The sequence below is a fragment of the Maribacter sp. PR66 genome (assembly GCF_028464205.1).
In the GTDB taxonomy this organism is placed as follows: domain Bacteria; phylum Bacteroidota; class Bacteroidia; order Flavobacteriales; family Flavobacteriaceae; genus Maribacter; species Maribacter flavus.
This window is the reverse complement of sequence record NZ_JAQPCH010000001.1, coordinates 461,372-519,042: the sequence shown is the minus strand read 5'-3', so window position 1 is coordinate 519,042 and position 57,671 is coordinate 461,372. Positions and strand designations below refer to the sequence as shown.

General features: G+C 42.7%; 54 protein-coding genes and 1 pseudogene (1 of these 55 cut by a window edge). 33 read left to right on the top strand and 22 right to left on the bottom strand.

All coding sequences use genetic code 11. The annotated features are described in order from the left end of the window. Positions 1-117: 117 nt before the first annotated feature. A complete protein-coding gene (gene trhO, locus PP181_RS02275; RefSeq protein WP_272635823.1) occupies positions 118-1,158 on the bottom strand; it encodes an oxygen-dependent tRNA uridine(34) hydroxylase TrhO in 1,041 nt (346 codons plus the stop codon). Positions 1,159-1,489: 331 nt separating this feature from the next. Here trhO and recA point away from each other — a divergent pair, with 331 nt between their 5' ends. The 4 genes from recA (at position 1,490) to PP181_RS02255 (ending at position 5,294) form a co-directional block, all read left to right on the top strand. Then, positions 1,490-2,497 carry a recombinase RecA gene (gene recA / locus PP181_RS02270; RefSeq protein ID WP_138256564.1) on the top strand — a complete coding sequence of 336 codons (1,008 nt, stop codon included), beginning with the start codon at positions 1,490-1,492 and terminating at the stop codon, positions 2,495-2,497. 204 nt (positions 2,498-2,701) lie between these two features. After that, positions 2,702-3,118: a hypothetical protein gene (locus PP181_RS02265; RefSeq protein ID WP_272635822.1), complete on the top strand. Its 417-nt coding sequence runs from the start codon at positions 2,702-2,704 to the stop codon at positions 3,116-3,118. Between the two features lie 70 nt (positions 3,119-3,188). Next, entirely contained in the window at positions 3,189-3,752 is a 564-nt protein-coding gene (locus tag PP181_RS02260; protein ID WP_272635821.1) for an RNA polymerase sigma factor, read from the top strand. A gap of 36 nt (positions 3,753-3,788) precedes the next feature. Further along, positions 3,789-5,294 carry a hypothetical protein gene (locus PP181_RS02255; RefSeq protein WP_272635820.1) on the top strand — a complete coding sequence of 502 codons (1,506 nt, stop codon included), beginning with the start codon at positions 3,789-3,791 and terminating at the stop codon, positions 5,292-5,294. A gap of 11 nt (positions 5,295-5,305) precedes the next feature. Here the strand turns inward: PP181_RS02255 and PP181_RS02250 are convergent, their stop codons facing one another. Continuing rightward, on the bottom strand, positions 5,306-6,046 hold the full coding sequence (locus tag PP181_RS02250) for a lysophospholipid acyltransferase family protein (protein ID WP_154917647.1): 741 nt from the start codon (positions 6,044-6,046) through the stop codon (positions 5,306-5,308). Between the two features lie 73 nt (positions 6,047-6,119). Between PP181_RS02250 and trpS the strand changes: the two genes are divergently transcribed. Further along, positions 6,120-7,088: a tryptophan--tRNA ligase gene (gene trpS, locus PP181_RS02245; protein ID WP_272635819.1), complete on the top strand. Its 969-nt coding sequence runs from the start codon at positions 6,120-6,122 to the stop codon at positions 7,086-7,088. A gap of 272 nt (positions 7,089-7,360) precedes the next feature. On the opposite strand, the gene dprA is transcribed toward trpS, so the two are convergent. Beyond that, positions 7,361-8,479: a DNA-processing protein DprA gene (gene dprA / locus PP181_RS02240; RefSeq protein WP_272635818.1), complete on the bottom strand. Its 1,119-nt coding sequence runs from the start codon at positions 8,477-8,479 to the stop codon at positions 7,361-7,363. A 91-nt stretch (positions 8,480-8,570) separates the two neighbouring features. Between dprA and PP181_RS02235 the strand changes: the two genes are divergently transcribed. Then, on the top strand, positions 8,571-9,533 hold the full coding sequence (locus tag PP181_RS02235; RefSeq protein WP_272635817.1) for an SPOR domain-containing protein: 963 nt from the start codon (positions 8,571-8,573) through the stop codon (positions 9,531-9,533). Positions 9,534-9,591: 58 nt separating this feature from the next. Then, positions 9,592-10,107, top strand: coding sequence for an acyl-CoA thioesterase (locus PP181_RS02230; RefSeq protein ID WP_272635816.1), 516 nt, complete (start codon positions 9,592-9,594; stop codon positions 10,105-10,107). Positions 10,108-10,501: 394 nt separating this feature from the next. On the opposite strand, the gene PP181_RS02225 is transcribed toward PP181_RS02230, so the two are convergent. Then, complete coding sequence (locus PP181_RS02225) at positions 10,502-11,488, bottom strand: AbiH family protein (protein WP_272635815.1); 987 nt, start codon at positions 11,486-11,488, stop codon at positions 10,502-10,504. Beyond that, complete coding sequence (gene brnQ, locus PP181_RS02220) at positions 11,481-12,776, bottom strand: branched-chain amino acid transport system II carrier protein (protein ID WP_272635814.1); 1,296 nt, start codon at positions 12,774-12,776, stop codon at positions 11,481-11,483. Before brnQ ends, PP181_RS02225 begins: the two co-directional genes overlap by 8 nt. 247 nt (positions 12,777-13,023) lie before the next feature. Between brnQ and PP181_RS02215 the strand changes: the two genes are divergently transcribed. After that, the gene (locus PP181_RS02215; RefSeq protein WP_154917640.1) at positions 13,024-13,239 is read left to right on the top strand and encodes a hypothetical protein; all 216 of its coding nucleotides are present in this window, start codon (positions 13,024-13,026) and stop codon (positions 13,237-13,239) included. A 148-nt stretch (positions 13,240-13,387) separates the two neighbouring features. Here PP181_RS02215 and thiL read toward each other — a convergent pair whose 3' ends face one another. Further along, a complete protein-coding gene (gene thiL / locus PP181_RS02210; protein ID WP_272635813.1) occupies positions 13,388-14,437 on the bottom strand; it encodes a thiamine-phosphate kinase in 1,050 nt (349 codons plus the stop codon). A gap of 61 nt (positions 14,438-14,498) precedes the next feature. Between thiL and PP181_RS02205 the strand changes: the two genes are divergently transcribed. The 13 genes from PP181_RS02205 to PP181_RS02145 all read left to right on the top strand — a co-directional run bounded on the left by PP181_RS02205 (position 14,499) and on the right by PP181_RS02145 (position 26,633). Further along, entirely contained in the window at positions 14,499-15,728 is a 1,230-nt protein-coding gene (locus PP181_RS02205) for a choice-of-anchor B family protein (RefSeq protein ID WP_272635812.1), read from the top strand. Between the two features lie 3 nt (positions 15,729-15,731). Continuing rightward, on the top strand, positions 15,732-17,075 hold the full coding sequence (locus tag PP181_RS02200; protein WP_272635811.1) for a hypothetical protein: 1,344 nt from the start codon (positions 15,732-15,734) through the stop codon (positions 17,073-17,075). A gap of 125 nt (positions 17,076-17,200) precedes the next feature. Next, positions 17,201-17,530, top strand: a complete 330-nt coding sequence (locus PP181_RS02195; RefSeq protein WP_138256549.1) for a HesB/IscA family protein — start codon at positions 17,201-17,203, stop codon at positions 17,528-17,530. 59 nt (positions 17,531-17,589) lie between these two features. Next, positions 17,590-19,035, top strand: coding sequence for a Fe-S cluster assembly protein SufB (sufB, locus tag PP181_RS02190; RefSeq protein WP_272635810.1), 1,446 nt, complete (start codon positions 17,590-17,592; stop codon positions 19,033-19,035). Between the two features lie 121 nt (positions 19,036-19,156). Continuing rightward, positions 19,157-20,023: an N-acyl homoserine lactonase family protein gene (locus PP181_RS02185; protein ID WP_272635809.1), complete on the top strand. Its 867-nt coding sequence runs from the start codon at positions 19,157-19,159 to the stop codon at positions 20,021-20,023. Positions 20,024-20,029: 6 nt separating this feature from the next. Further along, positions 20,030-20,782, top strand: a complete 753-nt coding sequence (gene sufC, locus PP181_RS02180; protein WP_154917636.1) for a Fe-S cluster assembly ATPase SufC — start codon at positions 20,030-20,032, stop codon at positions 20,780-20,782. Positions 20,783-20,865: 83 nt separating this feature from the next. Next, complete coding sequence (sufD, locus tag PP181_RS02175) at positions 20,866-22,182, top strand: Fe-S cluster assembly protein SufD (protein WP_138256545.1); 1,317 nt, start codon at positions 20,866-20,868, stop codon at positions 22,180-22,182. Between the two features lie 7 nt (positions 22,183-22,189). Then, on the top strand, positions 22,190-22,846 hold the full coding sequence (locus PP181_RS02170; protein ID WP_272635807.1) for a porin family protein: 657 nt from the start codon (positions 22,190-22,192) through the stop codon (positions 22,844-22,846). A 212-nt stretch (positions 22,847-23,058) separates the two neighbouring features. Continuing rightward, on the top strand, positions 23,059-24,273 hold the full coding sequence (locus tag PP181_RS02165; protein WP_272636201.1) for an aminotransferase class V-fold PLP-dependent enzyme: 1,215 nt from the start codon (positions 23,059-23,061) through the stop codon (positions 24,271-24,273). Positions 24,274-24,345: 72 nt separating this feature from the next. Continuing rightward, positions 24,346-24,768 (top strand): SufE family protein, encoded by a 423-nt coding sequence (locus tag PP181_RS02160; RefSeq protein ID WP_154917634.1) that lies wholly within the window; start codon positions 24,346-24,348, stop codon positions 24,766-24,768. Positions 24,769-24,773: 5 nt separating this feature from the next. Next, positions 24,774-25,106 carry an SUF system Fe-S cluster assembly protein gene (locus tag PP181_RS02155; protein ID WP_154917633.1) on the top strand — a complete coding sequence of 111 codons (333 nt, stop codon included), beginning with the start codon at positions 24,774-24,776 and terminating at the stop codon, positions 25,104-25,106. Positions 25,107-25,129: 23 nt separating this feature from the next. Next, positions 25,130-25,636, top strand: a complete 507-nt coding sequence (locus PP181_RS02150; RefSeq protein ID WP_272635806.1) for a DUF2480 family protein — start codon at positions 25,130-25,132, stop codon at positions 25,634-25,636. A 70-nt stretch (positions 25,637-25,706) separates the two neighbouring features. Then, positions 25,707-26,633, top strand: a complete 927-nt coding sequence (locus PP181_RS02145) for a DUF3078 domain-containing protein (protein WP_138256540.1) — start codon at positions 25,707-25,709, stop codon at positions 26,631-26,633. 265 nt (positions 26,634-26,898) lie between these two features. Here the strand turns inward: PP181_RS02145 and hflX are convergent, their stop codons facing one another. Beyond that, the gene (gene hflX, locus PP181_RS02140) at positions 26,899-28,113 is read right to left on the bottom strand and encodes a GTPase HflX (RefSeq protein WP_138256539.1); all 1,215 of its coding nucleotides are present in this window, start codon (positions 28,111-28,113) and stop codon (positions 26,899-26,901) included. A gap of 75 nt (positions 28,114-28,188) precedes the next feature. On the opposite strand from hflX, the gene PP181_RS02135 reads away from it, so the two are divergent. From PP181_RS02135 to katG, 3 genes are all read left to right on the top strand, one after another. Beyond that, positions 28,189-29,166 (top strand): endonuclease/exonuclease/phosphatase family protein, encoded by a 978-nt coding sequence (locus PP181_RS02135; protein WP_138256538.1) that lies wholly within the window; start codon positions 28,189-28,191, stop codon positions 29,164-29,166. Positions 29,167-29,324: 158 nt separating this feature from the next. Continuing rightward, complete coding sequence (locus PP181_RS02130; protein ID WP_272635805.1) at positions 29,325-31,535, top strand: S8 family serine peptidase; 2,211 nt, start codon at positions 29,325-29,327, stop codon at positions 31,533-31,535. A 219-nt stretch (positions 31,536-31,754) separates the two neighbouring features. Next, positions 31,755-34,004 (top strand): catalase/peroxidase HPI, encoded by a 2,250-nt coding sequence (katG, locus tag PP181_RS02125; RefSeq protein ID WP_272635804.1) that lies wholly within the window; start codon positions 31,755-31,757, stop codon positions 34,002-34,004. Positions 34,005-34,241: 237 nt separating this feature from the next. Here the strand turns inward: katG and PP181_RS02120 are convergent, their stop codons facing one another. The 5 genes from PP181_RS02120 to PP181_RS02100 all read right to left on the bottom strand — a co-directional run bounded on the left by PP181_RS02120 (position 34,242) and on the right by PP181_RS02100 (position 39,222). Next, positions 34,242-34,955 carry a 3'-5' exonuclease gene (locus PP181_RS02120; RefSeq protein WP_154917629.1) on the bottom strand — a complete coding sequence of 238 codons (714 nt, stop codon included), beginning with the start codon at positions 34,953-34,955 and terminating at the stop codon, positions 34,242-34,244. 235 nt (positions 34,956-35,190) lie between these two features. Continuing rightward, on the bottom strand, positions 35,191-35,664 hold the full coding sequence (locus PP181_RS02115; RefSeq protein ID WP_272635803.1) for a methylated-DNA--[protein]-cysteine S-methyltransferase: 474 nt from the start codon (positions 35,662-35,664) through the stop codon (positions 35,191-35,193). 6 nt (positions 35,665-35,670) lie between these two features. Continuing rightward, a complete protein-coding gene (locus tag PP181_RS02110) occupies positions 35,671-36,816 on the bottom strand; it encodes a CNNM domain-containing protein (RefSeq protein WP_272635802.1) in 1,146 nt (381 codons plus the stop codon). 87 nt (positions 36,817-36,903) lie between these two features. Beyond that, on the bottom strand, positions 36,904-38,199 hold the full coding sequence (locus PP181_RS02105; RefSeq protein WP_272635801.1) for a serine hydrolase domain-containing protein: 1,296 nt from the start codon (positions 38,197-38,199) through the stop codon (positions 36,904-36,906). 63 nt (positions 38,200-38,262) lie between these two features. Then, a complete protein-coding gene (locus PP181_RS02100; protein ID WP_272636200.1) occupies positions 38,263-39,222 on the bottom strand; it encodes a helix-turn-helix transcriptional regulator in 960 nt (319 codons plus the stop codon). A gap of 222 nt (positions 39,223-39,444) precedes the next feature. On the opposite strand from PP181_RS02100, the gene PP181_RS02095 reads away from it, so the two are divergent. Then, positions 39,445-39,936 carry a DinB family protein gene (locus PP181_RS02095; protein WP_272635799.1) on the top strand — a complete coding sequence of 164 codons (492 nt, stop codon included), beginning with the start codon at positions 39,445-39,447 and terminating at the stop codon, positions 39,934-39,936. 3 nt (positions 39,937-39,939) lie between these two features. Further along, the gene (locus tag PP181_RS02090; RefSeq protein WP_272635798.1) at positions 39,940-40,158 is read left to right on the top strand and encodes a hypothetical protein; all 219 of its coding nucleotides are present in this window, start codon (positions 39,940-39,942) and stop codon (positions 40,156-40,158) included. Positions 40,159-40,220: 62 nt separating this feature from the next. On the opposite strand, the gene hemB is transcribed toward PP181_RS02090, so the two are convergent. The 8 genes and pseudogenes from hemB to hemA form a co-directional block, all read right to left on the bottom strand. Beyond that, a complete protein-coding gene (gene hemB, locus PP181_RS02085) occupies positions 40,221-41,213 on the bottom strand; it encodes a porphobilinogen synthase (RefSeq protein ID WP_272635797.1) in 993 nt (330 codons plus the stop codon). Between the two features lie 92 nt (positions 41,214-41,305). Further along, a pseudogene (locus PP181_RS02080) lies at positions 41,306-41,602 on the bottom strand (four helix bundle protein). A 36-nt stretch (positions 41,603-41,638) separates the two neighbouring features. Beyond that, positions 41,639-42,427: a PhzF family phenazine biosynthesis protein gene (locus PP181_RS02075; protein ID WP_272635796.1), complete on the bottom strand. Its 789-nt coding sequence runs from the start codon at positions 42,425-42,427 to the stop codon at positions 41,639-41,641. 13 nt (positions 42,428-42,440) lie between these two features. Continuing rightward, positions 42,441-43,346, bottom strand: coding sequence for an oxygen-dependent coproporphyrinogen oxidase (gene hemF / locus PP181_RS02070; RefSeq protein WP_154917623.1), 906 nt, complete (start codon positions 43,344-43,346; stop codon positions 42,441-42,443). Further along, positions 43,336-43,878 carry a GNAT family N-acetyltransferase gene (locus PP181_RS02065; RefSeq protein ID WP_272635795.1) on the bottom strand — a complete coding sequence of 181 codons (543 nt, stop codon included), beginning with the start codon at positions 43,876-43,878 and terminating at the stop codon, positions 43,336-43,338. The genes hemF and PP181_RS02065 overlap by 11 nt, the downstream gene beginning before the upstream one ends. A gap of 68 nt (positions 43,879-43,946) precedes the next feature. Further along, complete coding sequence (hemE, locus tag PP181_RS02060; RefSeq protein WP_272635794.1) at positions 43,947-44,978, bottom strand: uroporphyrinogen decarboxylase; 1,032 nt, start codon at positions 44,976-44,978, stop codon at positions 43,947-43,949. A 129-nt stretch (positions 44,979-45,107) separates the two neighbouring features. After that, a complete protein-coding gene (gene hemC, locus PP181_RS02055) occupies positions 45,108-46,688 on the bottom strand; it encodes a hydroxymethylbilane synthase (RefSeq protein ID WP_272635793.1) in 1,581 nt (526 codons plus the stop codon). Beyond that, the gene (hemA, locus tag PP181_RS02050) at positions 46,685-47,941 is read right to left on the bottom strand and encodes a glutamyl-tRNA reductase (protein WP_272635792.1); all 1,257 of its coding nucleotides are present in this window, start codon (positions 47,939-47,941) and stop codon (positions 46,685-46,687) included. Before hemA ends, hemC begins: the two co-directional genes overlap by 4 nt. 195 nt (positions 47,942-48,136) lie before the next feature. Between hemA and PP181_RS02045 the strand changes: the two genes are divergently transcribed. Next, positions 48,137-49,030, top strand: a complete 894-nt coding sequence (locus PP181_RS02045; protein ID WP_154917618.1) for a helix-turn-helix transcriptional regulator — start codon at positions 48,137-48,139, stop codon at positions 49,028-49,030. A gap of 183 nt (positions 49,031-49,213) precedes the next feature. Here the strand turns inward: PP181_RS02045 and PP181_RS02040 are convergent, their stop codons facing one another. Both PP181_RS02040 and PP181_RS02035 read right to left on the bottom strand, forming a co-directional pair. Next, the gene (locus PP181_RS02040) at positions 49,214-50,053 is read right to left on the bottom strand and encodes an N-acetylmuramoyl-L-alanine amidase-like domain-containing protein (RefSeq protein WP_272635791.1); all 840 of its coding nucleotides are present in this window, start codon (positions 50,051-50,053) and stop codon (positions 49,214-49,216) included. 11 nt (positions 50,054-50,064) lie between these two features. Then, a complete protein-coding gene (locus PP181_RS02035) occupies positions 50,065-51,132 on the bottom strand; it encodes a mechanosensitive ion channel family protein (RefSeq protein ID WP_419776354.1) in 1,068 nt (355 codons plus the stop codon). A 161-nt stretch (positions 51,133-51,293) separates the two neighbouring features. Between PP181_RS02035 and hemH the strand changes: the two genes are divergently transcribed. The 6 genes from hemH to PP181_RS02005 all read left to right on the top strand — a co-directional run. Beyond that, a complete protein-coding gene (gene hemH / locus PP181_RS02030; RefSeq protein ID WP_272635790.1) occupies positions 51,294-52,328 on the top strand; it encodes a ferrochelatase in 1,035 nt (344 codons plus the stop codon). 16 nt (positions 52,329-52,344) lie between these two features. Further along, positions 52,345-53,139 (top strand): DUF3050 domain-containing protein, encoded by a 795-nt coding sequence (locus PP181_RS02025; protein ID WP_272635789.1) that lies wholly within the window; start codon positions 52,345-52,347, stop codon positions 53,137-53,139. Between the two features lie 30 nt (positions 53,140-53,169). Next, entirely contained in the window at positions 53,170-54,546 is a 1,377-nt protein-coding gene (locus PP181_RS02020) for an MATE family efflux transporter (protein WP_272635788.1), read from the top strand. A gap of 143 nt (positions 54,547-54,689) precedes the next feature. Next, positions 54,690-56,135, top strand: coding sequence for a C1 family peptidase (locus tag PP181_RS02015; RefSeq protein ID WP_154917612.1), 1,446 nt, complete (start codon positions 54,690-54,692; stop codon positions 56,133-56,135). Between the two features lies 1 nt (position 56,136). Further along, entirely contained in the window at positions 56,137-56,631 is a 495-nt protein-coding gene (locus PP181_RS02010) for a hypothetical protein (protein ID WP_138256515.1), read from the top strand. An 83-nt stretch (positions 56,632-56,714) separates the two neighbouring features. After that, on the top strand, positions 56,715-57,671 hold the 5' portion of the coding sequence (locus PP181_RS02005; protein WP_272635787.1) for a CHASE2 domain-containing protein. 219 nt of this gene lie beyond the right edge of the window; only the first 957 of its 1,176 coding nucleotides appear in the window; it begins with the start codon at positions 56,715-56,717; its stop codon lies beyond the right edge, outside the window.

The window sequence follows — 57,671 nt, the reverse complement described above, 5'->3', positions numbered from 1 at the left end:
CCAAAAGATTTGCCAAACTAGGTTCATAAAAAATCTTCTTGTAAAGATAATGAAAATCTATGCGAAAAAAAGAGCACTTAATTTACCCTAATCTTGATATGTGGAATTTCAGTAGACCTAAACAGATTGCTTTTTAAACTTGAGAACCTCTGAGCGCCCTTTTTTAAAGATTTTGTTGCTTACCACTTTCCCTTTTCTCAGGGCCTTTTGTTCTTCGTAAGGCAATGCATGTATCTCCTTACAATGGTCCGAACAACAATCGTTCATTTTTTCCGCACATTTTTTACATTGAATGAACAGAAGGTGACAGGCCTCATTGGCACAGTTTACATGGTCATCGCAGGGTTCCCCACATTGATGGCATTGGGAAATGATATCATCGCTGATGCGTTCGCCCCTTCTATGGTCGAACACAAAGTTTTTGCCCAAAAATTTGTTCTCCAGTTTCAGTTGTTCTACTTGTCTGGCATATTCGATTATACCCCCTTCCAGTTGGTAGACCTGTCTGAAACCTTTATGCTTGTAATAGGCACTGGCCTTTTCGCAACGGATGCCTCCGGTACAGTACATGACCAATTTCTTATCTTCTTTGTGGTCCTGAAGGTCCTTTTCGATGATATCCAAGGAATCCCTAAACGTATCCACATCTGGCGTGATGGCATTCTTAAAATGACCGATTTCGCTTTCATAATGATTTCTCATATCTACCAAGACAGTATCGGGGTCTTCTATGAGCTTATTGAATTTCTCCGCATTCACGTGAACCCCTTTGTTGGTTACATCGAAGGTGGCGTCGTTAAGGCCATCGGCCAGGATCTTATGCCGTACCTTGACCTTTAATTTTAAAAAGGACATATTGTCCTGTTCTATGGCGATGTTCAATCGCACATTTTCCAAAAAGGTAATACTATCCAAAAAATCCTTGAATCGCCCAAAGTTCCCTGCGGGAACGGACAATTGGGCGTTGATGCCTTCATGGGCTACGTAAATTCGGCCCAAGACATCCATTTCGTTCCAATGAATGAACAAATGATTTCTAAAAATGACAGGATTGCCAATGTGTGCATATTTATAGAAAGAAATGGTCAGGCGATCCTGACCGGCCTCTTCAATGAGGGCCGCCCTTTCCTTTGCACTTAAGGTATTGTACAGTTGCATGCTATACGAATAGTTAAGTTAACAAATTTTGAAGGGCAAAGATATAAAATCCCGTAGGAAGGTCGGTTACCTATACTTAATAAAAAAAGCCCCGAATAATTCGAGGCTCTTCGTTCGGCCATCCCTGCTTTTCTTCTTCACAGCATTGTTTGAGTTAGTTTCTATCAAGAAATGGCCATCAAAACCAGTGACACTAAAACCAACCAACAAAACATGTTTTGCCAGTTTGCTTTTTAACTAGATAAGAAAAGTTGCAAATGGTTGCGTTCAAAAACCGAATATTCTTTTTTAAGAAAAGAAACACTAATTTAGCGTTCCTAAAAAACACACAATGAGTTCCGAAAAAGAAGCCAAATTAAAAGCCCTGAAACTGACCCTTGATAAACTGGATAAGACCTATGGAAAAGGCGCCGTAATGAAGATGGGTGACAGTGTTGTTGAAGATGTAGAGGTAATTCCGTCAGGATCCCTGGGACTTGACATTGCCTTGGGTGTTGGAGGATATCCCCGCGGAAGGGTTATTGAGATATACGGGCCTGAATCTTCTGGAAAGACTACCTTGACATTACATGCCATTGCCGAGGCACAGAAAAAGGGTGGAATTGCGGCCTTTATTGATGCGGAACACGCGTTCGACCGTTTTTATGCCAAAAAGTTGGGTGTGGATATCGATAATCTCATCATATCCCAACCGGATAACGGTGAGCAGGCCTTGGAAATCGCCGATAATTTGATTCGTTCCGGAGCGATTGATATTGTAATCGTGGATTCCGTGGCAGCTTTGACGCCCAAGAGCGAGATTGAAGGCGAAATGGGCGATTCAAAAATGGGATTGCATGCCAGATTGATGTCACAGGCATTACGTAAATTAACAAGTTCCATAAGCAAGACCCATTGTACGGTGATTTTCATCAACCAGCTGCGGGAGAAAATTGGGGTGATGTTCGGGAACCCTGAAACAACAACAGGGGGTAATGCCTTAAAATTCTATGCTTCGGTCCGATTGGACATTAGACGTTCCACACAGATAAAAGATACGGACGGAAACATTCAAGGTAACAAGACTCGGGTAAAAGTGGTCAAGAACAAGGTAGCGCCTCCATTCAGGACCACCGAGTTCGACATCATGTACGGCGAGGGAATCTCCAAGGTAGGAGAAATCATTGACCTTGGCGTGGAGTACGAAATCATTAAGAAAAGTGGTTCCTGGTTCAGTTACGGCGATACCAAACTAGGGCAGGGTAGGGATGCAGTCAAAACACTTTTAATGGACAATCCTGAATTACTGGATGAATTGGACGGCAAAATTCGTGAAGCCCTCAACGCGGTCAACAACTAAACTCGGTTGTAAGGTATCTATGGGGTTTTAGATTCGAAAAGAGTTTCTCGATTTACTGTAGGATTTCAAAAATATTGCCAGAACCAACAAGTTCAATCCTTTTGTCCCATTATTTTATTAAATCAAATCCCTCATTAATTAGTGGGGGATACTACGCAACCTTTAGGGGGTATTTTCATCTTTCTTATAAAAGAAATTGTAACGATGATTAAAAAATATACCCTAGTGGTTGCGTTTTTCGCTTTGGTGTTGGGAAGTTGTTCCATGGAAGATGATGAACCCAACTTTAATTTTAAGGCATTGCGCATAGAAAGTGCGGAATTACCGGAATACTTCAATTTGAACGAAACCTATCAGATAAAGGTAACCTATTTATTGCCAGATGGTTGTACGCAATATGAAGGTTTTGATGTGACCATGGAAGATACGACCGTAAGAAATGTAGTTGCCATAGGTGTTGCAATGACAGATTTGGTATCTTGTACCCAAGCGGTTATCCAAGAGGAGGCATCCTTTAACTTTATAGTTAAATATGACCAACCCTATACTTTTAGGTTCTATCAGGGGGAGAATAGTGATGGCGAACCTGAGTTTTTGGAGGTAGAGGTACCCGTCAACTAAAAGAACATTTTCGGAGTACCCTTAGGGGCCAATAAATCTCGGATTTCGAATAAAAATACAACCAACTAATTTGTCGCAGGAAGAACTGGTACATAGATGTAAGAAAGGCGAACGCAAGGCCCAAGAGCTATTGTACAGGCAATATGCTGGAGTACTCTTTGGTATCTGTTTGAAGTATTCCCGCAATAAAACGGAAGCAGAGGACAACCTGCATGATAGTTTTATGACAATTTATGATAAAATTGGGCAGTACGAATCCAAAGGGTCTTTTGAAGGTTGGATAAAGCGAATTACAATAAATACGGTATTACAGAAATACAGACAGCAGGAGTATTTAAGCGTAGTCAATGAGAATATTCCGGACGAGGTAACCGTAGAGTCCAATTATGCGGATATAGGACTTCCATCTTTATTGGGTTATATACAGGAACTGCCCAATAAATATAGGACAACCTTCAACTTGTATGTGCTGGACGGTTATAGCCATAAGGAAATCAGTCAGATGTTGGGAACCACAGTGGGCACCTCCAAGTCCAATTTGGCCCGCGCCAGAATGTTGTTGAAGGAAAAGATAGAAAGTAAACTGTCACAATCCATTATTGGGTTGGTGATTATTATAGGTAATTGTTTTTGATTCCATAGGGAATCCGTAGAAATATGAGTTTTGAAAATGAGTAAGAAGCATTTAGACGAATTGTTCCAGGAAAGATTCAAGGGGTTTGAGGAAACACCTGATGAAAAGGTCTGGTCTGCCATAGAAGCGTCTTTGGACAAAAAAAGGAAAAAGAGGATATTGCCCTTGTGGTGGCAACTGGCCGGAGTGGCGGCAGTCCTTATCGTTGGATTGTTACTATTTAATCCCTTTAATAGCAAGGTTTCACCGGACACCCATACTATAACAGATACGGAACAAACGGATGAAACCCCTCAATTATCAAAAGACCCTATACAGACAAAAAACGAAATTGGGCGTGAAACCGAAATGAATAGAAGTGCCGAATCCAAAGATGGTTCTATCACAATAGATGAAACTTCCGTGGCGGACACGAATACTGACTCGGATGGTACTATCTCAACCAATAAAGTCGTTAATTCTGCGGACGCCCAATCCAACATTCGCTCCGGCCGATCCTATAGTGAAGCCACAAAACAGGATGGCCAGCAGATTACCAACAATACAGGTATTGCCGAGCAATCTTTGACTAAAAAGGACGGGCAAAATACGGAAGTCGCTTCGGTTTATACTACGCAATCCAACGATACTCAAGAAAATGGTACCAGCGAAGATGCTGTTAGTGGAACGGGTGAAGTAGTTTTGAGAAATGAAACTATAGTGTCCGCGGAGAAAAATAAGAACCCTGAAACCAAGGGTGTTGACGAAAAAAAATCCCTTTATGAAGAAATTCAGGCCATGGAGGAGGAGGAAAAAGTCGCGTCCAGAACATCGGGCAATAGATGGTCTGCGGGACCTAGTATCGCGCCTGTGTATTTTGATGCTATTGGAACGGGATCTCCAGTAAGTCCCATGTTCAGTACAAATTCCAAATCCGGTAATATCAATATGAGTTATGGGCTATCGGTAGCGTATGAAATCAGTCCAAAACTATCGGTACGTTCCGGGGTACATAAGGTGGATTATGGGTATAATACCAATGATGTGTTTTTCACATCTTCCCTATCGGCCGCCTTTAATGAAAACCGTATTGTCAACATCAATTATGCGGAAACCGCTGAAAACATAGTGGTCTCGGCTAGTAATGCCACCTTGAACGTGGATAGCAAATCCTTTGACGTATCTGCTAGGTCTGCCAATAGATCCGGTGTCATGGCACAACAATTAGGCTATTTGGAAGTTCCCGTGGAGGTAAGCTATGCGTTGGTAAATAATAAATTCGGTGTACATGTGATCGGAGGGGTGAGTTCCCTGTTTCTTGTGGACAACGACGTAGATTTGACTTCTGGTAATCTTACCACCCAGATCGGGGAGGCCAACAATGTCAACGACCTTAACTTCAGTGCCAATTTTGGAATTGGTTTGGGGTATCAATTTTCACAACGATTGAAATTGAACGTGGAGCCGGTGTTCAAGTATCAGCTAAACACTTTTTCCAACGTTGATGGCACCTTTAACCCGTATACCATTGGAGTGTATAGTGGCATCAGTTTTAAGTTTTAAAAGAAAACATATCACATTGAGGAAAGTAGGTCTTGATAAATAACATTCCTGACCTCCTCACGCAAGGTACCCTTGTCCTCTTCGGATAAAATACCTGTTTCAAAGAACTCGTGAACCCTGGCCCTTACCAAGCCCGGCCCTCCACTAAAAAAGGTGAAGGAAAAACGCTTTTTATTGTCATGAAAGGTAATGGGTACCAAAGGTATTTTATGGGCGATGGCCATTTTAAAGGCCCCGTCCTTAAAGGTGTCTAGGATGATGCTTTCGTCATCTGGCACACCGCCTTCCGGAAAAATACAGATGCTAAGGCCTTGATTAAGTCGCCGCTGTGCCCTTCTGTAGACGCCCGTCCTACTTTGGGTACTGTCGCGATCCACCATAATGCAGACTCTTTTGTAAAAAAAGCCGAAAACAGGGATTTTTACCAATTCCTTTTTTCCTACGAATACAAAAGGGTTTTTGCTCACGTAAAGCATCAGCATGATATCCAACATACTGGTATGGTTGGCAACCAGCATGTAGCTTTTCCCTAGCTTCATTTTTTGGTCATAGGTGACCATTGGAGGGCATCCCATGCCATATAAGATGGGTTTCGCCCAAAGGTTTCTGGCCATCCAAAAGAATTTTGGGTACCATTCCTCCTTGGAGGCGAACAAAAGCAAGAAAGGGAAAAACAAAAATATTGGAACGGCCACAAGCACGTAAAACCAAATCCGGTAGAGCGTTTGACCAATGCGCACGAATAGTACCATGTATCAAAAATAGCGATTCTACCCTTGTTTTTTTCTATTTGTTTTACCTTTGTCACCTTATAGAATTTAGCAAATGGCAAGAATTTTAACAGGTATCCAAAGTACCGGCACGCCCCATTTAGGAAATATCCTTGGGGCCATTATACCGGCCATAGAAATGGCGAGCGACCCAAAGAACGAATCGTTTTTGTTTATTGCGGATATGCATTCCCTTACCCAGATTAAGAATGCCGAGGTCCTGCGTGAAAATACCTATGCCATAGCCGCTGCCTGGTTGTCTTTTGGTCTGGATATCAACAAAACCGTTTTTTATAGGCAGAGCGATGTTCCACAGGTGACCGAGCTATCTTGGTACCTGAGCTGTTTTTTCCCCTATCAGCGACTTACGCTGGCACATTCTTTTAAGGACAAGGCCGATAGGCTGGAAGATGTCAATGCCGGATTGTTCACGTATCCCATGCTCATGGCCGCGGATATTCTGCTGTATGACGCCCACATCGTCCCGGTTGGAAAGGACCAATTACAACATATAGAAATGACACGGGACGTAGCACACCGATTTCACGCGCAATTGGGAGAGACCTTCGTAGTTCCCGAAGGAAAAGTACAGGAAGAGACCATGTACGTGCCAGGGACCGATGGTGCCAAAATGAGTAAAAGCAGGGGGAATCTTATCAATTTATTTCAGCCGGATAAAAAACTGCGCAAGCAGATAATGGGTATCCAAACCGATAGTACCCCTATGGAAGATCCTAAGGACCCAACTAGGGACAATGTGTTCGCCCTCTATAAATTAATGGCTTCCAAATCACAAATTGAAGAGATGACCGCGAACTATCTAGGGGGTAATTATGGATATGGGCATGCCAAACAGGCCTTGTACGAACTGCTTTTGAACAAGTTTGAGGAACCCCGGGAAAAATTTGAGTACTATATGAACCATTTGGACGAAGTGGACGAAGCTTTGGCCCTGGGAGCCGAAAAGGCCAAAAAAGTGGCAGACGACGTTTTGGCTAGGGTACGGGAAAAGTTGGGGTATTGAGCCTCTACTTACCCCTGTAATACTTTGACAGCGCTCAGCACAGGCCTATGGGTATTTGTTCCTTTTTTTTGTAATTGAGCATTCCGAATTTTCAAAAGATAAAAGCACCAAAATTTAAGTAAACCGACCAGCTGGTCGGTTTTGTGTTTTACGATGCATTCAATTTTCTGGAAAGGAGCGGTAAGGCTCCGTTCTTTATCGGTGAATGGCGTAAAGCCCACCCATTTTAATTTGGGTCCCAATGCAGACAAACCATTTGGTCTGTAAAAATCCTACACCGCCTCGAACAATTTACCCGGCAAGGGCCGTATGACCCCTTTCATTTCCATGGAAAGTAAGGTTGCAGAGGTCTTAAAAATGGGCAATTGGCAATCGAACGCGATGCTGTCCAACAATTGTTTTCCCTCCTGTTGTAGATAGGAATAAATTCTTTGTTCTATATCGTCCAGGTCAATGAATAATTGCTTTTGAACGGCTTTGGCAGGGGATTCCTGAAGGTCCCAGTTCAATAGATAGATCAAATCTACCGCTGAGGTCAGCATGTGGGCCTTTTGTTGCTTGATGAGGTTGTTGCAGCCAACGCTGTATTTATCCGTACTTCTTCCCGGAAGGGCAAACACGTCGCGGTTATAACTGTTCGCGATATCTGCAGTGACCAAGCTTCCGCCTTTTTCGGCAGATTCCACCACAACGGTCGCTTCGCTCATCCCGGCGATAATCCGGTTGCGTTTTAGGAAATTCTCCCGTTCCGGACTGCTGGTGCTCCAGAATTCCGTAAAGAATCCGCCATTATGCAGGACATCGGCTTGATATTTCTTGTGCACTTTAGGGTAAATCTGGTTAAGTCCGTGTGCCAAACAGCCAATGGTCTGCAAGCCTTGATTGATGGCTTCGCGCTGAATGCAGATGTCCACACCGTAGGCAAATCCGCTAACGATTACGGGATTTAGCGGCACCAAATCGGCAATGAACTGTTCGCAAAAGGAGGTACCGTAACTGGTAATGTTCCGCGTCCCCACCACACTGATGATTTTTCGGCCTTCCAAATCGATATTGCCCTGTTTAAAAAGAAGTATCGGGCTATCGATACAGTTCCGCAGATGCTTGGGGTATTCGGTATCTTCAAAATAGGCGACCTCTATTTCATTGTCCAGGATAAACTGGTATTCCTTTTCTGCCTCGGAATGGTTCGCGGCATCGTACAAGTGTTTTAGGGTGTAGGTGCCAATACCATCGATTTTTAATAGTTGGTTTTGTTTCTGCCTGAAAATTTCCTGCGGACTTCCACAATGGGCGATCAATCTTTTTGCAATGACATCGCCAATATTGGGAACGTTCTGCAAGCGTAAAATTGCAATCAACTCATCCGCAGTATGTTGTATAAAGCTCATTTTTTATCCACCAGGGATTACAAATATAATGTTAATAAAAAGTTATGTCCGTAATTTTGTGAAGCCCTATTTTTTTTGATATTTGCCAACGATGGTCGTAGAGCACTATATAAGCGAATTACTATATCGATACAATTGTGTGGCGGTGCCCAACTTTGGGGCCTTCCTTACACAGCATACCTCCGCGCGTATCAACGACATTACCAATACCTTTTTTGCCCCCGCCAAGTCCATATCTTTCAACGAGCAATTGATTTCGAACGACGGTCTGCTGGTTTCGTACATCGCCGAAGCTGAAAAATCCTCTTTTGAGGATATTCTGTCCAAAATAGAAACGATTACCAAACAGTGGAAAAGTACTTTGAACGCCGGGGAAAAACTGAGTCTTAAGAACATTGGCCTATTGTGGAACAATGCCGAAAACAGGATTCAGTTCCAACCTTATTACGAAGTCAATTACCTTACCTCTTCCTTTGGATTGTCATCGTTTAAGTCGATTCCCGTGACACGGGAAGTACTTAAAGAGGAGGTAGAAGCCATTGAGGAAAAGATTCCCTTTATCATTAGCCCGGAAAAAAGGGAAAAAAACCGTTTTAGGCCGTATTTGAAATATGCCGCAATTTTGTTGTTGGCCATTTCCGCCGGGTTTACGGGCTATCAGGTGTTCAACAACGGATTCCAATCCCAGCAGGTAGTTAGGGAAGATGCGAAAATGGAAGTTGAAAGACAGATACAGGAAGCTACTTTTTTCAACACCGCTCCTTTGGAACTTCCCACGGTGAGCGTGGATGCCGTTTCCACGGCCGCCGTAAAGGCAGATGAAGCCGCCAAACACCATATTGTGGCCGGAGCCTTTCGGGTAAAGGCGAATGCCGACAGAAAAATCGCTTCCCTACAGAGCAAAGGGTACAAGGCCGCATATTACGGTACCAATGCCTATGGACTTCACGTGGTTACCTATGACCGATTTACAGATCCCAAGGAGGCCCTGACCGAATTACGTCGCATCAAGGGTAGCGAGTCCAAGGATGCCTGGCTGCTTTCCGAAAAATAACCGGCTTATTTTCCCTTATAATTTTTGTTGCTCGTATCTTTGCGGAAAATTTTCGTCTATGACACCGAAAACGCCTTCAGAATCGAGAACAACCATGACCGATATGGTCCTACCCAGTGAGACCAATGCCCTCCAGAACCTTTTTGGCGGGGAACTGTTGGCACGTATGGACCGTGCGGCAAGTATTGCCGCTGGCAGGCATAGTAGAAGGATTACGGTAACCGCCTCGGTCAACCATGTCGCCTTTAATTTGGCGGTGCCCTTGGGGAGCGTTGTTACGGTGGAAGCGGCCGTTTCACGGGCCTATACGACATCCATGGAAGTCTATATAGATGTATGGATCGAGGACCGTTACAACGGAAAGAGAACCAAGGCCAATGAGGCCATTTATACCTTTGTGGCCGTGGATGAAACCGGAAAACCTACCGAAGTACCGCCCTTACAACCGGAAACCGATCTGGAAAAGGAACGCTATGCCGGCGCACTGCGTAGAAAACAGTTGAGCTTGGTCTTGGCGGGCAAAATGAAGCCCAACGAGGCAACTGAGCTAAAGGCCCTGTTTATGCAAGGGTAAAATGATAAACAGATTGATACTTCCTTTAATACCTAGCTTAGCCATTATTTTTATACATTAGTGGTTCAACTATTGCGTTGGCTTTAGTATTGTAATTGGAATATTCTTAAGAAATTTTATTTTGCCTTTCTTTGAAATCTCATGTTTTGTGGAAATGGGGAACAAAGAGATTTATTAACTACTTTGGCCCGCATAAGCTTTTTGTCATTAAAGTGCCTTGATATATTTTGGATTATATCAGTATAGTTGTCAGTGCCGTCTTCCTTTTTATGAAAAAATATTTTTATAGACCTACAATTCTTATGTTCAAAAATTGTATTAAGGAGAGTTCTGTCAGATAATCCACAGGAATGACCCATAATGTAAACTTGAAATTTATTACTTTCAATATAGTTTAATAGGTCCTTATAATTTGAATTTTGCATGATTTAAATGACTTGAAATTCTTTAAGTAAATGTTATTATTCAACTCTTCAATTAAAGTGTAATTATTATCCATTTCATCTCCAAAACCGAAATTCATTTCATTTTCTTTACAATTAACTGCCCCATGAATCTGAATCTCCCTGCTGTTGTTTACACAATTGAAGACATCTCTATTGTTTAGTTTCTTTAAATAACAATCAATTGTTGGAGTATAATTGAAATTCAAAAAAACGTTTTCGGGGAAATCATTAGAATAAACAAAACTTGCGAGTTGATTTTTTCTATAGGCTTCAATAATTTTCTCGTCCAATTCTATTAACTCGGAATGATCTTCAAAAGGAAATTCTTTTAAATATTTACTTCTACTTTTTTCTCTTTCGAGATATAATGGCTCCACAATAAAAAATTTAAGCAAGTCATTTAGATTTTCTGATTGACAACTAAAATCAAATTCCTGGACAATATTTGTTTCTAAATAATTTTCAAATAGGTTTTTTACTTGTTCAAATTCGACATTTAACTTTTCTATGAACTTGGATTCAACATTTTTTTTAACCAAATCTGTAAGTTCTTGATAGTAAATATTTTCAATGTCAACCCAATTGGTTATTGTATTTTGCTCATTAATTTCTTTAAAAAATGAATTTTTGAATTGAAATACAACGGAGAACCCATTATGAGGTTTGTTTCGACAGTATACTCTTTTCTCGTTGTAATCATAGCCTGAGGAAGTACAATAGTCTTTTAATATCGATTTAAAATCAGCATATGACTTTACCTCAAATAAACTCATATTGTTCAGATAGGTTGAATTAAAATCTATGAAATTATTTGTTTCTTCTTTTTGTAGATTGTTTTTTAAGGAGCACCAAAAGTCATTTATAAAATCCTTGTATGAAGTAGGAAGAGCATGAGCCAAATCAAATCCATTTCCAACAATCACTAACTTATTCATTTTCTTCTCTATTTATTATAAAATTTGAACATATAAAAACAAACAAAGCCGGCAACACCCATCCTAGGCTATACTGTTGTAGGGGTATCCATTCGAGTATTCCCCCTTTGGGGGCTAGGGGGCTTCCCATGGTGGCAAGAAAATCCGGGATACTGAATAGGATGGTGGTAGCAACCACGGCTTTAAAGACTTTGGAAGACGCATATTTTTCCGGGAGGACGTTCAGTAAAATCAGGACGATGGTAATGGGGTAGATGATCATCAAGGCCGGTAAGGCCACGGCAATAATATAGGAGACATTGAACTGCCCCATGACAACTCCCAACAGGCATCCGATAATGGCGGTTATGAGATAGGCTTTTTGGGAATTGTGAAATCGGGAGCGGATAAAATCCGAGGTTCCCGTAACGATGCCCACGGCCGTAGTGAAACATGCCAAGGCCACAAGGATACTGAGAAAAAGATTGCCTATGGAACCTAAGGACAAGGTGGCCATCCCGGATAAAAGTCCGGTTCGGGAGATATCGGTTTCAAAAGTGCCATGCACCAAAGCCCCGGAGAGGATGAGGCCCGTGTATATCAAAAACAATCCTAGTCCTGCCAGCCAACCTGCGCTGCCGATCAGGGCTTTTTTTTCCGCATAGGAAGCCTTTTTTTGGTTGATATTGATGGAAACGATGATGACACCACCAACCACCACGGCCCCAATGGCATCAAAGGTCTGGTAGCCTTCTAAGATGCCGTTCGTGAAAGGGTTCCCAAAAGCGGTATCCGGGAATTGGTATTCAAATGAAAATGTAATAACACCAATAATGGCAATCAGGATTAGTAGGATGGCGGGGGTAAGCAGTTTTCCCACGATGTCCAATATTTTGGAGCGGTTCATCACGAAAACGAACACCAAGGCAAAATAGAGGATGCTGGTAAGCAAGGGTGGAGTCTCAAAGAAGGGGGCAATGGCCATTTCATGGGTTACGGAGGCCGTTCTGGGAGAAGGTAGGCCAATGGCAATGACATAGACCACCAAGGAATAGCCCAGGCTAAAGGCGGGCGACACCTTTTTACCAAAGTCGAAAATAGTGCCTTGCAACCTGGCATGGGCCAAAATTCCCAATAAGGGAATTAGCACGGCCGAAGCACAAAAACCCAGTATAACCAACCCCCATAAATCCCCGGATTTAAAACCCAATTGCGGGGGCAAAATAAGGTTGCCCGCACCAAAAAATAGGGAAAACAGGGCAAAGGCCGTGACCCAAGTTGCCTTTGTTCGAAATGTTTTTGGAATCATGGTGGGAAGATAGGCCAAAAACGGGAATCACCTTTCCAAAAAACAAGACCTATAAAATTTTAAGGTTGACCACATTTTTGGGCAGGCTCACAACAAATTATGGTTCAGGCGATTAATAAGTCATACCTTGACAATAATTATTGAAAACAGGACGTTTTCTTAAAGCAACAAACAAAACGACATTTAAAACCAGCATTGTTTCCGATTCCCCAAATCGAACCAAATGTGAACCTAAAAATCCTACGGCATGAAAAAACTTTTCTGCACCATTTTTGGACATCACTACGCAGTTTCCAAAAAAGTGACATCCCATATCAAGGAGTACAAATGTATCCACTGCAAAAAAGAGGTCACCACGGACGTAAGTGGTAACTTATCCATTTTAACCCCAGAATTGCAGGATATAAATAAAACCTTGGAACGTATTTACCAATATAGACACAGCGAGCATCAGGTAGCCTAATTCCTGAGGTGAAAATGTACACAGTATTGAAGCCTTAGGTTTCAAAACTCCACCGAATTCCTGGAAATTAAGTACGCATTTTTAATCTTACCTGTCGTATGCCCCACAACGGTTAAGGAAAGAATAGCGCTTTTTTTTCAGGATTTTTTTATTCAGATTGAAACGAATTCCAACCCTGTGCCTTCAAGGGTATTAGGGTTTCTGCACGAGTTACGAGATTCGCCCCTTGCGATTTGTCCGTCATGTGGCCAATGACCGTGAGATTAGGATTTCCCTTGATTTTTGGAAAATCGGCCTGGTCAATGGTAAACAAAAGTTCATAGTCCTCACCCCCGCTCAAGGCGATCATGGTACCGTCCATCTTAAATTCCTCACAGGTAGAAATGACCGTAGGGTCCAGCGGGATTTTATTTTCGTACAGGGCGCATCCTACGTCGCTATTTTTGCATAAATGCAATATTTCGGAAGAGAGCCCGTCACTGATATCGATCATGGAGGTAGGTTTTACCTTCAATTTGGCCAATAGTTCCACGATATCCTTTCGGGCCTCTGGTTTTAGTTGGCGCTCCACGATATAGGAATACGGCTCCAAATCTGGCTGGTTGTTGGGGTTTACCTTAAAGACTTCCTTCTCGCGTTCCAAAACTTGCAGTCCCATGTAGGCACCGCCCAGATCGCCGGTAACCACTAATAGGTCGTTTTCCTTGGCCCCGGAGCGGTAGGCTATGCTTTCTTCCGATGCTTCGCCAAGGGCCGTCACACTGATCAACATGCCCGTTTTGGACGAAGTGGTATCGCCACCGATCATATCCACGCCATAGGTCTCACAGGCCAATTGGATGCCAGCGTAGAATTCTTCCAAGGCTTCCAAGGGAAATCTGTTTGAGACCGCTAGGGAAACCGTAATCTGGGTTGCTTTGGCGTTCATGGCATAGATGTCGGACAGGTTTACCATGACCGATTTATATCCCAAATGTTTCAAGGGCATGTAGCTAAGGTCAAAGTGCACGCCTTCCACCAGTAAATCCGTAGAAAGCACCACTTTTTTATCCTTAAAATCAAGTACTGCGGCATCGTCGCCAACGCCTTTGATCGTTGAAGGATGTTTTATTGTAAAATGTTGGGTCAGGTGATCGATCAGGCCAAACTCGCCCAATTTTTCCAAGGAGGTTCTTTCTTTGTTCTTGTCTTCTAGCATTTTGCAAAAGTAAACAGGATATTTTATATCGTATATTTACGAATGGGATAATTTTATACCTATGAGGTTTGCACTATTGATCATTGCGATTACGGTTTTGACCGCCTGTTCCAAGGAGGACGACGGGCCCGCGGATGGACAAGGAAACATCCAGCAGCCTGTGGTAACCTCTTTCACACCTTGCGAAAACGGATTGGCCGGGGAGTATCCTTGCAAGGGGTACGATTTGTTGGGTCACATGGCCGTGGCCGATTTTAACGCTCAGGAAGCCAACGATATTTGGGGCTGGACGGATGCTTCCACAGGTAAGGAATACGCCTTGATGGGTCTGGACAATGGAACCGCTTTTATCGATATTACCGATACCGAAAACCTGGTTTATTTGGGCAAGTTGCCCACAGCTACCATTGCAAGTCCTTGGAGGGATATCAAAGTCATGGGGCATTTCGCCTACATTGTGGCGGAAGCATCTGGGCACGGCGTACAGGTTTTTGACCTTACCAAATTGCGGGATACGGAAGGATTTCCCAAGGAGTTTGAAGCCGATGGCCGGTACACTGGTATTGGCAACGCCCATAATATCGTCATCAATGAAAATTCAGGATTTGCCTACCCCGTGGGTACGGATAGAAACGATGCCTTTAACGGAGGTGTCCACTTTCTGGATCTTGACAACCCAACAGAGCCCTTGGCTGCCGGTGGCTGGGGGACGAATGGCTATACCCATGATGCCCAAGTGGTTACCTATAATGGTCCGGATACCGACTACTTTGGGAACGAGCTATTTGTAGGTGCCAACGAGACACAGATCGTGCTGGTGGACATTACGGACAAGGGGAATCCCGTGGAAATTGCAACGCTGCCCTATCCGAATATCGGCTATACCCACCAGGGCTGGTTTACGGAAGACCAGCGTTATTTTATTTTGGGCGATGAGCTGGATGAGATCAATTCGGGTTTTAGGTCTAGGACCTTGATTTTTGACATGTCGGACCTGGACAATCCAGTGTTGCATTATACGTATCTGGGACCAACAAGTGCCATTGACCATAACGGTTATGTGATGGGGGATGAATTCTTTTTGGCCAACTACACGGCAGGTGTGCGGGTCTTGGATATTTCCGGTGTTGGGGAAAGGAGTATATCAGAATCTGGATTTTTCGATACCTTTCCATTGGATGACGACACCAAGTTTGACGGGGTTTGGAGCGTATATCCATATTTTTCAAGTGGTAAAATTGTGGTCAGTGATATCAGCAATGGTTTTTTTATCATCAAAAAATCCGAGTAGTCTATGTCCAGATACCTTTGGTACATAGGTGCCCTTTTGATTTTTTCCTGTTCCACGGATCTGGGCAACGAACCGTTGTCCGTATCTGAAAGCAATTTTGAGGGGAAAGTGGAATACGTTAAAAATTTTGGCGGAAGTGGCGAGGATACCGGTCAGGCCATCATACAGACTTCCGATGGTGGTTATGCCATTTTGGGCTTTACCAATAGCGTGGATGGCGGTATTTTGGACAAGGAATTGGAGGTAAACGATTATTGGCTTTTGAAGTTGGATGCCAATGGAAACCTGCAATGGAACAAGACCTATGGCGGTTCCAAGGATGACCGGGGCCAAAGCTTGGTCCAGACTTTTGATGGAGGCTTTGCCCTCACCGGATACGCCATGAGCGATGACGGGGACGGTTCCGAAAACAAGGGTTTTCATGATAATTGGATTTTGAAGCTCAATGCTTCGGGTGAAGTTGAATGGGAAAAAAGTTTCGGATTTTCGGGGCATGACCATTCCTACGATATTCTACAAACCGCCGATGGAGGCTTCTTTTTTACCGGTTTTTTGGATATCACTTCCGCCCGGGCGGATGGAAATACCGAAAAGTTCAATACCCTTACCCGTCATGGTGTGGGCGAGTTCTGGGGCACCAAAATTGATGATAAAGGCTCGTTGCAATGGCGGGGATACTTTGGGGGCACCAACAATGATAGGTCCCACGCGGTTGTGCCTTCGGAGGATGGCGGATTTGTAATGGCCGGTTTTTCTGAAAGTGACGATTTTGACATCAGCAGTACCCGGGGGAGTTATGATTTTTGGCTGGTGAAGGTGGACGCTTTGGGGAATTTTGTTTGGGAACGCTCTTTTGGGGGAACGGGTATAGAAATTTCCTATGACATTGCCAATACCTTGGATGGTGGCTATGTAGTTGCCGGGAATACCTTTAGTACCGATGGCGACATTGGAGAGAATAAAGGCGAATCAGATATTTGGTTGGTCAAGGTCGATGCTTCCGGAAAACTGGTTTGGGAACGGACGTATGGCGGCAGCGGTTTTGATGCGGCACAGGCCGTAATTGCCAGTACGGATGGAGGTTATTATGTATTGGGCAACTCCAAAAGCACCGATCAGGACGCGATGGTAAACGCAGGGGAGAATGATATTTGGTTAATTAAGACCGATGGGTCCGGTAATTTGGTTTGGCAAAAATCCTTTGGAGGATCCAATATCGATTTTGGGTTCGATCTGGTAGAAAGTGCAGACGGGAGCATTGTGTTGGTAGGGGAGACCATCAGTGCGGATTTGCCCGGAATATCCAACAAGGGAAAATCGGATTTGGTCCTTATCAAACTTCGGTAATCCAGGGCCCTGAACACATAGAGAATTCCTATGGTTTTATACGTTATAATAATGTTATGTCCTATTGTAAATAGGTGGCAATGAAGTATATTTGTAGACTATTTATAATTAATCCATTTTAAGATATGATACAGGTATCGGAAACGGCAAAAAAGAAGGTGATTACCCTCATGGAAGAAGAGGGTTTTGACGCTTCTAAGGATTTTGTTAGGGTGGGTGTGAAGAGTGGTGGCTGCAGTGGACTGTCCTACGAGCTCAATTTTGACAACAAAATGGATGAAACGGACAAGGTTTTTGAGGATAACGATGTCCGTATCATTGTGGACAAAAAGAGTTTCCTATATTTAGTGGGTACAACCTTGGAATACTCCGGGGGTCTCAATGGTAAGGGCTTCGTCTTTAACAACCCCAATGCGCAACGTACCTGTGGTTGTGGCGAAAGCTTTTCACTGTGATTTGAAAATTTGATAATTAGCCAATTGAATGAATTTTCAAATTGGCAAATTGAAAGGATATGGCATATACTGAAGAAGAATTAAAAAAGGAATTGGAAACCAAGGAATACGAATATGGTTTCTATACGGATATAGAATCGGATACCCTTCCCGTGGGTCTTAATGAGGAAATTATTATTGCGATTTCCAAAAAGAAGGACGAGCCGGACTGGATGACCCAATGGCGTTTGGACGCCTATAGGGCATGGCTAGAGATGGAGGAGCCGGAATGGGCGAACGTCCGTTATAAAAAACCGGATTTCCAAGCTATTTCCTACTATTCGGCCCCCAACAAAAAGCCTAAATACAATAGTTTGGACGAGGTAGATCCAGAGTTGTTGGAAACCTTCAAAAAGTTGGGGATTTCCATTGACGAACAGAAGAAATTGGCCGGTGTGGCCGTGGATATCGTGATGGATTCCGTATCCGTAGCGACAACCTTCAAAAAGACCTTGGCAGAAAAGGGAATTATTTTCTGTTCCATTTCAGAAGCAATTCAAGAACATCCAGAATTGGTCAAGAAGTATATGGGAACTGTTGTTCCAAAGAAAGATAATTTCTACGCCGCTTTGAATTCTGCCGTGTTTTCTGATGGTAGCTTTTGTTACATCCCCAAAGGTGTGAGATGTCCTATGGAACTTTCCACCTATTTCAGGATCAATCAAGCCGGTACGGGTCAGTTCGAAAGAACCTTGGTCATCGCCGATGAGGGGAGCTATGTTAGTTACCTGGAAGGTTGTACCGCGCCATCAAGGGATGAAAATCAATTGCATGCGGCCGTGGTGGAGCTTATCGCTTTGGACAACGCCGAAATTAAATACTCAACGGTACAAAACTGGTTCCCTGGTGACAAGGAAGGTAAGGGAGGTGTTTTCAACTTCGTAACTAAACGAGGTCTCTGTGAGAAGAACGCCAAGATTTCCTGGACCCAAGTGGAAACGGGATCGGCCGTGACTTGGAAATATCCATCCTGTGTGTTGAAAGGCGACAACTCCATAGGGGAATTTTATTCCATTGCGGTTACCAACAACTTTCAACAGGCGGATACAGGTACCAAAATGGTCCATTTGGGCAAGAATACTAAGAGTACCATCATTTCCAAAGGGATTTCCGCAGGTAAATCACAGAATAGTTATCGAGGTCTGGTACAGATCAATAGCCGTGCGGACAATGCCCGGAATTTTTCGCAGTGCGATTCCCTATTGATGGGCAACGAGTGCGGGGCACATACGTTCCCCTACATCGAGGCGAAGAACAAGTCGGCCCAAATAGAGCATGAGGCCACTACCAGTAAGATTGGGGAAGACCAGATTTTCTATTGCAACCAAAGGGGTATCGATACGGAAAAAGCCATTGCATTGATCGTAAACGGGTTCAGTAAGGAAGTACTTAACAAATTACCCATGGAGTTTGCGGTAGAGGCACAAAAATTATTGGAAATTAGTTTGGAAGGTTCCGTTGGTTAGAATCGTACGCATTCCATCCATTCCGACTTTTCTGCGATGGAATAAGTCTATTTAATAGATGTGTACAGTTTATTTGAAATCGAATTGAACAATAGAAATACACTAATCAAATTACATTAAAATGAAGAGATACATACTTCTTTCCTTGGTCGCCATGGTGGCATTTTCATGCAAGGAGATAAAAAAGGAAGAAAAAACGGAGGTTGTTGAAGAAGTAGCCCCAGAAATAAAGCTGTATACCTTGGATGGAGGTACCATCATGGTAAACAATCTTCAATTATTTTCACAGGATACTACCTATCAGGGCCAAACAAAGGAGTTCGCGGATCCCTTCTATGTTGTGGTACATCCCAAAGGAACCTTGATGTGGGATGCCGGCCTTCCGGAAATGTTGGTAGGACAACCTGCTTATACAGACGATGCCGGGGCATTTACCGTATCTAGACAGGATAGTGTGGTAAACCAATTGAAGAAAATTGGATTAACACCAGATGACATCGATTATATAGCACTTTCCCATACCCATTTTGATCATAGCGGTCATGCCAATGCCATTAAAAATGCCACATGGTTGGTACAAGGTCCGGAATATGATTTTGTCACCAGTGAAGATGTCAAGAATAGTGGTGAAGGCATCTATGAGGCGATACAGCAATTGGATAAGATTAAGAAACTAGAAGGTGATTATGATGTTTTCGGCGATGGAAGTGTCATTATAAAATCCATGCCCGGCCATACACCAGGGCATCAGGTCCTGTTTCTGGACCTGCCGGAAAACGGACCCACACTATTGTCTGGAGATTTATATCATCTATACGAAAATAGGGAGCACAGACGAGTCCCTAGCTTTAACTATGATGTGGAAGAAACACTGGCAAGCATGGAAGATTTTGAAACATTTGCAAAGGAAATGGGCGCTAAGGTGTACGTACAACATCAAAAGGACGATTTTAATAAAATGCCAAAGGCACCTGAATTTTTAAAGTAACAGACTATGTTGAAAATTAAAAACCTGCATGCGCAGGTAGATGACAAGGAGATATTAAAGGGAATAAACCTGGAAATAAAGGCCGGCGAGGTCCATGCGATCATGGGGCCCAATGGTTCTGGGAAAAGTACCTTGGCAGAAGTAATAGCCGGTAAGGAAGAGTTTGAGGTCACTGAAGGATCCGTGGAATTGGACGGTGAGGATTTGGAGGATGTGGCTCCGGAGGAAAGGGCGCATAAGGGAATCTTTCTTTCCTTTCAATATCCCGTGGAAATTCCTGGCGTATCGGTTACCAATTTCATGAAGACTGCTATCAACGAATCCAGAAAGGCAAAGGGCTTGGAAGATATGCCAGCGAACGAGATGCTGAAATTGATCCGTGAGAAATCGGAATTGTTGGAAATAGACCGCAAGTTTTTGTCCCGCTCCTTGAACGAAGGATTTTCAGGAGGGGAGAAGAAACGAAATGAGATTTTTCAAATGGCCATGTTGGAGCCAAAAGTGGCAATTTTGGACGAAACCGATTCCGGATTGGACATTGATGCGTTGCGAATCGTGGCAAACGGGGTTAACAAATTAAAAAGTAAGGACAACGCGGTATTGGTTATCACCCATTATCAAAGATTGTTGGATTACATCGTGCCCGATTTTGTCCATGTTTTGCACGATGGTAAAATCGTAAAGTCCGGAGGCAAGGAATTGGCCCTGGAACTGGAGGAAAAGGGATACGATTGGTTAAAGCAGGAAGCTGCCATTTAAGGTAAAAAGTACAAGGTATTAAGTACGAGGTGGGAAATATCAAAAACTAACCACTTTATACTAACTACTCAATACTAAAAAATATGGATTTAAAAGATAAATTGATTTCTTCCTTTATGGCGTTCGAGAACAACGTGGATGTGGAGCATCCCGTTCACGACGTACGTACGGAAGCTATAAAGAATTTTGAAAAAAAAGGTTTTCCCACCAAAAAGGAGGAAGCGTGGAAATACACATCCTTGAACAGTCTTCAGAAAATAGACTTTAGCATCTTCCCAAAAGAGGAGAATGCCTTGGAGTATAAGGATGTCAAAAAATATTTTCTGCACGAGATAGACACCTATAAAATCGTGTTTATCGACGGAATCTATAGTTCCTACCTTTCGGAGACCACCCATGACGGTGTGGACATTTGTTTGATGAGCGCAGCGTTGACAAAACCCATGTACCAGCCCGTAATCGATGTTTACTTTAACAAAGTAGCATCCAAGGATGAATCATTGACAACCTTGAACACGGCATTCAGTAGGGAAGGGGCCTACATTTACATTCCCAAGAACAAAATGCCAAGGAAACCTATAGAAATCCTACATTTTGCCACTGGGAACGAGGCTTCTTTGATGTTACAGCCCAGAAATCTGATCATTGTGGAGGAGAATGCCGAAGTGCAGATTATTGAACGGCACCAAAGCTTAACCGGCAATGAAGTATTGACCAATTCCGTGACTGAAATTTTTGCAGCGGAAAACGGTATAGTGGACTATTATAAAATTCAGAACGATGCACCAACGGCTTCTTTAATCGATAATACCTATATCGACCAAAAGGATAAGAGTGTGGTAAGGGTGCATACCTTTTCTTTCGGAGGGAAATTGACACGAAATAACCTGAATTTCTATCAGAATGGGGAGTACATAGACTCCACTATGAAAGGCGTTACCATTTTGGGCGATAAACAACATGTGGACCACCATACTTTGGTACACCATATAGAGCCCAATTGCGAAAGCCATCAGGATTATAAAGGGATTTATGGAGACAGTTCCACTGGGGTCTTCAATGGTAAGATCATAGTGGATAAAATTGCCCAGAAGACCAATGCTTTCCAACAGAACAACAATATTTTGGTCAGTGATAAGGCGACCATCAATACCAAACCGCAATTGGAGATTTTTGCCGATGACGTAAAATGCTCCCACGGATGTACCATTGGGCAATTGGATGAAGATGCCTTGTTCTATCTACAGACTCGTGGAATACCCCAAAAAGAGGCACGTGCCCTATTGATGTACGCCTTTGCGAACAACGTATTGGCAACGGTTCGGATTCCGGAACTCAAAACACGGATCAATAAATTAATAGCGAATAAATTAGGGGTGAACCTAGGGTTCGACTTATAGAAGTGCTATGAAACATAATAATAGATATTTAAGGGCCATTATTACAATGGCCCTTTTTTTATTGTCAGACCTAGGTGTAAAGGCACAAGAGGCACATTTTGGGTTAAAAGGGGGACTCAATTATTCTTCCATTGTAGGTGACCTTACGGATGGGCTAAAGTTTAGATTTTCAGGTCACGGTGGCATTTTTATGGAAATTGATTTCTCCGATACATTTAAGTTGCAGCCAGAGCTTATGTATTCATCCCAGGGATTTCAATATAGTACGGATCTGGCCGCCATCCAGACAAATGGTGCTGTTGTCGAAGAGAACGATTTTAGAACCAACGTTCAATTAAACTTCATTACGATACCTATTTTGGGAAAGTTTGCGCTAAATGACCGTATAGACCTGGAGTTTGGACCTCAATTTGGATTTTTGCTCAATCAGGTAACAAAAATCAAGGATTTGGACCAGAATATAAATGCAGAAAGAAGGGCTGTGATTTCTGGGGATTTTCAATTGGATTATGGCGCGGCTGTGGGACTAGGACTTATATTAAACGACAATTTCTCCATATCCCCAAGGTTTTATATCGGGCTTCGAAATAGGTTGAATGCCTTGCAAGGAGCACAGAACTATAACGCTTCCATACAATTATCGTTGAATTATTTATTTAAGTGATCTGCAATATAAAATTGGAGTTTTTCTAGTAATCTAAGGTTAATGTGAAATAGTCTTTAATCAAAATGTAAGGTTTTATCCGCATGATTGCAAAGGGGATAAACATATTTATAAGTCCGAATGGGTTTTAGCTTTTTATTAATAAACTTTCAAATCTTCAAATACCCTATATGTCTTGGCTATCGGGTATCTTTGTATATCAATACATCGATATGTTGGATATAAATAAGATACGCGAAGATTTTCCCATCCTAAAGAGAAAGGTCAATGACAGGCCTTTGGTGTATTTGGACAATGCGGCGACCTCGCAGACTCCAAAACAGGTCATTGAAGCCATCGTGGATTATTATGAAAACTACAATGCCAACATCCACAGAGGCGTTCACACCCTTTCACAGGAGGCAACGGATAAGTACGAGCAGGCCAGAATAAAAATCCAGAAGCATTTTAATGCGGCCAAACCCTATGAAATAATTTTTACCTCGGGAACAACGCATAGCATCAACTTGGTCGCTAACGGGTTTGCTGCGTTATTGGAAGACGGCGATGAAATCATAGTCTCTGCCATGGAGCATCATTCCAACATTGTGCCATGGCAAATGTTGTGCGAGCGAACAGGGACCATTTTGAAGGTTATTCCAATGAACATGGAAGGGGATTTGATGATGGAGGAATATGAAAAAATGTTGTCCAACAAAACCAAAGTGGTCTTTTGTAACCATGTATCGAATGCCTTGGGAACCATTAATCCTATAGATGAAATAATTAAGAAGGCCCATGGTGTGGGTGCCGCAGTATTGATAGACGGTGCACAGGCCGCATCCCATATTGTCGCCGATATGCAAGCGTTGGATGTGGATTTCTATACCTGCTCCGCCCACAAAATATGCGGCCCTACCGGAGTAGGTATGCTTTATGGTAAAGAGGAATGGTTGAATAAACTACCGCCCTATCAAGGGGGTGGGGAAATGATTGCCGAAGTGACCTTCGAAAAAACCTCCTATGCCGATCTCCCCCATAAGTTTGAAGCAGGCACCCCAAATATTTGTGGAAGCATCGCTTTTGGTGCGGCACTGGATTACATGCACCAAATAGGATTTAAGAATATAGCGGAATATGAGGCCGATTTACTGGCCTATGCCACCAGTGAGCTTCTGAAAATAGAGGGACTCAAAATATATGGTACGGCACAACGCAAGACCTCGGTCATCTCCTTCAATATCGAGGGGGTACATCCCTATGATATTGGCACTATTTTGGACAAATTGGGCATCGCCGTACGAACCGGCCATCATTGTGCCCAACCCATCATGGATTTTTATAAAATTCCGGGTACGGTAAGGGCCAGCTTTAGTTTTTATAATACTATGGCCGAAGTAGATACTTTGGTCGAAGGTGTACAAAGGGCCCGAAACATGTTGTTGTAAGGCAATTTGTTAGAGTAAGACTAAACTTTTGATTACCAAGAATTCCTATTGTATTTTTGTAGAAAACAATACATGCAGATAAAAGAAATACAGGAAGAAATTATAGACGAGTTTTCCATGTTTGATGACTGGATGCAGCGTTATGAATATATGATAGAATTGGGCAAGTCGTTACCTTTGATTGAAGATGCCTATAAGACCGATGACAATATCATCAAAGGTTGCCAGAGTAAGGTGTGGGTGCATGCAGAATTGCAGGATGATAAATTGGTGTTCACAGCGGACAGCGATGCCATTATCACCAAAGGAATCATCGCCATTTTGATACGTGCATTCAGCAACCAAAAACCTAAGGATATCATTGAGGCTGACACCGATTTTATAGATAAAATAGGACTTAAGGAACATTTATCGCCCACAAGGGCCAACGGACTGGTGAGTATGATCAAGCAGTTGAAACTCTATGCAGTGGCCTATCAAACCCAAATAAAGTAATAGATATGAACGAAGAAGTAGTAGGAACGGATACCTCAGAATTGGGGGAGAAAATCGTAAAGGTGCTCAAGACCATTTACGATCCTGAGATTCCTGTGGATATATATGAATTGGGACTAATTTATGATGTACTGGTCAATGAGGACAAGGAGGTTAAAATATTGATGACCTTGACTTCCCCCAATTGTCCGGTTGCCGAAACACTTCCAGTGGAGGTGGAGGAAAAGGTAAAATCCTTGGATGCCATCAAGGACGCCGAGGTAGAGATTACCTTCGACCCTCCATGGACCCAAGATTTGATGAGCGAAGAGGCTAAGTTGGAACTGGGATTGTTATAAATTTCGGCCAAATAAGGAATGGTATGGCAGAGGAAATCATCAATCGGGTCGCTAACAGCAAACTGTTCACTTTCAACCTGGAAGACCATTATCCTACCGGTGAACGGAAACTTTTGGACATAAAGTTCTGGTTGTACGAAGGCATTATTCTGAGGGAAAAAGAGTTCAGGACAGCTCTGGAGGAGTATGATTGGAGCCAATACCAGGACTGTTATGTGGCGCTAACTTGTTCCAGTGATGCCATTGTGCCCGGATGGGCGTTTATGTTGATTACGACCAAATTACAACCGATCACCAAAAGAATTGTACAGGGTTCACTGGAGGATTTGGAGACCGCACTTTACTACGATGTCATAAATACTTTGGACCTTTCCCCATACCAAGATATGCCTATAATTGTAAAGGGTTGTAGTAAAAGACCGGTTCCCCCGAACGCCTACATTTTTTTGACACAAAAACTGCAGAAAGTGGCCAAGTCCATCATGTACGGGGAAGCCTGTTCTTCTGTACCCCTTTTCAAGCGTAAATAATCAGTCAATTTCTATATCTAAAAAGTGACTATTCGTAAATTTGGTGTCTAATTGAAATAAACACTAAATCATGAAAAACACTTTCTTAGTTACATTCCTTCTTTTGGGATGCGCTTTTGGATTTGCACAGACCGAAGCGGAATTAAAAGCGGAGATGGCCCCTAAAAAGGATTCCATTGCCGCTATTCAGGGTAGGGTAGACGCCATTCAGGCAAAAATTGACGCACTTCCGGGCTGGAAAAAAGGTGCTTTTGGCACCATAGGAGCCAACTTGACCAATTTCAACAACTGGTATGCCCAAGGTTCTCCCAACAACTCTTCCGGAAATATTGGTGTTACCGTAAACGGATTCGCAAACCTAAAGCAGGAGAAGTTTTTTTGGAGAAACTCCATGAACGTAAATCTTGCCTGGGTTAAGTTCGATGACAAGGATGACCCTAGCGATGATGACAGCTTCAGACAGGCATCGGACGTATTTACTATTTCCTCCTTGTACGGTCAAAAATTGAGCGAAAAATTCGCCATATCCGGTTTGGGCGAGTACAGAACCACCTTATTGAGCAATTTCAACGATCCTGGTTATTTGGATTTGGGAGTTGGTGCTACGTGGACCCCAATTACGGATTTGGTAGTGGTCATCCATCCCTTGAACTACAACTTTGTGTTTAGCAAGAACGACGCTGTTTTTGAGTCTTCTTTGGGAGCCAAGATCGTGGCGGATTACACCAGAAAAATAGGTGCCGTTAACTTTAAGACCAATCTTTCTATGTTCCAAAGCTATAAAAGCGGTGACTTGTCCAATTACACGTGGATCAATTCCTTTGGCTATACGCTTTGGAATGGCATTGGACTCGGTTTTGAGTTCGGTCTAAGGAATAACAAGCAAGAGGCCCTAAACTATGCCTTGAACCAAACACCGGCAACGGCTACTTCCTTTGATGACGTGGAGAACGATCTACAGACGTATGTGCTGTTTGGTCTTAACTACGCTTTCTAGGAAAAGACTAGTATTATTAAAATAAAAAGCCCTCCTTTTTAGGAGGGCTTTTTGGTTAAGTAGGTATCGTAAAACTTGGGGTTTTTACTTTTAGCTTAAGAAGTTAAATACTGATTTGGGGTCAACACTATCACTTAAACACTGAGTAAAGGTACGGCCTAGATTCAATTTGTACCGCATTTATGTTGTGAACCCAATCCAAAATGTGGTGTAAAATATGAGAGGTTTGATTTGATCGATGAACGACACCAAAGTCTTTAAATGGCTATTGGTATTCGTCCAAATTCTCCGGATAAAGGAAATTATTGTAGGGAAAACGTGTCACATGTATGTCCCTGACCTCCTGGTACACCCGTTTTCTGAATTCATCCAGATTTTCTTTATTTAAGGCGGAAATGAACAAGGCCCTATCGCCCACTTTTTCCATCCAAGTGCGTTTCCATTCCTCAATGGTAAAATGTCTGGAGGTTTTCTCGGTCATGAGATCATCTTCGGCAATAACCTCATTCGTATATTGATCAATTTTATTAAAGACCATAATGGTCTTTTTCTCGGAGCTTTTGATATCCGTAAGGATTTCGTTGACCGAATGGATATGTTCCTCAAATTGGGGATGGGAAATGTCAACGATATGCAGTAGAAGGTCGGCCTCACGTACTTCGTCCAAAGTACTTTTAAAGCTTTCTACCAGTTGGGTAGGGAGTTTGCGAATGAACCCTACGGTGTCGCTTAGTAAAAAGGGAAGATTGCCCAATACCACTTTTCTAACTGTGGTATCCAACGTGGCAAAAAGTTTATTTTCCGCAAAAACCTCGCTTTTGCTGATGACGTTCATTAGGGTGGATTTGCCCACATTGGTATATCCTACCAAAGCGACACGCACCAAGGAGCCTCGGTTCCCTCGTTGGGTCTCCATTTGTCGGTCAATCTTTTCGAGTTTCTTTTTGAGCAAGGTGATTCGGTCGCGGACGATACGTCTATCCGTCTCAATTTCCGTTTCACCCGGACCTCGCATCCCGATACCCCCTTTTTGCCTTTCCAAGTGGGTCCACAGACCGGTGAGGCGGGGCAATAGATATTCATACTGTGCCAACTCTACCTGCGTTCTGGCATAACTGGTTTGAGCTCGTTGGGCAAAGATGTCCAAAATAAGGCTGGTACGGTCTATAATTTTGCACCGCAATTGTTTTTCTATGTTCCGCTGTTGGGCAGGGCTAAGCTCATCGTCAAAAATGACGGAACCAATTTCGTTTTCTTCCACAAAACGTTCTACCTCTTCCATTTTCCCGCTGCCAATAAGTGTTTTTGGATTGGGGACGTCCACTTTTTGGACAAAACGTTTTATGACCTCCCCACCCGCCGTGTAGGTAAGGAACTCCAATTCATCTAGATACTCCGTTACTTTCTCTTCGTTTTGTTCCCTATTGATGATTCCAATAAGGACTGCCTTTTCGTACTCTATGGTCTTCTTCTCTAACATATATATGTAAAGTGCAAAATTACGGAAAACCGCCTATGCTATTTTAGTAATTTTATGGCCCCTTAAAAAAAGGACATGCGATTTCCATTCTTCAAAAAGAAAACTTCCAAACATTTATATACCATTGCCTTCTACAATTTGGAGAATCTTTTTGACCCTAAGAACAATGTCCGTACGTTGGATGAAGATTTTACCCCGGACGGATATAAGAACTGGACCCAGAAGAAGTATCGCAAGAAATTATCCGGTCTAGCCAAGACCATATTTGGCATAGGACAATTCGCAAATCCATATCCACCCGTAATAGTAGGCGTTGCCGAAGTTGAGAATCGCTCTGTCTTAAAGGACCTGATTGAAACGGAGCCTCTAGAGGATGTGGATTATGATTTTGTACACTATGAATCTCCCGATGAACGGGGAATCGACACAGGGCTCATTTACCGCAAAAAATATTTTAAGGTGCTCACCTCCGGAGCAATTCCACTTATAATCAGCAATCCAGATGGAGAACGTGATACTACCAGAGATATACTCTATGTCTGCGGACTACTGAATGGCGAGAAAATACACCTGTTCGTAAACCATTGGCCTTCAAGAAGGGAGGGTGTGGAAAGCACCGAATATAAGAGAATTGCCGCAGCCGAGGTTATAAAAAGAAAGATGGTCGCTATTCAAAGGGATGAAACCGACCCTAAGTATATCGTAATGGGCGATTTCAATGACGACCCCTCGTCCAGTAGCATCCAGTCCCTTTTACAAAATACGGGGTTGCACAACCCGATGGAAAGCCTTCATATACCCAAATCCCGGGGTAGCGCCAGTTATAAAAAAACCTGGAGTCTTTTTGACCAAATACTACTCTCCCATAGATTCTATAAATATGAAAAGGGAAGCCATAGTTTTGACACCGCCAATATCTTTGACCAGGATTTTCTAAAGGAACTAAAGGGAAAATATAAGGGTAATCCATTTAGGACCTTTGTAGGAAGGAAATACCTGGGCGGTTATAGCGATCATTTTCCCGTATATATCGTTTTAAAGTTGAACAAATAAAAAGAAGGAATAACCTTACAAACATCAAAAAAAGATACTTTCACAACACCCTTTTTAAAACTACTATGTAGTTCATCGAATTTATGGATGTACCGAATTTCCCGATTCGAGTCATTCAATAATATTGTAGTCCAAATCTTACATAATTTATTTATGTTATGGACTATAGATATTATTTTTTCCATAGGGGCGTAAAGATTTCGCTTCTCTTTTTTCTTGTTTTTGGAAGCCTACGAATGGCTGCGCAATCAAAGGAATTAAAGTCCTTAATTAAGCAGGAATATGATTTTTCCAAATTTGGTTCCATGCAAGTTGACCTTGAATTCGATTATGAAGCCAATAGGTCCAAGATTTTGGCTATGGCCAAAGCGAATAAACTGAAAATAAAAGAGGTTTTGCCCGACGGTAAAAAGGTGGAATTACAGGAAATTGGTCAGGATGGAAGCCCCATTTATTATGAAACTTATGCAGATAATGCCAGCCAAGCTTCCAGGGCTTCTGCACTGCATAGCAATGGACTATTAAATTTGGATCTGGACGGTTTGGGAATGCAGGTAGGGGTTTGGGATGCGGGAGTTGCGCTGACCTCCCACCAAGAGTTTGATGATCGGGCAATTATTTATGACGAAAGCACCGAAATCGATGCGCATGCCACCATGGTCACGGGAAGTTTGATTTCCTCAGGGATAAAAAGGGATGCCCAGGGAGTTGCCTATAGGGCCCATGTGCTTTCCCATGACTGGACTCGGGACAAGATTGAGGTTGCGTCTGCCGCTGCAAACGGTCTATTGTTATCCAATCATTCCTATGGGATAAAATCGGACCGAGTACCGGATTGGTATTTTGGTTCCTATATCAAGGTAGCCCAGGACTGGGACAATATCATGTTCAACGCCCCCTACTATCTTATGGTAACGGCGGCGGGGAATGCACGGCATAGTGGGGATAACGAATTCCCTATTTTTGGAAATAGTGAAGATGGTTTCGATTTGCTCCTGGGGTTTACCGTGGCCAAAAACGGGATTACCGTGGCGGGATCCAATACTAGAATCGATACAAGGGGAAACTTAAAAGAAGCATCGGTATCGTCCTATAGCAGCTATGGCCCAGTAGACGATGGAAGAATAAAACCGGATTTGGCCGGAGACGGATCCTCCATTGTTTCAACCGATGCGAAAGGAGATACCAGCTATGATGTATCCTCGGGTACTTCCATGGCAACACCAGGCGTCACAGGTGCCCTATTGTTACTGCAACAGTATAACGAACAACTTTATGGCTCTTATTTGAAGGCCGCCACCCTAAAAGGCTTGGCTTTGCATACCGCGGATGACGTGGATGCTCCGGGTCCGGATTATAAGATGGGATGGGGCGTGATGAATGCAAAAAAGGCTGCAGAGCTATTGTTTCAAAAGGATTTTAGTACGTATGTTTCGGAAAGTACCTTGGCATCGGGAGAAACATTTGAATTTACGATTAAGGCAACAGCTGGCGAGACACTTACGGCTTCCATTTCATGGACCGATCCTGCATCGGAATATATAAATCGGGGAACGTTGAACGATGGTACACCCGCACTCGTGAACGATTTGGACATCAGAATAACCCAAAACGGAAGAACCTTTCTTCCCTGGAAACTGAATCCCAAAAACCCAAATGCTCCAGCTGAACAAGGCGATAATGTGGTAGATCCATTTGAGAAAATTGAAATACCTAATGCCCAAGGCACGTATACTATCATTGTTTCCCATAAAGGAGGGTTGTTGCAGGATGAACAGGATTTTTCCTTGATCGTTTCGGGAGCTTCCTTTACGGAATGTAGTTTGGAGGCACCCATGGGATTGGCACTGGCAAACGCGCTTGAAAAAGAAATTTCCTTGGAATGGGACGAAATGGCGGATGGTCTCTATGAAATCCAGTACAGAAACGAAAAGGATGATACGTGGATTTCAGACTTTACCACGACTCATTCAAAGGCCCTATCAGGTTTGGTTCAGAACGAAGCCTACATAGTGCGGGTTAGGACCTTTTGCTCTCAAAATATGGCCTCGGAATTTGGTATGGAATACAGGTTTACCTTCGAAGGAACCAACACCATGGTAGGGCCCTTGGATGTATTCCAGACTCTAAGTACGGACCAAGGCATCAACTTTTCCGTATATCCCAATCCTGCAATAAACCAAATAAGCCTTCTGACCGAATTAAGTGATTCAGCAATGTATCGAATTATCTCTTCTGCCGGAATTGAATTAAAAATAGGTCAGGTAAACAATGGGCCTATTCAGGTGGCCGATCTCGCCACCGGAATGTACATCCTTCAAGTTAAGGATGGCGAAACCTATAAAAGCACCAAATTCTATAAAAATTAAGTTTTTAATTCGTCCCGTATTCCCCCGGAACCAATTCATTTTTCCTATTATTAGGACCCGACATGCCAAATGCACGTCGGGTCTTTTTTCTAGATATCTGGAGGACCTCCTGCATAGACAAAATCGATATTGAAATAAGTCAAAACAAGAAAATAGCTATTCATTTCAGGCCCTAATTTGGTACCTTTACGGTTACTGGAACTTAAAAACTTAGAGACAATGGATACTAGTAAAAATCCCCATGGAGAAGCATGGGACGTGAACGATTCAGAAGCCGCCGCTTGCCCATTTTTGAACGGGCAAATGAACCAATCTGCAGGCGGAGGAACCACTAACAGGGATTGGTGGCCCAATATGTTGAACCTGAACATTTTGAGGTTGCATTCTTCCAAGTCGGACCCCATGGATCCTGACTTCAACTATGCCGAGGAATTCAAAAAATTGGATTTGGCGGCCATCAAAAAGGATTTGACCGATCTAATGACCGACAGTCAGGATTGGTGGCCAGCGGATTATGGACACTATGGCCCCTTCTTCATTAGGATGACCTGGCATGCCGCGGGAACTTACAGAATATCCGATGGACGAGGGGGCGGAAGTACCGGTAATCAACGTTTTGCACCTTTGAACAGTTGGCCGGATAACGCAAACTTGGACAAGGCCAGATTGTTATTATGGCCCATCAAACAAAAATACGGGAAACAGATTTCCTGGGCAGATTTGTTGATATTGGCCGGAAACGTGGCCCACGAGTCCATGGGACTTAAGATGTTCGGTTTTGGCGGTGGCCGTGAGGATATATGGCAGCCTGAAGAGGACATTTATTGGGGTTCCGAGACCGAATGGTTGGGCAATAAGGAGCGTTATGATTCTGATGGCAACAAACTGGAAAATCCGTTGGGAGCTGCCCACATGGGACTTATTTATGTGAATCCGGAAGGGCACAATGCCAATCCAGATCCGTTGGAAGCGGCACATTATATCCGTGAAACCTTTGGTAGAATGGCGATGGACGATTATGAGACCGTAGCCTTGATTGCCGGGGGACATACATTTGGTAAAACGCACGGTGCTGCCAAGGATTCCGAATTTTTGGAGCCAGAACCAGCTGGTGCGGACATCACCATGCAGAGTATGGGATGGAAAAACAACTTCAATAGTGGTGTAGGTGCAGATACGATTACTAGTGGACTGGAAGGTGCTTGGAGCCAGACTCCTACAAAGTGGAGCCATAATTACTTTAAAAACCTATTTGGGTTTGAGTGGGAATTGACAAAAAGTCCCGCAGGGGCATGGCAGTACAAGCCCGTAGGCGATGCTGGTGCAGGTACCGTTCCAGATGCGCATATTGAAGGGAAAACACATCAACCTTTTATGTTGGTAACCGATATGTCCTTACGTATGGACCCCGCTTACGAAAAGATATCCAGACACTTTTTGGAAAATCCGGATGAGTTTGCGGATGCCTATGCAAGAGCGTGGTTTAAATTAACGCACAGGGACATGGGGCCATTGGATAGATATTTAGGGCCCGAAGTTCCAGAAGAAGTTCTTTTATGGCAAGATCCCGTTCCTGCGGTAGACCATGAGTTGGTAAATGATTCCGATATCGCTGAATTGAAGAAAAACATTTTGGCTTCTGGATTGTCATTGTCCAGTATGGTTTCAGCCGCGTGGGGAGCAGCTTCTATTTACAGGGATTCTGATAAAAGAGGTGGTGCCAATGGCGGACGTATCCGTTTGGCTCCACAGAAGAACTGGAAAGCCAACAATCCAACCCAACTGGCAGAAGTCATTGATACTTTGGAACGTATCCAAAAAGAATTCAACGATGGCCAATCTGGAAACAAAAAAGTTTCTTTTGCGGATTTGGTAGTCTTAGCTGGAACCGCTGCCGTAGAAAAGGCCGCGCATAATGCCGGTCATGAAGTAACCGTGCCATTTTCACCAGGAAGAACCGATGCCACCCAAGAAAATACCGATGTAGAGGCATTTGAAGCCTTGGAGCCATTGGCGGACGGATTCAGGAACTTTACCAAAGGAAAGTATTCCGTTAAAGGCGAGGAATTGTTGGTGGACAGGGCGAATCTATTGACCTTGACGCCACCCGAAATGACGGTATTGGTAGGAGGTATGCGTGCTTTAGGTGCAAATTCTGACGGCTCCAATCACGGTATTTTTACCGATAAGAAGGACCAGCTGACCAATGATTTCTTCGTAAACCTATTGAATATGGGAACTACTTGGAAGTCTATTTCGGATGATGATTCCCTGTTTGAAGGAACCGACCGTAAAACGGGTGCCAAGAAGTGGACAGGTACGCGTGTGGATTTGATTTTTGGATCTAACTCGGAATTGAGGGCCCTAGCTGAGGTATATGCTACTTCTGATGCCAAGGAGAAGTTTGTAAAGGACTTTGTTAAGGCGTGGACTAAAGTGATGAACTTGGACAGGTTTGATTTGAAATAGTAACCATACTAACTCGAATATTTATTTTATAGGGCAGCTCATTGGGCTGCCCTGTTTTATTTGCAAAAGTTAGAATTTAATAAATTACACCCATATCAATCCAACCGATGTTTACTGATTTAAATATCGTTCGTAAGCCAGATTACGGTGTCTAATTTTGACATTGAGAAGGATTTAAAAAATAAGCAAACCACCAAATACCAACAAGCAACTTCCCTCTTTGGGGGTTAGGGGGCCTTACACCTTCCTTATCTGATAATCCTCCAACAGCGGCTCGTTTCGTAATCTTAAGAAGACTTGGGCGGTGGTAACCACATCCAACTCACAATATTTAATGATGCGGTCCAGGTTTTTCTCTTCGTAGAAGACGTCCCGCACCATACTGCCATCAATGTCTTCCTTAGGTGAGGAGATTCCTAAAATATTGGCCATTAGTTTTAAGGAGGTATAATGTTTGTAATCCCCAAATTTCCAAAGGTCCATGGTATCCAAATGGGGCACTTCCCAGGGTTTCTTTCCAAAAAGGTCCAGTTTCCAAGGTAGGGAGATACCATTAATGATCATCCGGCGGGCGATATAGGGAAAATCGAACTCCTTACCATTGTGGGCGCAGAGGAGGTGTTTGGCTTCGCTGAAATGCCCGTTCAAAAGGTTTTTGAAATCCTTTAAAAGTTTGGATTCATCCCCGTGAAACGTGGTAACCCTAAATTGGAGGGTTTCGCCCTGCATTTTAAAATACCCTACGGAAATACAGATGACTTTGCCAAACTCTGCCCAAATACCGGCCCGATCATAAAATTCCTCGGCGGTAAACTCTTCCTTTCGTTGGTATTTGGATTTTTGCTCCCAGAGTTCTTGTTTCGCGTCGTCCAATTCTTGGAACTGTTCTTTTTCCGGGACGGTTTCGATATCCAAAAATAGGATGTGTTCCAAATTCAGTTTGTGTAACATACTCAGGCATAATGGTTAGGCCTTCCAAGTTAGGATAATATTTTAATTTCAATAAGATTAATCTTATCAAAGAGGTAAAATTTAGGGAACCGACCAAGTAGTCTTTTTTAGATTTAGAAAAAATTAATACGATATGGTAGATATAGATTTACATCCAATTCAATCGGTGTTTTACCTTGAAATAGAAATTATTACTTGAATGAAAATAGCTAATAGACCGATTGGTTTGTAAAATTTAAAAAAGTGTCTGCTGTTTAACAGGGTTTTCATGTTCCAGTAGCCATTTTTTACGGTGTAGGCCGCCGGCGTAGCCCGTAAGGGAACCATCACTACCAATGACCCTATGACATGGAACCACGATCCACAAGGGATTTTTTCCATTTGCTGAGGCCACGGCCCTAATGGCCTTTACATCGCCCAAGGTTTTGCTCAAGTCCAAGTAGGTAACCGTCTTACCATAGGGAATATCCTGCAAGGCCTTCCAAACGGATTTTTGAAAATCGGTTCCGGATGGGTTTAGGGACAAATCGAATTGTGTTCTTGAGCCTTCAAAGTATTCCTTTAATTGATAGGCGGCTTCTTCCAGGTCTGGAGGAATGATATCGGTAAGTGTTTCATCGGTATCCAAAACGGTGACGGAATAAAGACCGTTTTCATCCCCTTCCAACTTTGCAATTCCCAAAGGCGTGTGGATAAAGGCAGTTTCCATGTATGGTTAGTCCTCTTTTTCTTTTGTAGCATCCTCAGCAACGGGATTCTTTTCAATCACGCCACTTTGTTTGGCCCTGTTTTCCCAATTTTTACGGGCCAACAATTGCAGGTCGGCCACATTATCGCTCTCGTCCATGATTTCAAGCCCTAGAAGGGTCTCAATAACATCTTCCATGGTCACTAGTCCACTTACGGAACCGTATTCGTCCATTACCAATGCAATGTGCTCCCGCTTGTTTACGAACGTATCGAAGAGTTTTGGAATGGGTGTATCACGCTTTGTCAATAGAATGTCACGCTTTATCTCTACCAAGGGCAATTCCCCGTTTTTATGGATGATTTCCTCATAGACATTGTCCTTAAGGACGAAACCGGTAATGTTGTCCACCTTTTCCTCAAAAATCGGAATCCGGGAAAAGCGCAACTTTGGATTTTCCTCAAAAAAGGACTGGATGGTTTGATCGGAGGAAGCAATTTTCATTACGGCCCTGGGTGTCATAATATCCTTCACTTGAACTTCTTCAAAACGTAACAGGTTTTTAATGATGGTCGATTCCGACTTTTGAAAAACACCTTCCTCATGGGCCATATCTGTCATAGCTGTAAAATCCTCCCTGCTCAGCACACTGCCATGATGGCCCTTGCCCCCGACCAATTTGGTGAAGAGTTGTAACAACCAAAGCAAACCGGTGTATTTTAGAACAAGCACCATGGCCTTTAGCGCCTTTGCGGTAAAATTGGCGAGTTGCTTCCAATAGGTAGCACCAATCGTCTTAGGTATTATTTCTGAGGCGACCAATATCAAAATGGTCATAATCGTAGAGACTACACCTACCATAAGATCCTCGGTAAATTCAATCCCAGCTATGGAACGGGTGGTACTTCCATACATTTCCGTATAGGCTACTTTTGCCTGTACTCCCACCAAAATAGCTCCCACCGTATGGGCAACGGTATTTAGGGTAAGTATGGCAATGAGGGGTTTGTCCACATCCTGTTTTAGTTCTTCTAGCGATATCGCATAGGTTTTTCCTTCCCTTTTTTTAACGTTCACAAAAGTTGGGGTGATACTCAACAGTACAGCTTCCAGAATGGAGCACAGAAATGAGAAAAAAATGGATATAACAGCGTAAAAAATGAGCAATCCCATACAATAGTTTTGAGAGCCTAAGATACCAATTTAATCCTGTTGCACATAGCTCAAAAGGAAAGGAACATTGTTTTAAAGTTAGGGCTGTTATAGTTGTAAGGCCTTGTAGAAAACCTGTTGAACGGCCGATCTTATATTCATGTCGTACAGTGCCCTATGTTCCCTGGTAGGGTATACCCTGTTTGAAAGAAAAATATATACCAGTTGGTTTTCAGGGTCCGCCCAGACAAATGTTCCTGTAAATCCACTATGTCCAAAGCTTTCCGCACTTACTTCTGGGGCAGGGTAGGCATCCTTCAGGGCCAAGGTATCGTTTCCTAACAAGGGTTTGTCAAACCCCAAACCTCTACGGTTATCGTTTTCCTTATATTGCACTTTGATAAATTCCTTGACCACGGCTTCGGGTAAAATTTGGTTTCCTCGGTATTCGCCATACCGCGTATAAAGCTGCATTATTTTGGCCAAATCCTCTGCAGTTCCAAACAATCCGGCGTTTCCTGAAATGCCTCCCAGTAAAGATGCGTTTTCGTCATGTACCCATCCTTGGGTCAAGGTATGTCGGTATAGGGTATCCATTTCGGTAGGAACGATGCGATTCGGAAAATTTTTAGTGGAAGGCAAAAAGCCAAGGGTGCCGGCCCCAATGGGTTTATAGAAATTATCCTCGATATATTTTTCATAGGGAACACCGGTCAAGTCTGTGATTATTTTCGGAAAAATAAGGAAGGTCAATCCAGAATACCGATACCTTTTTTCTTCGGACACCTTGGAGCGGTTTATCATCCGATACATTTTTCGGTCGAACCTACTTTTTGCATAGATATTCCCAAAGGCTTGTTTGTCAAATCGATTACTTCTGGATTTTCGTAGGAACCTACTTTTAAACCGACCGTTCTTTTTTAATGTTTCGTTCAAAAAGACGATATAGGGTTCCAGTCCTGCCTGATGGGTTAATATCTCCCTAAGGGTAATGTCCTTCTTATCTTTTCGTCGCTTCCAAGGTTTCCAATAAGTGCTGAAAGGCACATCCAAATCCAATTTGCTCTCGCCCACCAATTTCATGATGGCCGGAAGCGGGCCGGTTATTTTGGTAACCGAGGCCAAATCGTACAAATCGTCCAAACCTACGGGTTGTACGCTATCATAGGTATGAAATCCAAAGGCTTCATGAAATAGGATGGAGTCATTTTTGGCAACCAAGACTTGAGCTCCCGGAAAGGCATTATTTTTAATACCGTTGGTTATAATAGAATCGACTTTCATGTAAACCAGTTGATAATCAAATGGATTCGTATCTGTATTGAAATTGCCAACGAGTTGATTTTGTCCAAAAACCAGCTCCGGGCAAATAGCAATAAAAAGAAAGAAAATAGGTTTAGGCATGACAGGTTTATTGGTAATTCAAATATATATTTTGAAGTTCATAGGATGCTTATGGAGAGGAATTTATTTGAGGCCCTCCTGTGTTCGCAAAAGAATTTCAGAAACTCTTTTCTTCAAAGAATCGGGTTCCAATATCTGGGCATAGTCTCCAAAGGATAGAAACCATCGGGAAAAATAATTCTGTACATCATCCACCATAAAAGTCATTTCCACATGATTTCCCTTGATGGTTTCCGAAACAAAACCTTGATGTTTTTTACTGGCTCCTAAGTATTTACTTATTTTCTTATCCACAAGAATCCGCACCTTGGTTTTATCCCGGATTTCGCTTTGCTTCCGCAACTCTTCCAGTGTTTTGTGTTGTAAATCAAATGGATTAGGGGTCCGGCTGATTTTCAGGATTCTATCGGTCCTAAATTGTCTATAGTTTTTTCTAAGGTGGCAATACCCCATAACATACCAATAGTTATTTTCATTAAAAACGCCTATGGGTTCAATATTTCGTTCCGATGGTACATCGGCCTCCAATGCGGTATACCGCAAAAAAACCTGTTTCTTTTCGGCAATACTTTCAAAAAGAATTTCTAGGGCATTCGGTATATTTTCATTGAACAATTGCTGGTTCGGAAAAATGGTCACCTGTGATTCCAGGGCTTCCACCCACTTTTTTTCCCGTCCACGAAGGACCGATTTTACCTTGAACATGGCAGATTCGTAATAGGCACCCAAGGATTTATCGGTAAACTGTTGCATCAACTTTTCCGCAGCCACAAAACTACCGGCCTCCTCTCGTGTAAACATGACCGGGGGCAAGCTATAGCCCTCCATGATCGAATAGCCTACACCAGCTTCGCTTGCAATTGGGACTCCCGAAGCTTCCAGGGTACGAATATCCCTATAAATGGTCCGTTGGCTTACCTGAAATCGGTCTGCAAGGTCCTGTGCCCTTACTATACGTTTGGATTGCAGTTGGATGAATATCGCCACAATCCTATCAAAGCGTTTTACGGTGTCCATTCCCATAAGCAATAGGCCTTTCCTCCAAATATAGGACAAGATTTTATTGTCAAAAGCCATTTATCGTCCATTTTTAGCATTCCTTTAAATCGAAATTAGACTCTGGGAGTGACAGCGGTTTGTCAGGAATAAAATATTTTTCATTTTGAAATTCCTACTGACAAAGGGTTGTCATACCCCCCATTTACTTTTGTTGTCAATATCAATAATCATTAAATATCAGACAGTATGGAAAACATCAAGGAAAGAACAACGAATGTTATTACACCCAATCAATTTTTGGAGCACTGGCAAGGACACAGAAGACTTACCCGAAAGGTAATCGAAGCGTTTCCAGAAGACCAATTGTTCAATTACAGTGTAGGGGGAATGCGTCCCTTTGCCGATATGGTCATGGAACTTTTAGGTATTGCGGAACCTGGCCTACGGGAAATAGTAATGGGGGAAACCACACAGCTAAAGGAACATTTTGACCATGGCAACAGCAAGGCGAAATTACTGGAGGCTTGGGACAGTGCCACGGAGCAACTAAACAAACTATGGGCGCAAATGGAAGAAATGGACTTTCAGAAGCAAATAGTCTCTTTCGGTCAATTTCCAGGAACCGTACAATCTTCCTTGTTCTATTTTCTGGAGAATGAAATACATCACAGAGCCCAGGGATATGTGTATTTGCGTTCCTTAGGAATTGAACCACCTATGTTTTATGACAGAAACTAGAAAATGTATAGGGTATTGGTTTTTAGGACATCGGTACGAAAGCGGGGCAGGGTAAGGTACCTTGCTCCTTACTTGAACAATTTGATTAACGGGCACGGACGATGGAACTTTGACCTGGAGGATTGCGATAACATTCTAAGGGTGGAAACCCAAAATCCTGATGCGGTGGACATATCCGGCTTGCTGCAAAAGCACGGATTCCTATGCGAGGAACTGCATTAGTTTTTTAAGTAGCTATATCTCGTGTTTGTGGACCCTTTGACTTCGATTAGGATGGGAGGTTATTATTTGTTCAATAGCCTGACCACATCTTTGGCAAAATAACTGGTAATGATATTGGCACCGGCGCGTTTGATGGCGGTCAATTGTTCCATCATCACGGCATCATGGTTCAGCCAGCCTTTTTCTGCGGCGGCTTTTACCATGGCGTATTCGCCAGAGACTTGATACACGGCCACAGGCACGTCCACTTCGTTCCTAATTTCACGGACAATATCCAAATAACAAAGTCCGGGTTTTACCATGACGATATCGGCACCTTCGTCAATGTCCATTTGGGTTTCCCTAACAGCTTCATACCGATTGGCATAATCCATCTGATAGGTCTTTTTGTCCTTGGGAACATTCTTAATATCCACGGGCGCAGAATCTAGCGCATCTCGAAACGGACCATAAAAGGCACTGGCGTATTTGGCACTGTAGCTCATAATACCGGTGTTGCTATATCCTTCATCTTCCAAAGCTTCGCGAATGCTTAGGATCCTGCCGTCCATCATATCACTGGGTGCCACAAAATCGGCACCGGCCTTGGCATGCGAAACGCTCATTTCAGAAAGAATTTCAACGGTTTCGTCATTCAGGATTTGTCCATCGGCCACAATGCCATCATGCCCGTATGACGAATAGGGGTCAAGGGCGACATCGGTCATGACGAGCATCTGCGGACAGGCATTCTTGACCGTTTTGATGGCCAATTGCATTAGCCCGTTGTCATTTACTGCTTCGGCCCCTGCATTGTCTTTTAGATTGTCAGGGACTTTCACGAACAACAGTACGGAGGAAAGTCCTAGATTCCAAAGTTCCTTGACCTCTTTTTCCAAATTGTCCAAACTCAACCGAAAGTAATTGGGCATGGAGGCAATCTCTTCCTTTATTCCTTTACCTTCTACGACGAAAAGGGGTACTAAAAAATCATCCGGACTAATAATAGTTTCCCTGACCAATCTTCTAATGGATTCGGATGCGCGTAATCTTCTGTTTCTTATGAGTGGGTACATATAGTTTTGAGTTAAAAGTTTTAAGTTCTAAGTGATGGATTTTTTTATAGTTCTAATAAGTGAGGCTAGCATTTTCTTTATTTCTCCAATTCCTAAATTAGGTGTAAAGCTATTGATTCATCAAGAAAGTTAAGGTCCTTGCAAACTAATAAGAGGTAATCTGCTTCATGTGCAGAACCTGAAGCAATATATAAAAACCTAATTAGTTCTTTTTAAGTTTCCCCTCCACATCCTTTTGCAATATTAGCGGGAATGGATACTACTGCTCTATTTAATTGGGATGCAATTCCAAATTGCTCAGATTTTGGAAACTTTTCAGTAGCTGAATAAACATCCAGCACCGATTGATGTGAACGTTGCCAAACAACATAATTTTTATTATCAACCACTTTCTAACTTTATCCTTAAAACTAATAACTTATAGTTTAGATATCAATTTCACCGATTAGATAACATACCGCCTGTCCTGAAATTTTCACCCGGTCTCCTAAATATTCGCAGGTTAAATCCCCGCCCCGGGCAGAAAGCTGTTTTGCTGTCATCATCGTTTTTCCCAATCGCGGGGACCAATAGGGTGTAAGGGTTGTATGCGCCGATCCTGTGACGGGATCTTCGGGAATACCACATTGCGGAAAAAAGGCACGTGACACAAAGTCGACCGAACCTCCTTTGGCCGACGCAATTACACCCCGGCAATCCAATTGGTCCAACAGGTGGAAATTTGGTTTTAAGTCTTCGATGTCCTTTTGGGTTTCAAAAATCAGCAAATAGTCCGTTTTGCCTTTAAACGTTTCCAAGGGTTCTTTACCTATGGCTGTATTGATCTGGTCATTATTGGCTACGGATACCAAATCGTCCGTTGGAAAGTCCATCGTCATCCATCCATCAAGGCCTTTAGTGACGGTTAGCTCGCCACTTCTAGGAGATAAAAACCGAATGGTATTTTCTTTGTGATTGTAAAAGTTAAAAAGCACAAAAGCGGTTGCCAAGGTAGCGTGTCCGCATAAGTCCACTTCCAATTCTGGGGTAAACCAGCGCAATTCATATCCTTTTTCAAATGGAACGGCAAATGCCGTTTCTGCCAGATTGTTTTCTGCAGCAATATTTTGCATGGTTTCATCCGGCAACCATGTTTCCAAAATACAAACGGCCGCAGGATTCCCCCCAAACAGTTTATTGGTAAAGGCATCGATTTGATATAACTTCTGTTTCATGGTCTATTCTTTTTTAGGAAACCCAGTCTCTTGGTTGCTTCAAAACGTTAATCAACTTTTCTTCTTCACTCCCAGCTTCCGGATGATGATCGTACCTCCATTGCACATGTGGTGGAAGACTCATCAAGATACTTTCTATACGACCGTTGGTGCGTAATCCAAACAAGGTTCCTTTGTCATGAACCAAATTGAATTCCACATAACGGCCCCGTCTAATTTCCTGCCAATCCCTTTGTTCTTTGGTGTAAGGAAGGTCTTTTCGTTTTGTAACAATCGGTATATAACCGTCCAAAAAACTGTTTCCTACTTCGGTGACGAAATTGTACCAGTCTTCCATGGACCTACTTTCGGTCTTCTTACAATAGTCAAAAAACAATCCTCCTATACCTCGGGCTTCATCCCTGTGGGAATTCCAGAAATATTCGTCGCATTTCTTTTTATAGGTTGGATAGAACGAAGGGTCGTGTTTGTCGCATGCCGCTTTACAAACCTTATGAAAGTGTTCCGCATCCTCTTCGAATACATAATAGGGGGTCAAATCTTGTCCCCCACCAAACCACTGGTCCACAATCTTACCGTCTTTGTCGTACATTTCAAAGTAGCGCCAATTGGCATGAACGGTGGGCACCATTGGGTTTTTGGGGTGTAGTACGAGGCTAAGTCCACAGGCGAAGAAATCGGCCTCCTGTACCCCAAAATACGCTTGCATGCTTTTGGGTAATTCGCCATGAACGCCCGAAATATTAACGCCCCCTTTTTCGAAGACATCCCCATTTTCGATGACACGTGTCCGTCCGCCTCCGCCTTCGGGCCGTTCCCAGTTATCTTCATGAAACTTGGCCTTCCCGTCAATGGATTCCAAGGCATCGGTTATGATATCCTGTAGATGGTGTATATACTCAAAAAATTTATCCTTCATAAGCTTTCACATATAATTCCATATCCATAGGTTGCATGGCTGGTGGCTGATGTTCTTTGGGCAAGGTTTCCTTCCACATATACCCACACTTTTCTGCGATGCGTATACTTGCGGGATTCGACTTATGTACAATGATGCGTAATGTTCTTAGGCCGTGTTCCTTGAATGCCCAAGCCGTTATCTCTTTGACGGCCATGGTGGTTATTCCAATACCTTCGTGCTGATACCCGATACAATAGGCAATTTCGGCCTCCTTTTTATCAAAATCAAGATTTTTCACAAAGAGCAAACCCGCTACGCTTCTATCGATGGTATTTTTTATCACGAACACAAATTCGGTTTTGTTATTAAAGGCCTTAATTTTTTGGTCGATGAATAATTTGGAGAGCTCCGGGGTCAGATTTTCGGTCAGGGTTTGAGGGAAATAGGTTTTAAGCCTTGAGGTGTTGACCGTTACAAAATCACAGATTCGCCATGCATATTTTTCATGGATAGGCGTTATTTCAAAAGTACCGTTCGCAATGGGAATCATTCCTTAAAAGTACGAAGTCTTTGGTCCTTTGTAAAGATAAAGCGTAAGGATTGGAAAAATTAAATGGTTCAGTGCGCCAATTTATATTCTTTTACGGCATCAATGAAAGCCTTTGCGTTTTCCACCGGAACGTTTGGAAGGATTCCGTGTCCTAAATTCACAACATACCTGTCCTTGCCAAATTCATTGATCATTTGCGTGACCATTTTTTTGATTTCCGATGGTGGGGATAACAATCTGGCAGGGTCGAAATTCCCTTGAAGGGTTATTTTTCCTCCCGTAAGATATCGGGCATTTTGCGCGGAACATGTCCAATCCACACCAAGAGCCGATGCACCCGATTGGGACATTTCCTTAAGTGCGAACCAGCATCCTTTACCAAAAACGATCACGGGAGTTTCTTCTTTAAGCGCATCTACGATTTGTTGGATGTATTTCCATGAAAATTCCTGATAGTCCGTGGGGGAAAGCATACCGCCCCAAGAGTCGAACACCTGTACGGCATTTACTCCAGCCTTTACCTTAGCTTTTAAATAGGCAATGGTGGTATCCGTTATCTTTTGAAGCAATTCATGGGCGGCCACAGGCTGCGTAAAACAGAACTCCTTGGCCTTGTCAAAGGTCTTACTACCTTGTCCCTGTACACAATAGCAGAGGATGGTCCAGGGAGAACCCGCAAAACCGATTAGGGGTACTTCGTCGTTCAATTTCTCCTTTGTGGCCGTAATGGCCTGCATCACATAATCCAATGTCTCTTCCACATCGGGTACAATAACGTTATTAACATCCTTTTGACTTCTGATAGGGTTAGGCAGATAGGGTCCAAAATTGGGCTTCATCTGTACCTCGATGTTCATCGCCTGTGGAATCACCAAAATATCGCTGAAGAGAATGGCGGCATCCATCCCAAACCTTTGTATGGGTTGCACGGTAATTTCGGAAGCCAGTTCTGGGGTCTGGCATCGGGTGAAAAAATCGTATTTCTCCTTGATTTCCATAAATTCCGGTAAGTACCTTCCCGCTTGGCGCATCATCCAAACCGGTGGTCTTTCTACAGTTTCACCTTTTAGGGCCCTAAGGAATAAATCGTTCTTTATCATATGTGGGTTGTTCGTTGTTCGTTTTTGGTTGTTCTTTTTTCTTTTTTGGTTGATGATTGTTCGTTATTGCTAAACATTTTTTTGAGCTTGATTCTTGCTCTTGAACTTGTATTTTCTAACTACTAACGGCTATTGGCTATAATTGGAATTTACCAATTCAATAACACTTTCTACATCCGGGATAATGGCAACTTTCACTTCCTTGAAATGTTTCCGGGCTTCGGTTGCCGTGGTTTCCCCAATACAATAAGCAACTTGGTGTGGTTTATTTTTTAAAAGATAGCTTTCTATGGTGGAAGGACTGTAAAAAAGAATTCCCTCTACGGATTCAGGGATGGCCTTGCCTGATAGTTTGGTCTTATAGGCCTCCACTTTGTTTACATTGATATTGTTCCCCTCTAAAATAGAAGGGAGGTCCTCCAAGCTAAGATTTCCATGAAAATAGGTCACTTGGGTGCCATCCATATATTCAACAAGGTAGTTGGCCAAATCGGTGGCGCTGTTCTCCACATGGGCCACAGGTCCTATTTTTTTCTGGATCAACCTTTTGGTCTTTCTGCCTACACAGTATATGTTTTTAAACTGAAGTTCTGCCGGACTACAATTTGTAAGTAGGCTCTCCACGGCATTCTTACTGGTGAAGACGATGTTCCCAAGGTTCTTTTTTAGAATAATCGGAGATATTCTGTTGGGGCTTATTTTGATAAAATCCTCAGAATCTACCCGTATGCCCGAACTGAATTTCTGAAGTTGCGCTTCCGTCAATTTTTTGGTAGAAAACACGTTGGTTTTTAGGTCGGCTCCCTGCAATTCGTTCATTAAACGCCTTCCTCCGCGGCTCAAAATACTTTTGGCGGCATCAATTCCCAAATTTTCATGCTTTCCGAGTGGGGCCGTTAAGGCAGCTTCCAATTTTTGGGAGCCATCAATGGTCAGAAGGACCCCTTTGAGGTTTACTTTTTCCTCCTTGTCAATATAGGCCAGGGCCCCGATGGGTGCTGAACAGCCACCTTCCAATTCCCTGAGGAAATCGCGTTCCAATTTCGTACAGATTTCGGTTTCCCTATGGTTGAGTTCGGCACATATTTCACGAATTTCCAAATCGTTTTCCATGGCTACGACCATAATGGCACCCTGTGCCGGGGCTGGCACCATCCAAGTGAGTCCGATCGTGTTTTCAGGTTCCAAGCCGATGCGTTCCAATCCCGCGGCGGCAAAAATGGCTCCGTTCCAATCGTTTTTGTTCAGCTTTTCCAAACGGCTGTTGACATTTCCCCGTAAATCCACTACCGTATGGGTTGGGTATTGGTTCAACCATTGCGCCTTTCTTCGCAAACTTCCGGTTGCGATAATACCATCGGGAGAACCCAAAAATTCCTCATTGTTCTTAAAGGCCAAAATGTCCATATAGTTGGCTCTTTTAAGAACGGCAGCCTGGACGATGCCTTTTGGGAGCATAGTAGGTACATCCTTCATGGAATGTACCGCAATGTCGATTTCACCGTTCAACATGGCCACGTCCAAGGTCTTGGTAAAAATTCCTGTGATCCCTAATTCATATAATGGCTTATCCAGAACAAGGTCGCCCGTGGATTTTACGGGGACTAGTTTTATGGTATGCCCTAAAGCTTCCAATTGATCTTTTACGGTAGTAGCTTGCCATAGTGCCAATTCACTATCGCGTGTGCCTATGCGGATTGTTCTACTCATTCTGTTTCCAGCTCTAATTGAAACACTTTTTGGATAAGGGCTAGGCTAGAATCGGAATCGATAGTGTCGTCCTTAAGGTGGTTTGCGAATTGCTTTGTGATTTTTTGGATTATCCTATTGGATATGATATCCGCCTGTACGGCATCAAAATTCGATGTCTTTTTGGATTGATAGTCCAGTTCCTCATCCTTCATGGTCTTTAGTTTCATTTTTAGGGCCTTTATGACCGGCGCAAATTTACGGGTCTCCAGCCATTGGATGAAATCCTCCTTAACATCCTCAATGATTGCTTCGGCCTCTGGTATAAAAAGTTTACGCTTTTCCAAGGTTTCGTCCGTCATTTGTGACAGCTGGTCCAAATGCACCAAGGAGACGTTATCCAGTTCCATGACATTGTCATCCACGTTTTTGGGAACGGATAGGTCAAGGATCAATAATGGATTTTTGGTATAGATGAGTTCCTTGCAAACGGTGGGTTTTTGGGCTCCCGTAGCAACTACAAGGACGTCTGTTTTTCTGATTTCGGCCTGCAGTTCGCCATAATCCTTTACCGTGAGGTTGAATTTCCCACCTACTTTATCCGCTGTTTCCTTGGTTCTGTTGATTAAGGTAATATGCGGATTTTTGGTATGCTTGATGAGGTTTTCGCAGGTATTCCTACCAATTTTGCCAGTGCCGAAAAGTAGGATGTTCTTTTCCGAAATATTCTCAACGTTGTTCAAAATATATTGTACCGATGCAAACGCCACCGAAGTCGCCCCGGACGATATTTCCGTTTCGTTTTTTATACGCTTACTGGCTTGGATGACCGAGTTGACCAACCGTTCCAGGAACGGATTGGCAATATCCACTTTTTTGGAGCGGTTAAAACTTTGCTTTAATTGGCTAATTATCTCAAAATCCCCTAAAATCTGGCTGTCCAGTCCCGTACCTACACGAAAAAGATGGGAAATGGCCTCCTTGTTCTTATAGACATAGGCTACTTCTTGAAATTCCTCCACACTTCCCTTGGAAAAACCGCACAACAATTTTATCAATTGGTAGGGGTGCTGGGCGAAACCGTGAAGTTCCGTCCTATTGCAGGTAGAAGTTACCAACAGGCCATCAATGCCTTCTTCCTTCGCCTTTACCAATAGCGCGGTCATGGATGCATCGTCCAAACTGAATTTTCCCCTAACCTCGGCATCGGCCTTTTTGTAGTTTAGGCCAATGGTATAGAATGAGCTATGTTTAGAAATATGGTATGCCTTCATAGTTGCGGGGACAAAAATAGAACCATAGGATAAATAAAAATAACGCTAGAGGAACTATAAGCATCGGCAGAAGTGATTTTAGGTAAAATACAACATAAATCGGCCCAAAACCCTTAATTTTACAACGTCTAACGGAAACCCTACGACGATATTGTTTAGATAGATTCTAAATAAAGTAAATTGATAAGCCGTACTATGGAAAGTAAAAACATCGCCAAAGGTTCATTTGAGGAACTGTTGATAGAGAATAGCTTTTACGTACTTAAAATCCAGAATAATACTTCTGAAAGTAAGCAAGTTACGCGGGAAATAAATAGGAGTTATATTCAGTTCCATTTCTGTTTGAAGGGCGGCGGTAAGTTCGTTTTCAATCAAGGGAACTATGCTTTGGAGGTATCTGAAGAGAACTCGTTATTGTTGTACAATACCCAATTGGATTTGCCTTTGAACCTTATGTTGGCACCAAATTCCTGGATGGTTTCTGTGGTGATGAGCATACGAAAGTTCCACTCCCTTTTTTCCGATGAGGCGAGTTACATTCCCTTCCTTAGTGAGGAGAACCAGGAAAAAAAATATTACGCCCAAGAGCCGGTATCGCCCCCTATTGCCGTGGTTCTAAGTCAGATAATTAACTACAATCTGCACCCTACTATTAAAAACCTGTATCTGAAAGGAAAAATTTACGAGTTGATAGCCTTGTACTTCAATAAGAATACCGATGCCGATGTAGAACAGTGTCCATTCCTGATAGACGAGGACAACGTAAAACGCATTAGAAAGGCGAAGGAAATCATCATCTCCAACATGGCCGAACCTCCTACCTTGAATGAACTTTCCAAGGAAATAGGATTGAGCCTAAAACGATTGAAGGAAGGATTTAAACAAATATATGGGGATTCCGTATACAGTTTTCTATTTGATTATAAAATGGAACATGCCCGAAAACTTCTGGAATCCGGTCAGTACAATGTAAACGAAATCGGGCTAAAAATTGGGTACAGTACCTCAAGTCATTTTATTGCCGCTTTTAAGAAAAAGTATGGCACCACACCCAAGAAATATGTGATGGCGTTGGCGAGTAGTTCATAGTTTTTTTGTCATTCTGACGAAGTACGTAGTACTGGGGAAGAATCTCTTCTAGAATCGGATGTTTCCTTTTACTCAGCATGACAAGTTGTTAGGTCGGTAATTTTCAGGGTTGATCGATGGAGACTTAGTATTAACTTGGTATAGGAATTACTGATTTTAAACTGAAAAGTATTTATGAGAAAGCTAAAGAGGCCTCGCCACCATAATACCAGTATTCCCCTTGACTTTTTTCAAATATTCCTCCAACGGTTTTTCCGAAACTTCTACTTCCATAGAACCTGTAGAGGCATGGAGAAGATGGATTCTGCCATCCGCTTCCCGCGTGGCAATTCCGGTATGGGTTACGTCCAGGCCATTGATTGACGTTGCAAGGGCAATGATATCCCCGGATTGTATCAAATGCTCGTTGTCGGCAATTTGATCTTGGGCCAGGACACAAATGGGCCGACTATTCAGATACTTTTCGGAAGCCTTTATCTTTTCGAAATTACTATCGTCTGCCAAAAAGGGATAGAGATCGCGATGCTCGCTCATAAAGTTGATGTCCTTGGTAATTTCTTTTCCGCCAATCTCTAATGTAATATCCTTCATTAAGCCTTTTTCGGCATTGTTGGCAATCCACTCGGAAAAATAGTGGAGTCGGGAAGCGTATCCGTCCAAATTACCATCTTTATATCGAATGGTTTCTAGAGTTTCTATGAAATTCTCAAATGAGGATTTGTCCTCTTTCAACATCAACGAAAATGCGAGCACATTTTCCACAAAAGTGGTGCAATCTAGTCCTTGTAAGTTGACCACCAAGGTTTCCGTGTCCCCAATTTCCAAGGTTTTGGCCACGTAGGGAGTTTTGAGGAAGGTTTTGCCTATGGCTACCATGGTCTGTCCAAAATCAGGGTTTTCCAAATTTTGAACCTGTCCAATCTTGGAAACCACGGTCTCTTTGTCCAATGGGGAACAGGTAACGGTTTGTGCCTCCGTTTGGTAGCATATAAGAAGTAGGCTTAACAATAAGATGTGTCTCATGATGCTTTAATTTATTTTGAAGAATCTGTCTCAAGATTGCCCATCAAAACTCTATTATGTACAATACTCTCTGGATAATTTTTCTGAAGGAAAGTTATTAATTTTTCCCGTACATGTACCCTCAAATCCCATGCCGTTGGCGAATCCTTGGCGCTCATCAGCGCCCTTATCTCTACATAATTGGCCTTGCTATCGGTTACCTGTAGCACGTTTACTTCCTTATCCCATAAATCGGTATTTTCCAAAATGCGCGTCAACTCTGCCCGCAATGCATCAAATGGAACCTTATAATCCGTGTATAAAAAAACGGTTCCCAAAATATCGGAAGAAGTTTTGGTCCAGTTTTGGAAAGGTTTTTCAATGAAATAGGGGGTAGGAACTATGAGTCGGCGTTTATCCCAGATTTTCACCACTACATAGGTAAGGGTTATTTCCTCAATACGTCCCCATTCGCCTTCCACAATGACCACATCGTCCAATTTTATAGGTTGTGCAATGGCGATTTGTATGCCCGCCAAAACAGTACCGATCAATTTTTGGGCGGAAAATCCAATTATGATACCGGCAACCCCTGCGGAGGCAAAAATACTAAGCCCCAATTCCCTGATTTCCTGAAAACTCATAAGGGCCGCGCCAACGGCCAGAATGATGACTATGAAAATGACGATGCGCTCCAGAATATTGAATTGGGTATAGATTTTTCGGGCCTTTAGATTATCGGTGGTGTTTACATCATACCTGTGGATGATGAGTTGTTTCATCACTTTTAATATCCCAATGATCAACCAGGTCATGGCAAAGATGAACAACAGGGTACTGGCCTTTTTGAACCAATATGCTTCATCGGTCAAACCAAAAAGCTGTCGGAAGGAATGCATCCGAATGATAATGGAGATAAATATGAGGAAAATAGGAAGGGCCACACGCTTCATAACACCTTCGGGCAAGAGATATTTGGGGTCTTTTCCTAACCTTCGAAGCACGAAAAGTGTACTCCAATAAAGTATTACGAATGTGGCAGCCGTAAGGCCCAAATACATCATTGACTCCCTAGGAATATCCTTAAAAAGTAAATCCATTCGTTCTTTCTTTATTTACAACATACTAAATTTTGATGGGCTATGAAATTAATTGAATGGAAATTGATTGGGTTTATGGTAGTATAGAAAACTAATGGCCTAAATTAAAATATCATCTATTTCCAAGTCTTATTTTTGCAATTCAAAAATTAATGAGGAGCATGAAAGGAGTATTATTGGTTAATCTGGGTTCTCCAGATAGTCCAACCCCAAAGGATGTAAAACCCTATTTGGACGAGTTTCTTATGGACGAACGCGTCATAGATGTCCCAAAAGTGTTGCGGAATATCATCGTGCGGGGAATCATTTTGCAAACCCGACCTAAGAAGTCGGCCGAGGCCTATTCAAAAATTTGGTGGGAGGAGGGCTCCCCTTTGATCGTACTCTCGGAACGCTTTACGGAAAAAGTGCGTCAACAATCCCAGATACCCGTAGCCCTGGGGATGCGCTATGGAAGCATGAACATTAAAAATGCGCTTCAAGAGCTTAAGAATAAGGGTGTGGACGAGGTTTTGTTGGTGCCCTTATACCCACATTATGCCATGTCTTCCTATGAAACCGTGGTAGTAAAGGCGTTGGAAGTGAAGGATGCTTTTTTTCCTGAACTAAAAATTACCACCTTACCGGCATTTTATAAAAATACCGACTATATCCGAGTCCTTTCGGATTCCATTAAGGAAGGTTTGAAGGATTTTGAGTACGACCATATCCTGTTTTCCTACCATGGGATACCGGAGCGCCACATCCGAAAATCAGACCCGACAAAGTATCATTGTAAAATTGACGGTTCTTGCTGCCATACCAATTCCGTGGCCCATCATACCTGTTATAGGCATCAGTGTTATAAAATGACGGAACTGGTACGTACCCAAATGAACCTACCGGAGGAAAAGGTGAGCGTATCCTTCCAATCGCGTTTGCCCAACGATCCTTGGTTAAAACCCTATACGGATTTCGAGTTTGAACGATTTGCAAAGGAAGGCAAGAAGAAGCTAGCCGTGGTAACCCCTGCCTTTGTGGCGGATTGTTTGGAAACCTTGGAGGAAATAGCCATGGAAGGTAAGCATCAATTTATGGAAGCCGGGGGAGAAAGCTACAAGCACATCCCATGCTTAAATGATAGCGATGCCTGGGTTACCTTAATGGCGCAATGGATTGAAACCTGGGAAAAGGATGGCGTACTCCCACATCATTAAACTAGTTGAAAAAGGTATGAGCAAAGTAAACATAGAGAAAATAGAAAAGGCCTTGGAACCTTTAAGGACTGCCTTAAAAAATCATCAGTTATATAATGAGTTGACTACCATAATGGACGTACGGATTTTCATGGAAGGGCATGTGTATGCAGTATGGGATTTCATGTCCCTACTAAAGGCCTTACAGATAAACCTAACGTGCGTGACCACTCCTTGGATTCCATCAAAGAATACGAATACGGCCCGGTTTATCAACGAAATCGTCTTGGAGGAAGAGACTGATAGGGACCAGGCCGGAAATTACAAGAGCCATTTTGAGATGTACCTGGAAGCCATGCAGGAAGTGGATGCCGATACGAACACTGTTGAAGCCTTTATTGATACGGTTAAAAAATCGGGCGATATCCAAACAAGTATCTTTCAATCAGAATTGCCGGATGCCGTAAAGGAATTTATGCAATTTACCTTCGCTGTAATAGCGGAAGGCAAAGCCCACAAAATTGCGGCGGCCTTCACCTTTGGAAGGGAGGAACTTATACCAGATATGTTCCTAAAGATCATCGAGTCTAACGAAAAGGCACCTCTATACCCCAAGTTGGAGTATTATCTAAGAAGACATATAGAACTGGATGGCGACGAACACGGTCCGCTTTCGTTGAAGATGATCATGGAACTTTGCGGAAATGACCCTAATAAATGGGATGAGGTACTGGAAGTTTCCCAAAGGGCCCTGGAGCGAAGAATTCAGTTATGGGATGGCATAACGGATGGAATTCTGAGCGAAAGGACCTCCACAGCTACGGTGGTTTAATACCATTTTTAATTCAAAAGAACTCGGCCTATGGCCAAATTCACATCGGAAGAATTGGGCAAGCAGCCTATTGGAAAGCTATTGGTAGGGCAGGCGGTGCCGGCTAGTATAGGAATTCTTGTGATGTCCTTGAACGTTTTGGTCGATTCCATTTTCGTTGGCAACTGGATCGGCTCCATTGCCATTGCGGCCATTAACGTCGTACTTCCTGTCTCGTTCTTTATAGGGGCCTTGGGAATGGCCATTGGGGTTGGAGGGTCTAGCATCATCTCTAGGGCCCTTGGTGCCGAAAATAAGGAAAAGGCCTTTACGACTTTCGGAAACCAAATCACCCTTACCCTGATCATAACCATTACCATGGTCATTGTCGGCCTCACTTTTATTGAGTCCATCATTCCCGCTTTTGGGGGAAAAGGAGCAATATACGATCCGGCCAAGGTGTATTATACCATTGTGCTGTACGGAGTTCCTTTTTTGGCACTTTGCATGATGGGGAATACCGTTATTAGGGCCGAAGGCAAACCCAAATTTGCCATGATCGCCATGATTATTCCTTCCGTAGGTAACCTCTTGATGGACTATGTCTTTATCTATGTTTTTGATTGGGGGATGGCAGGCGCTGCCTGGGCCACTACGGTCGGCTACATACTGTGCTTTCTATATGTTGGCTACTTTTTCTTTTCCCGGCATTCCGAAATGAAAATCCAATGGAAACATTTGGGATTGGATGTACCGGTGGTAAGCGAAATAGGATCGTTAGGCTTTGTAACCTTGGCAAGGCAGGCGGTGGTGAGTATTATTTATCTGATAATGAACAATATATTGTTCGCATTGGGCGGTGAAGCGATGGTGGCGGTGTATGCCATTATTGGCAGAATGTTGATGTTTGCCTTATTTCCGGTATTTGGGGTTACCCAAGCATTTTTACCCATTGCCGGATTTAATTATGGGGCCCGAAAATACCATAGGGTACGAAAGACCATCAATACGGCAATCACCTACGCCTCTCTATTAGCGACCGTAGTTTTCATAGGGCTCATGATTTTTCCCGAAGCAATTACGGCACTTTTCCTGAGCGATAACCCGGACATGTCCGCCCAAGATTTGGAAACCAATGCCTTTGTTTTCGAAAATGCCCCAAATGCCATGCGTTGGGTATTTGCGGCAACCCCGATCATAGCCTTGCAGCTTATTGGTGCAGCCTATTTTCAGGCTATAGGCAAGGCCGTTCCCGCCTTATTATTGACACTTTCCAGACAAGGTTTTTTCTTCATTCCCTTGATTCTGGTTCTTCCAAAATTGTATGGAGAACTAGGCGTTTGGATTTCTTTTCCCATCGCAGATGTGCTGGCGACCATCGTTACCGGTTATTTTTTGAGAAGGGAAATCAAGAGGACCTTGGTGTAGGTGATGTCTTTACACCAGTATACTAAAGAATTATACTACAAAGGCGTTCAAACTACCCAATTTATCTATAAATACCCAATAAACGGTACTTTGGGCTTCTTAAAAAAATAGTATATTGTCCTCATAACCAATTAGATATTGAAATGAGAAATCTCACCTTGCTCTTATTTTTTATTTCTGTATTAGGGTACTCACAAACCCAACGTAGTACAGGACTCTTATTTGATGATGAAGCCTATGAAAATACCCCGGTAAAAGCAAAAAATGTTGCTTTCCAAGATGTGGTAACTGAATTCACTTCCTCTACTTTAAAAAGCTTTGTCCCTCCCATAAAAAACCAGGGGGGATATAGTACTTGTGTAGGGTGGGCGACAGCATACTATGGACGGACAATCTTGGAATCTCGATTGTATGATGTACAAGATTCGCTTACAATTGCCAAAGGTACTTTTGCACCTGTATTCACCTACCTACATTCAAATGTGGAAAATGATTATAACTGTCAGGGAGGTGCCTATATAGGTAAAGCCATGGAAGCCATGGTGGAAAAGGGTGTGCCGTACTACGAGGATTATAGTGTTATGTGTGATACGGAGATACCGGAAAATCTGTATGGCTCTGCCGAGCGATTCAAGATAAAGGATTTTGCAAGAATATTTGGTTCCGATGAGTCGGAGGAGTTTAAAGTAGATGGTGTAAAACGTTCACTTCTAAATGGAAATCCCGTGGTTATCGGGTTTATGGTAGATAATGCATTTCAAAGTGCCAAGAATGTTTATGTCCCTGATAATTTGGGGACAACCGGGGGGCATGCCATGTGTGTAATTGGATATGACGATGATAAGTACGGCGGTTCTTTTGAAATCGTGAATAGTTGGGGGCCTACATGGGGAAATGATGGATTCATGTGGATCAGGTATTCAGATTTTGCCGAGTATACAAGATATGCCTTTGAAATGATACCCTTAAAGGTCAAAAAAGAGGAAAAACAGATTTTGGCGGGAGAGGTCGACTTTATCCTTAGAAGTAACGAACCTATGAACGTACGCAATGAAAAGGGCGAATATACCGGATCCGTATTTGGTGCTCAGGATGTGGTCATTGAAAAAGAGGATGAAAGTATTGGAGATTATATTACGGAAGATGTTTATAGTACCGGAACTAGGTATCGTATGGTAACTAAAGTAAATCAACCCGCTTATGTATATGTTTTTGGGATGGATTCAGATAATGAGTTTTCCCCTTTATTTCCCCATAAGGATTCAATAAGCCCCTTTATAAATTCCGATAAGTCCGAAGTTATATTGCCTGCGGCGCCAAAAGGAGCTAAGGCCTATGCGAGATTAAGCAAGGATGTGGAAAAGGAATTTACCATAGTTGTTTTTTCTTTGGAAAAAATAGACATGAAGGAGGTGCAATCCAAACTTCAAGAATTGGATGGTACGTTATTAGATCGATTGTACGTGATTTTTGATGACAAGCTAATCAAAAAAGAAGCGATGAAGTTGAGTAAGGATAAAATGAGTTTTAAAGCGGAATTCGATAAAGGTTCCTTGGCGATGATGATATTGGATATTAAAAGGTCCTAGAATGCAAAAACTAGCTCTTTTGATGGTCGTTCTATTGATGTACTCTTGTATGTCTTCGCAGAAGTCGGAGAAAAGCAAGGGCTCCGGTACGATAGAAAGTACAAAAATAAAGGCCTTGATCAACCCGGAAAGATTCGGTAAAATTGAAAATGCCAATACAGTCATTAGAATTGATTTGGTCAAAACGCTTATCGAAGGAACTGAAAATGAATATTACAATCAGCTAAAAGTACTGGACACTTTGAATGTCAACAGTGCTCAGGAATTAAAACAAGTGCTCATTGACGATACCAACTATGTTTGGGACCTACAGAATTCAAATTCATCTTTTGATCCTCAGCAGCAGTTCATATTAAAAAACAATGATGAACAGTTGACCATACTGCTTGATGAAAATGAAAATAAAATCGCCTTTATGGACCTTTTTGGAAGAAAGGTAATCAGCGTTACCTCGGGTTTTCCTTTTTTTCGTAAAAATTTATCGGATAAAAAATAGATCAAAGGAGTCCATAAACAAACCTCTTAATTGTTTTCTACATGCAGGATTCAAATAAAAAAAGGTATTTCTATAACTTTTTTATGAGGAACAAGAGTTTGTTCAAAGAGGCATTTTTGTGTATGATTTTCGCCTTTACCGTGTTGGGCATAGTCTCTTGGATAGGTGTTAGCCTTAATTTTTTTAGTCCATTTAAAAATGCGTTTAAGGATTTTAGTTATTTGGATATGTACTATGCTGAAAAGCTAGAAACGAATGATCCAAATATAAATGAGAACATCATTTTGGTCAATGTTGATAGGCGCAATAGAAAGGAGCTGGCAGGGATGCTACAAAAGATACAGGAATCCCAACCAAAAGTAATCGGTGTCGACGTCATATTCAAAGATTTGGAAGATCCCGTATGGGATCGTTTTCTTTCGGAATTTCTTAAAAGTGAAAACATAGTCGCAGCCTATGTTCTAAATGATGATAAAAGAATAGTCTCAAATAAAAACATACTTGAAGAAGGAGTTGCATCAGGATACTCGAATTTCAATTTTGATGATGAATCCGCAGTAATAAGAAATTTTAGGGGTGTCTATAAAAAAAACGATACCATCTTGGAAGCTTTTGGAACGGCGGTATCGAAGAAATTTAGGGCGCCTGATTGGGACATGGGGATGGATAACTTTCTCTCAATCGACAGGCCCATCAATTATACCGGAAACAGGGATTTCTTTCTCGTATTGGAATATGATGAAATAATGAACGATGAGTTTTCTCATTTGATGAAGGACAAAATAGTTATGGTAGGATACTTGGGTAATCCCATTCAACATCGATTTGATTTGGAGGACAAACATTTTACCCCGATGAATCCCAGATTTGTGGGGAAAAGTCCGCCAGATACCTTTGGGCTGGTCATTCACGCGAATATTGTCCAAATGATTATTGAAGGTAATTTTATAAAAGTAGTTCCCAATTGGATGCGTATCCTGTTAACGGTCATATTGACGTACATGGCCCTTTGTTACTTTATTTGGCTGAATAAAAGACAG

Excerpts from the sequence above, each read along its gene's own strand:
- trhO (WP_272635823.1), bottom strand. The coding sequence starts at position 1,158 with ATGCAACTGTACAATACCTTAAGTGCAAAGGAAAGGGCGGCCCTCATT.
- recA (WP_138256564.1), top strand. The coding sequence starts at position 1,490 with ATGAGTTCCGAAAAAGAAGCCAAATTAAAAGCCCTGAAACTGACCCTT.
- PP181_RS02265 (WP_272635822.1), top strand. The coding sequence starts at position 2,702 with ATGATTAAAAAATATACCCTAGTGGTTGCGTTTTTCGCTTTGGTGTTG.
- PP181_RS02255 (WP_272635820.1), top strand. The coding sequence starts at position 3,789 with ATGAGTAAGAAGCATTTAGACGAATTGTTCCAGGAAAGATTCAAGGGG.
- PP181_RS02250 (WP_154917647.1), bottom strand. The coding sequence starts at position 6,046 with ATGGTACTATTCGTGCGCATTGGTCAAACGCTCTACCGGATTTGGTTT.
- trpS (WP_272635819.1), top strand. The coding sequence starts at position 6,120 with ATGGCAAGAATTTTAACAGGTATCCAAAGTACCGGCACGCCCCATTTA.
- dprA (WP_272635818.1), bottom strand. The coding sequence starts at position 8,479 with ATGAGCTTTATACAACATACTGCGGATGAGTTGATTGCAATTTTACGC.
- PP181_RS02235 (WP_272635817.1), top strand. The coding sequence starts at position 8,571 with ATGGTCGTAGAGCACTATATAAGCGAATTACTATATCGATACAATTGT.
- PP181_RS02230 (WP_272635816.1), top strand. The coding sequence starts at position 9,592 with ATGACACCGAAAACGCCTTCAGAATCGAGAACAACCATGACCGATATG.
- PP181_RS02225 (WP_272635815.1), bottom strand. The coding sequence starts at position 11,488 with ATGAATAAGTTAGTGATTGTTGGAAATGGATTTGATTTGGCTCATGCT.
- brnQ (WP_272635814.1), bottom strand. The coding sequence starts at position 12,776 with ATGATTCCAAAAACATTTCGAACAAAGGCAACTTGGGTCACGGCCTTT.
- PP181_RS02215 (WP_154917640.1), top strand. The coding sequence starts at position 13,024 with ATGAAAAAACTTTTCTGCACCATTTTTGGACATCACTACGCAGTTTCC.
- thiL (WP_272635813.1), bottom strand. The coding sequence starts at position 14,437 with ATGCTAGAAGACAAGAACAAAGAAAGAACCTCCTTGGAAAAATTGGGC.
- PP181_RS02205 (WP_272635812.1), top strand. The coding sequence starts at position 14,499 with ATGAGGTTTGCACTATTGATCATTGCGATTACGGTTTTGACCGCCTGT.
- PP181_RS02200 (WP_272635811.1), top strand. The coding sequence starts at position 15,732 with ATGTCCAGATACCTTTGGTACATAGGTGCCCTTTTGATTTTTTCCTGT.
- PP181_RS02195 (WP_138256549.1), top strand. The coding sequence starts at position 17,201 with ATGATACAGGTATCGGAAACGGCAAAAAAGAAGGTGATTACCCTCATG.
- sufB (WP_272635810.1), top strand. The coding sequence starts at position 17,590 with ATGGCATATACTGAAGAAGAATTAAAAAAGGAATTGGAAACCAAGGAA.
- PP181_RS02185 (WP_272635809.1), top strand. The coding sequence starts at position 19,157 with ATGAAGAGATACATACTTCTTTCCTTGGTCGCCATGGTGGCATTTTCA.
- sufC (WP_154917636.1), top strand. The coding sequence starts at position 20,030 with ATGTTGAAAATTAAAAACCTGCATGCGCAGGTAGATGACAAGGAGATA.
- sufD (WP_138256545.1), top strand. The coding sequence starts at position 20,866 with ATGGATTTAAAAGATAAATTGATTTCTTCCTTTATGGCGTTCGAGAAC.
- PP181_RS02170 (WP_272635807.1), top strand. The coding sequence starts at position 22,190 with ATGAAACATAATAATAGATATTTAAGGGCCATTATTACAATGGCCCTT.
- PP181_RS02165 (WP_272636201.1), top strand. The coding sequence starts at position 23,059 with ATGTTGGATATAAATAAGATACGCGAAGATTTTCCCATCCTAAAGAGA.
- PP181_RS02160 (WP_154917634.1), top strand. The coding sequence starts at position 24,346 with ATGCAGATAAAAGAAATACAGGAAGAAATTATAGACGAGTTTTCCATG.
- PP181_RS02155 (WP_154917633.1), top strand. The coding sequence starts at position 24,774 with ATGAACGAAGAAGTAGTAGGAACGGATACCTCAGAATTGGGGGAGAAA.
- PP181_RS02150 (WP_272635806.1), top strand. The coding sequence starts at position 25,130 with ATGGCAGAGGAAATCATCAATCGGGTCGCTAACAGCAAACTGTTCACT.
- PP181_RS02145 (WP_138256540.1), top strand. The coding sequence starts at position 25,707 with ATGAAAAACACTTTCTTAGTTACATTCCTTCTTTTGGGATGCGCTTTT.
- hflX (WP_138256539.1), bottom strand. The coding sequence starts at position 28,113 with ATGTTAGAGAAGAAGACCATAGAGTACGAAAAGGCAGTCCTTATTGGA.
- PP181_RS02135 (WP_138256538.1), top strand. The coding sequence starts at position 28,189 with ATGCGATTTCCATTCTTCAAAAAGAAAACTTCCAAACATTTATATACC.
- PP181_RS02130 (WP_272635805.1), top strand. The coding sequence starts at position 29,325 with ATGGACTATAGATATTATTTTTTCCATAGGGGCGTAAAGATTTCGCTT.
- katG (WP_272635804.1), top strand. The coding sequence starts at position 31,755 with ATGGATACTAGTAAAAATCCCCATGGAGAAGCATGGGACGTGAACGAT.
- PP181_RS02120 (WP_154917629.1), bottom strand. The coding sequence starts at position 34,955 with ATGTTACACAAACTGAATTTGGAACACATCCTATTTTTGGATATCGAA.
- PP181_RS02115 (WP_272635803.1), bottom strand. The coding sequence starts at position 35,664 with ATGGAAACTGCCTTTATCCACACGCCTTTGGGAATTGCAAAGTTGGAA.
- PP181_RS02110 (WP_272635802.1), bottom strand. The coding sequence starts at position 36,816 with ATGGGATTGCTCATTTTTTACGCTGTTATATCCATTTTTTTCTCATTT.
- PP181_RS02105 (WP_272635801.1), bottom strand. The coding sequence starts at position 38,199 with ATGCCTAAACCTATTTTCTTTCTTTTTATTGCTATTTGCCCGGAGCTG.
- PP181_RS02100 (WP_272636200.1), bottom strand. The coding sequence starts at position 39,222 with ATGGGAATGGACACCGTAAAACGCTTTGATAGGATTGTGGCGATATTC.
- PP181_RS02095 (WP_272635799.1), top strand. The coding sequence starts at position 39,445 with ATGGAAAACATCAAGGAAAGAACAACGAATGTTATTACACCCAATCAA.
- PP181_RS02090 (WP_272635798.1), top strand. The coding sequence starts at position 39,940 with ATGTATAGGGTATTGGTTTTTAGGACATCGGTACGAAAGCGGGGCAGG.
- hemB (WP_272635797.1), bottom strand. The coding sequence starts at position 41,213 with ATGTACCCACTCATAAGAAACAGAAGATTACGCGCATCCGAATCCATT.
- PP181_RS02075 (WP_272635796.1), bottom strand. The coding sequence starts at position 42,427 with ATGAAACAGAAGTTATATCAAATCGATGCCTTTACCAATAAACTGTTT.
- hemF (WP_154917623.1), bottom strand. The coding sequence starts at position 43,346 with ATGAAGGATAAATTTTTTGAGTATATACACCATCTACAGGATATCATA.
- PP181_RS02065 (WP_272635795.1), bottom strand. The coding sequence starts at position 43,878 with ATGATTCCCATTGCGAACGGTACTTTTGAAATAACGCCTATCCATGAA.
- hemE (WP_272635794.1), bottom strand. The coding sequence starts at position 44,978 with ATGATAAAGAACGATTTATTCCTTAGGGCCCTAAAAGGTGAAACTGTA.
- hemC (WP_272635793.1), bottom strand. The coding sequence starts at position 46,688 with ATGAGTAGAACAATCCGCATAGGCACACGCGATAGTGAATTGGCACTA.
- hemA (WP_272635792.1), bottom strand. The coding sequence starts at position 47,941 with ATGAAGGCATACCATATTTCTAAACATAGCTCATTCTATACCATTGGC.
- PP181_RS02045 (WP_154917618.1), top strand. The coding sequence starts at position 48,137 with ATGGAAAGTAAAAACATCGCCAAAGGTTCATTTGAGGAACTGTTGATA.
- PP181_RS02040 (WP_272635791.1), bottom strand. The coding sequence starts at position 50,053 with ATGAGACACATCTTATTGTTAAGCCTACTTCTTATATGCTACCAAACG.
- PP181_RS02035 (WP_419776354.1), bottom strand. The coding sequence starts at position 51,132 with ATGGATTTACTTTTTAAGGATATTCCTAGGGAGTCAATGATGTATTTG.
- hemH (WP_272635790.1), top strand. The coding sequence starts at position 51,294 with ATGAAAGGAGTATTATTGGTTAATCTGGGTTCTCCAGATAGTCCAACC.
- PP181_RS02025 (WP_272635789.1), top strand. The coding sequence starts at position 52,345 with ATGAGCAAAGTAAACATAGAGAAAATAGAAAAGGCCTTGGAACCTTTA.
- PP181_RS02020 (WP_272635788.1), top strand. The coding sequence starts at position 53,170 with ATGGCCAAATTCACATCGGAAGAATTGGGCAAGCAGCCTATTGGAAAG.
- PP181_RS02015 (WP_154917612.1), top strand. The coding sequence starts at position 54,690 with ATGAGAAATCTCACCTTGCTCTTATTTTTTATTTCTGTATTAGGGTAC.
- PP181_RS02010 (WP_138256515.1), top strand. The coding sequence starts at position 56,137 with ATGCAAAAACTAGCTCTTTTGATGGTCGTTCTATTGATGTACTCTTGT.